At 66.2% G+C, this 57,671-nt stretch carries 51 protein-coding genes, 1 other RNA gene and 1 pseudogene (1 of these 53 running past the window's edge); 26 read left to right on the plus strand and 27 right to left on the minus strand.

Translation table 11 applies throughout. The annotated features are described in order from the left end of the window. From A5699_RS11475 to mbtN, 4 genes and pseudogenes are all read left to right on the plus strand, one after another. Window positions 1–662: DUF190 domain-containing protein (locus tag A5699_RS11475; RefSeq protein WP_197508263.1), on the plus strand; the 662-nt coding region annotated here is incomplete at its 5' end. A gap of 48 nt (window positions 663–710) precedes the next feature. Continuing rightward, window positions 711–992, plus strand: a pseudogene (locus A5699_RS11480) (acyl carrier protein); the annotation flags it as partial. A gap of 5 nt (window positions 993–997) precedes the next feature. After that, a complete protein-coding gene (mbtM, locus tag A5699_RS11485) occupies window positions 998–2,563 on the plus strand; it encodes a long-chain-fatty acid--ACP ligase MbtM (protein WP_197508264.1) in 1,566 nt (521 codons plus the stop codon). Beyond that, window positions 2,560–3,735, plus strand: coding sequence for a mycobactin biosynthesis acyl-ACP dehydrogenase MbtN (gene mbtN / locus A5699_RS11490; RefSeq protein WP_067769287.1), 1,176 nt, complete (start codon window positions 2,560–2,562; stop codon window positions 3,733–3,735). Before mbtM ends, mbtN begins: the two co-directional genes overlap by 4 nt. A gap of 33 nt (window positions 3,736–3,768) precedes the next feature. On the opposite strand, the gene A5699_RS11495 is transcribed toward mbtN, so the two are convergent. Continuing rightward, window positions 3,769–4,419, minus strand: a complete 651-nt coding sequence (locus A5699_RS11495; RefSeq protein ID WP_067769289.1) for a GNAT family N-acetyltransferase — start codon at window positions 4,417–4,419, stop codon at window positions 3,769–3,771. A 114-nt stretch (window positions 4,420–4,533) separates the two neighbouring features. Between A5699_RS11495 and A5699_RS11500 the strand changes: the two genes are divergently transcribed. Continuing rightward, on the plus strand, window positions 4,534–4,728 hold the full coding sequence (locus A5699_RS11500) for a hypothetical protein (protein WP_067769291.1): 195 nt from the start codon (window positions 4,534–4,536) through the stop codon (window positions 4,726–4,728). Here A5699_RS11500 and A5699_RS11505 read toward each other — a convergent pair whose 3' ends face one another. The 3 genes from A5699_RS11505 to A5699_RS11515 form a co-directional block, all read right to left on the minus strand. Next, window positions 4,729–7,347, minus strand: a complete 2,619-nt coding sequence (locus A5699_RS11505; RefSeq protein WP_067769293.1) for a LuxR family transcriptional regulator — start codon at window positions 7,345–7,347, stop codon at window positions 4,729–4,731. A 131-nt stretch (window positions 7,348–7,478) separates the two neighbouring features. Next, complete coding sequence (nagA, locus tag A5699_RS11510; protein WP_067769295.1) at window positions 7,479–8,624, minus strand: N-acetylglucosamine-6-phosphate deacetylase; 1,146 nt, start codon at window positions 8,622–8,624, stop codon at window positions 7,479–7,481. Between the two features lie 6 nt (window positions 8,625–8,630). Then, window positions 8,631–9,101 carry a PTS glucose transporter subunit IIA gene (locus A5699_RS11515; RefSeq protein ID WP_067769297.1) on the minus strand — a complete coding sequence of 157 codons (471 nt, stop codon included), beginning with the start codon at window positions 9,099–9,101 and terminating at the stop codon, window positions 8,631–8,633. Window positions 9,102–9,259: 158 nt separating this feature from the next. On the opposite strand from A5699_RS11515, the gene A5699_RS11520 reads away from it, so the two are divergent. Beyond that, the gene (locus A5699_RS11520; RefSeq protein ID WP_067769299.1) at window positions 9,260–10,798 is read left to right on the plus strand and encodes a PTS transporter subunit EIIC; all 1,539 of its coding nucleotides are present in this window, start codon (window positions 9,260–9,262) and stop codon (window positions 10,796–10,798) included. 13 nt (window positions 10,799–10,811) lie between these two features. Here A5699_RS11520 and A5699_RS11525 read toward each other — a convergent pair whose 3' ends face one another. The 6 genes from A5699_RS11525 to A5699_RS11550 all read right to left on the minus strand — a co-directional run bounded on the left by A5699_RS11525 (window position 10,812) and on the right by A5699_RS11550 (window position 15,699). Further along, entirely contained in the window at window positions 10,812–11,225 is a 414-nt protein-coding gene (locus A5699_RS11525) for a hypothetical protein (protein ID WP_067769300.1), read from the minus strand. Further along, complete coding sequence (locus A5699_RS11530; RefSeq protein ID WP_067769302.1) at window positions 11,222–11,896, minus strand: hypothetical protein; 675 nt, start codon at window positions 11,894–11,896, stop codon at window positions 11,222–11,224. Before A5699_RS11530 ends, A5699_RS11525 begins: the two co-directional genes overlap by 4 nt. 72 nt (window positions 11,897–11,968) lie before the next feature. Beyond that, window positions 11,969–12,508: a chorismate mutase gene (locus A5699_RS11535; RefSeq protein WP_067769392.1), complete on the minus strand. Its 540-nt coding sequence runs from the start codon at window positions 12,506–12,508 to the stop codon at window positions 11,969–11,971. Between the two features lie 11 nt (window positions 12,509–12,519). Further along, complete coding sequence (locus tag A5699_RS11540) at window positions 12,520–13,527, minus strand: DUF2993 domain-containing protein (protein WP_067769394.1); 1,008 nt, start codon at window positions 13,525–13,527, stop codon at window positions 12,520–12,522. A 62-nt stretch (window positions 13,528–13,589) separates the two neighbouring features. Continuing rightward, window positions 13,590–14,756, minus strand: a complete 1,167-nt coding sequence (locus A5699_RS11545; RefSeq protein WP_067769396.1) for a hypothetical protein — start codon at window positions 14,754–14,756, stop codon at window positions 13,590–13,592. Further along, window positions 14,749–15,699 carry a metal-dependent hydrolase gene (locus A5699_RS11550; RefSeq protein WP_067769304.1) on the minus strand — a complete coding sequence of 317 codons (951 nt, stop codon included), beginning with the start codon at window positions 15,697–15,699 and terminating at the stop codon, window positions 14,749–14,751. The genes A5699_RS11545 and A5699_RS11550 overlap by 8 nt, the downstream gene beginning before the upstream one ends. A 168-nt stretch (window positions 15,700–15,867) precedes the next feature. On the opposite strand from A5699_RS11550, the gene A5699_RS11555 reads away from it, so the two are divergent. Next, entirely contained in the window at window positions 15,868–16,485 is a 618-nt protein-coding gene (locus tag A5699_RS11555; protein WP_067769306.1) for a TetR/AcrR family transcriptional regulator, read from the plus strand. Here A5699_RS11555 and A5699_RS11560 read toward each other — a convergent pair. Both A5699_RS11560 and A5699_RS11565 read right to left on the minus strand, forming a co-directional pair. After that, window positions 16,430–17,443 carry an alpha/beta fold hydrolase gene (locus tag A5699_RS11560; protein WP_067769308.1) on the minus strand — a complete coding sequence of 338 codons (1,014 nt, stop codon included), beginning with the start codon at window positions 17,441–17,443 and terminating at the stop codon, window positions 16,430–16,432. The genes A5699_RS11555 and A5699_RS11560 overlap by 56 nt on opposite strands. Before the next feature lie 18 nt (window positions 17,444–17,461). After that, window positions 17,462–19,222 (minus strand): amidohydrolase family protein, encoded by a 1,761-nt coding sequence (locus A5699_RS11565; protein WP_067769310.1) that lies wholly within the window; start codon window positions 19,220–19,222, stop codon window positions 17,462–17,464. 99 nt (window positions 19,223–19,321) lie between these two features. On the opposite strand from A5699_RS11565, the gene A5699_RS11570 reads away from it, so the two are divergent. Further along, entirely contained in the window at window positions 19,322–20,659 is a 1,338-nt protein-coding gene (locus A5699_RS11570) for an aromatic ring-hydroxylating dioxygenase subunit alpha (protein ID WP_067769312.1), read from the plus strand. Further along, the gene (locus A5699_RS11575; protein WP_067769314.1) at window positions 20,656–21,318 is read left to right on the plus strand and encodes a TetR/AcrR family transcriptional regulator; all 663 of its coding nucleotides are present in this window, start codon (window positions 20,656–20,658) and stop codon (window positions 21,316–21,318) included. Before A5699_RS11570 ends, A5699_RS11575 begins: the two co-directional genes overlap by 4 nt. Here the strand turns inward: A5699_RS11575 and A5699_RS11580 are convergent. The 3 genes from A5699_RS11580 to A5699_RS11590 all read right to left on the minus strand — a co-directional run bounded on the left by A5699_RS11580 (window position 21,290) and on the right by A5699_RS11590 (window position 26,859). After that, window positions 21,290–22,702, minus strand: a complete 1,413-nt coding sequence (locus tag A5699_RS11580) for a DUF4185 domain-containing protein (protein ID WP_076242141.1) — start codon at window positions 22,700–22,702, stop codon at window positions 21,290–21,292. The genes A5699_RS11575 and A5699_RS11580 overlap by 29 nt on opposite strands. Before the next feature lie 404 nt (window positions 22,703–23,106). Continuing rightward, complete coding sequence (locus A5699_RS11585; protein WP_067769318.1) at window positions 23,107–25,959, minus strand: RND family transporter; 2,853 nt, start codon at window positions 25,957–25,959, stop codon at window positions 23,107–23,109. A 162-nt stretch (window positions 25,960–26,121) separates the two neighbouring features. Beyond that, window positions 26,122–26,859, minus strand: a complete 738-nt coding sequence (locus A5699_RS11590; RefSeq protein WP_067769398.1) for a TIGR02206 family membrane protein — start codon at window positions 26,857–26,859, stop codon at window positions 26,122–26,124. A gap of 161 nt (window positions 26,860–27,020) precedes the next feature. On the opposite strand from A5699_RS11590, the gene A5699_RS11595 reads away from it, so the two are divergent. Then, complete coding sequence (locus tag A5699_RS11595) at window positions 27,021–28,256, plus strand: sensor histidine kinase (protein WP_067769320.1); 1,236 nt, start codon at window positions 27,021–27,023, stop codon at window positions 28,254–28,256. Between the two features lie 6 nt (window positions 28,257–28,262). Here the strand turns inward: A5699_RS11595 and A5699_RS11600 are convergent, their stop codons facing one another. Then, the gene (locus tag A5699_RS11600) at window positions 28,263–29,207 is read right to left on the minus strand and encodes a cutinase family protein (protein WP_067769322.1); all 945 of its coding nucleotides are present in this window, start codon (window positions 29,205–29,207) and stop codon (window positions 28,263–28,265) included. A 237-nt stretch (window positions 29,208–29,444) separates the two neighbouring features. On the opposite strand from A5699_RS11600, the gene A5699_RS11605 reads away from it, so the two are divergent. Then, entirely contained in the window at window positions 29,445–32,018 is a 2,574-nt protein-coding gene (locus A5699_RS11605) for a S8/S53 family peptidase (protein ID WP_157561204.1), read from the plus strand. 53 nt (window positions 32,019–32,071) lie between these two features. On the opposite strand, the gene ssrA is transcribed toward A5699_RS11605, so the two are convergent. The 8 genes from ssrA to prfB all read right to left on the minus strand — a co-directional run bounded on the left by ssrA (window position 32,072) and on the right by prfB (window position 39,636). Further along, window positions 32,072–32,440: a transfer-messenger RNA gene (gene ssrA / locus A5699_RS11610) on the minus strand. 48 nt (window positions 32,441–32,488) lie between these two features. Beyond that, window positions 32,489–34,612: a bifunctional diguanylate cyclase/phosphodiesterase gene (locus tag A5699_RS11615; protein WP_231965688.1), complete on the minus strand. Its 2,124-nt coding sequence runs from the start codon at window positions 34,610–34,612 to the stop codon at window positions 32,489–32,491. A 280-nt stretch (window positions 34,613–34,892) separates the two neighbouring features. Beyond that, window positions 34,893–35,381 carry an SsrA-binding protein SmpB gene (smpB, locus tag A5699_RS11620; protein ID WP_003881401.1) on the minus strand — a complete coding sequence of 163 codons (489 nt, stop codon included), beginning with the start codon at window positions 35,379–35,381 and terminating at the stop codon, window positions 34,893–34,895. Window positions 35,382–35,391: 10 nt separating this feature from the next. After that, window positions 35,392–36,288 carry a permease-like cell division protein FtsX gene (ftsX, locus tag A5699_RS11625; protein ID WP_067769328.1) on the minus strand — a complete coding sequence of 299 codons (897 nt, stop codon included), beginning with the start codon at window positions 36,286–36,288 and terminating at the stop codon, window positions 35,392–35,394. Continuing rightward, the gene (gene ftsE / locus A5699_RS11630; protein ID WP_064896558.1) at window positions 36,289–36,978 is read right to left on the minus strand and encodes a cell division ATP-binding protein FtsE; all 690 of its coding nucleotides are present in this window, start codon (window positions 36,976–36,978) and stop codon (window positions 36,289–36,291) included. 45 nt (window positions 36,979–37,023) lie between these two features. Beyond that, window positions 37,024–37,551 (minus strand): hypothetical protein, encoded by a 528-nt coding sequence (locus A5699_RS11635; protein WP_067769330.1) that lies wholly within the window; start codon window positions 37,549–37,551, stop codon window positions 37,024–37,026. Then, entirely contained in the window at window positions 37,548–38,531 is a 984-nt protein-coding gene (locus A5699_RS11640) for a mechanosensitive ion channel family protein (protein ID WP_067769332.1), read from the minus strand. Before A5699_RS11640 ends, A5699_RS11635 begins: the two co-directional genes overlap by 4 nt. Continuing rightward, window positions 38,518–39,636 carry a peptide chain release factor 2 gene (gene prfB / locus A5699_RS11645; RefSeq protein WP_067769333.1) on the minus strand — a complete coding sequence of 373 codons (1,119 nt, stop codon included), beginning with the start codon at window positions 39,634–39,636 and terminating at the stop codon, window positions 38,518–38,520. Before prfB ends, A5699_RS11640 begins: the two co-directional genes overlap by 14 nt. 150 nt (window positions 39,637–39,786) lie before the next feature. Here prfB and A5699_RS11650 point away from each other — a divergent pair, with 150 nt between their 5' ends. Then, on the plus strand, window positions 39,787–41,157 hold the full coding sequence (locus tag A5699_RS11650; protein WP_067769335.1) for an FAD-dependent oxidoreductase: 1,371 nt from the start codon (window positions 39,787–39,789) through the stop codon (window positions 41,155–41,157). 63 nt (window positions 41,158–41,220) lie between these two features. On the opposite strand, the gene A5699_RS11655 is transcribed toward A5699_RS11650, so the two are convergent. Further along, a complete protein-coding gene (locus A5699_RS11655; protein WP_067769337.1) occupies window positions 41,221–41,553 on the minus strand; it encodes a hypothetical protein in 333 nt (110 codons plus the stop codon). Window positions 41,554–41,576: 23 nt separating this feature from the next. Between A5699_RS11655 and hisN the strand changes: the two genes are divergently transcribed. The 4 genes from hisN to A5699_RS11675 all read left to right on the plus strand — a co-directional run bounded on the left by hisN (window position 41,577) and on the right by A5699_RS11675 (window position 46,220). Beyond that, window positions 41,577–42,359, plus strand: a complete 783-nt coding sequence (gene hisN, locus A5699_RS11660) for a histidinol-phosphatase (RefSeq protein WP_067769339.1) — start codon at window positions 41,577–41,579, stop codon at window positions 42,357–42,359. A 113-nt stretch (window positions 42,360–42,472) separates the two neighbouring features. Continuing rightward, window positions 42,473–43,870, plus strand: coding sequence for an acyl-CoA dehydrogenase family protein (locus A5699_RS11665; protein WP_067769341.1), 1,398 nt, complete (start codon window positions 42,473–42,475; stop codon window positions 43,868–43,870). A 40-nt stretch (window positions 43,871–43,910) separates the two neighbouring features. Beyond that, window positions 43,911–45,131, plus strand: coding sequence for an acyl-CoA dehydrogenase family protein (locus A5699_RS11670; protein ID WP_067769344.1), 1,221 nt, complete (start codon window positions 43,911–43,913; stop codon window positions 45,129–45,131). 90 nt (window positions 45,132–45,221) lie between these two features. Continuing rightward, complete coding sequence (locus tag A5699_RS11675) at window positions 45,222–46,220, plus strand: oxidoreductase (protein WP_067769346.1); 999 nt, start codon at window positions 45,222–45,224, stop codon at window positions 46,218–46,220. 119 nt (window positions 46,221–46,339) lie between these two features. Here the strand turns inward: A5699_RS11675 and A5699_RS11680 are convergent, their stop codons facing one another. Beyond that, window positions 46,340–47,317, minus strand: coding sequence for an esterase family protein (locus tag A5699_RS11680; protein WP_067769348.1), 978 nt, complete (start codon window positions 47,315–47,317; stop codon window positions 46,340–46,342). A 475-nt stretch (window positions 47,318–47,792) separates the two neighbouring features. On the opposite strand from A5699_RS11680, the gene A5699_RS11685 reads away from it, so the two are divergent. Next, window positions 47,793–48,959: an acyl-CoA dehydrogenase family protein gene (locus tag A5699_RS11685; RefSeq protein WP_067769350.1), complete on the plus strand. Its 1,167-nt coding sequence runs from the start codon at window positions 47,793–47,795 to the stop codon at window positions 48,957–48,959. Between the two features lie 30 nt (window positions 48,960–48,989). Here A5699_RS11685 and A5699_RS11690 read toward each other — a convergent pair whose 3' ends face one another. Beyond that, window positions 48,990–49,547 carry a type 1 glutamine amidotransferase domain-containing protein gene (locus A5699_RS11690; RefSeq protein ID WP_067769400.1) on the minus strand — a complete coding sequence of 186 codons (558 nt, stop codon included), beginning with the start codon at window positions 49,545–49,547 and terminating at the stop codon, window positions 48,990–48,992. A gap of 217 nt (window positions 49,548–49,764) precedes the next feature. On the opposite strand from A5699_RS11690, the gene A5699_RS11695 reads away from it, so the two are divergent. The 9 genes from A5699_RS11695 to A5699_RS11735 all read left to right on the plus strand — a co-directional run. Continuing rightward, window positions 49,765–50,856 (plus strand): homogentisate 1,2-dioxygenase, encoded by a 1,092-nt coding sequence (locus A5699_RS11695; RefSeq protein WP_067769402.1) that lies wholly within the window; start codon window positions 49,765–49,767, stop codon window positions 50,854–50,856. Next, window positions 50,856–52,049 carry a S9 family peptidase gene (locus tag A5699_RS11700; protein ID WP_067769353.1) on the plus strand — a complete coding sequence of 398 codons (1,194 nt, stop codon included), beginning with the start codon at window positions 50,856–50,858 and terminating at the stop codon, window positions 52,047–52,049. Before A5699_RS11695 ends, A5699_RS11700 begins: the two co-directional genes overlap by 1 nt. Continuing rightward, on the plus strand, window positions 52,046–53,248 hold the full coding sequence (locus A5699_RS11705; protein ID WP_067769355.1) for a CaiB/BaiF CoA-transferase family protein: 1,203 nt from the start codon (window positions 52,046–52,048) through the stop codon (window positions 53,246–53,248). Before A5699_RS11700 ends, A5699_RS11705 begins: the two co-directional genes overlap by 4 nt. Then, the gene (locus tag A5699_RS11710) at window positions 53,245–54,147 is read left to right on the plus strand and encodes a hydroxymethylglutaryl-CoA lyase (protein WP_067769357.1); all 903 of its coding nucleotides are present in this window, start codon (window positions 53,245–53,247) and stop codon (window positions 54,145–54,147) included. Before A5699_RS11705 ends, A5699_RS11710 begins: the two co-directional genes overlap by 4 nt. Before the next feature lie 7 nt (window positions 54,148–54,154). Beyond that, window positions 54,155–54,766 (plus strand): TetR/AcrR family transcriptional regulator, encoded by a 612-nt coding sequence (locus tag A5699_RS11715; protein ID WP_067769359.1) that lies wholly within the window; start codon window positions 54,155–54,157, stop codon window positions 54,764–54,766. A 20-nt stretch (window positions 54,767–54,786) separates the two neighbouring features. After that, the gene (locus A5699_RS11720; protein ID WP_067769361.1) at window positions 54,787–56,031 is read left to right on the plus strand and encodes an acyl-CoA dehydrogenase family protein; all 1,245 of its coding nucleotides are present in this window, start codon (window positions 54,787–54,789) and stop codon (window positions 56,029–56,031) included. Further along, window positions 56,028–57,008, plus strand: coding sequence for a phosphotransferase family protein (locus tag A5699_RS11725; protein WP_082957668.1), 981 nt, complete (start codon window positions 56,028–56,030; stop codon window positions 57,006–57,008). The genes A5699_RS11720 and A5699_RS11725 overlap by 4 nt, the downstream gene beginning before the upstream one ends. Beyond that, window positions 57,005–57,352 carry a DUF6285 domain-containing protein gene (locus A5699_RS11730; protein WP_082957670.1) on the plus strand — a complete coding sequence of 116 codons (348 nt, stop codon included), beginning with the start codon at window positions 57,005–57,007 and terminating at the stop codon, window positions 57,350–57,352. Before A5699_RS11725 ends, A5699_RS11730 begins: the two co-directional genes overlap by 4 nt. Before the next feature lie 139 nt (window positions 57,353–57,491). Further along, window positions 57,492–57,671: the 5' end (the start) of a nuclear transport factor 2 family protein gene (locus A5699_RS11735; protein WP_369806689.1), read on the plus strand. 213 nt of this gene lie beyond the right edge of the window; 180 of the gene's 393 nt are visible here — the first part of the coding sequence; it begins with the start codon at window positions 57,492–57,494; the stop codon falls past the right edge of the window.

Raw genomic sequence — 57,671 nt, forward strand, 5'->3', positions numbered from 1 at the left:
CCCCGCTTGCACAGCTGTGCCCGTTCCACCGTGAGCAGCGGACTGTCCAGCACTGCGGTGAGGTCACCGAGCACGGCGTTCACCTGGGCGCCGGTTCCCAGCCCGATGATCATCAGTGGCACCTCGGTGTTGCGGCTGAAGAACCGGGCGCGGCGGCGGTGGCCGTGCTCGGTGACCTCACCGCAGTGCTGGACAGTCCGCTGCTCACGGTGGAACGGGCACAGCTGTGCAAGCGGGGCGGAGACGTGCTGATCCGGCCGGCCGAGTTGCCGGACACCGATGCCGACGGCCGGCCACTGTGGCAGAAGTTGATGGTGCACACCGACGAGACCGCGCAGCACGATGGCGTCCCGATTCACCGGGCGATCGTGCGCACGCTTCTACAGTCCGGCGCAGTAGGCGGTGCGACCGTGCTGCGCGGAGTCTGGGGGTACTGCGGTGACGGTAAGCCCCACGGCGACAGGGTGTTACAGCTGGGACGTCATGTGCCGGTGACGACCGTCGTCGTCGATACGCCGCAACGGATCGCCGCGGCCTTCGACATCGTCGACGAGCTCACCCGTGCACACGGGGTGGTCAGCGCGGAGATGGTGCCCTCGGCCACCGTCATCGATGCGGGCCACCGCCTCGGCGGCACCGACATGGCGCGTTTTAGTTACTGACCTCACAGCGAGCTTGGTAAGGCTAGCCTATCTTTTGCATGGGGTGTAGCGTCCCACCCCATGCAGTCGACAACTCCCGAAGCGGTCAGCGCCGCCCTCACCGAGATCCTTCGCGACGACATGAACGTCGATGTCCGCCGGGTGACCAGGGAATCCCGACTCGTCGACGACGCCGGACTGGACTCGGTGGCATTCGCCGTGGGCATGGTGGCGATCGAGGACAAGCTGGGGATCGCCCTGTCCGAAGAAGACCTGCTCAGCTGCGACACCGTTGGTGATCTGGAAGCGGCAATCCTGGCGAAAGTGCCTGCCGCGCAGAGCAACCAGTGAGCGTGCTGGCCGAGGCGCTCGCCGCAGCGCTGCCCTCGACGGACACCGACCTCGTGGTGTTCGACCCCGAGGCGCGCACCTGGAGCCGTCACCCGTGGGGGCAGGTATATGCCCGCGCCGAAAACGTCGCCGAGCAGATCGGTCACGACGGATCCACAGCCGTCGGCGTGGTCGGTGAGCCGACGATCGAGGGAATCGCGACGATCATCGGGGCACTGCTGTCCGGTGCCGCACTGTCGGTGCTGCCCGGCCCGATCCGGGGCGCAGACGCCCACCAGTGGGCACAGTCCACGCTGAACCGGTTCGCCGGCATCGGGGTGGGCACCGTGTTCAGCCACGGTGAGCACCTCAGGCTGCTGGAGAAGGCCGAAACCTCCCTGAAATTGCACGACGACGTCGTCGTCGCCCACCCCCAGCGCTCCACCACGCTGTCACTGGGATCCGGTGAGTTCGCCGTCCTGCAGGGCACCGCCGGCTCCACCGGCACACCACGCACCGCCCAATTGTCACCATCGGCGGTGCTGGCCAACCTGCGCGGCCTCTCCGAACGGATCAGCTTGTCGGACAGCGATATCGGCTGCTCGTGGCTGCCGCTGTATCACGACATGGGGCTGACTTTCCTCCTCGCCGGGGCGGTGGCCGGCATCGAGGTATGGCAGGCGCCGACGACGGCGTTCGTGGCCTCGCCGTTCAGCTGGGTCCGGTGGCTCACTGAGAGCCGCTCGACGCTGACCGCCGCGCCGAACATGGCCTACGGCCTGATCGGCAAGTACTCCAGGCGGCTGACCGATCTGGACCTGTCGGCCGTCCGGTTCGCACTCAACGGCGGCGAACCGGTCGACTGCGAGGCGACCAGCCGGTTCGGCACCGAGCTGTCCCGTTTCGGGTTCAACCCGGGCGCCCTGTCCCCGTCGTACGGGATGGCTGAATCCTCTTGCGCGGTGACGGTTCCCGTCCCCGGTCTCGGTGTCGTTCTCGACGAGATCACCGTGGCCACCGATGCCGGGGAAAACCGGCAACAACTCGCCGTCCTCGGCCACGCCATTCCCGGCATGGAAGTGCGCCTGCGCCCCAGCGAGGACAACGCGGGCATCGTCGGCCGCGAGGTCGGTGAGATCGAGATCCGCGGCACCTCGATGATGTCGGGATACCTCGGCCAACCATCGCTGAACGCCGACGACTGGTTCGCCACCGGCGATCTCGGCTATTTCGTGGACAGCGGACTCGTGGTGTGCGGCCGCACCAAGGAACTGATCACAGTGGCCGGCCGCAACATCTTCCCCACCGAGATCGAGCGGGTTGCCGCACAGGTCAAGGGTGTTCGTGAAGGCGCAGTCGTGGCCGTCGGCGCCGGCGAGAAGGCGGTGCGCTCGGGGCTGGTGATTGCGGCGGAATTCCGTGGCGCCGACGAGGCCGAAGCCCGCAGCCAAGTCATCCAGCAGGTGGCGTCCGAGTGCGGCATCGTGCCCTCCGACGTGGTGCTGCTGAAACCGGGCTCACTTCCCCGCACCTCCTCGGGCAAGCTGCGCCGCCTGGAGGTCAAACGACAGATGGAGGCAGCGAAGTCATGACCGCCACGATCCCGACGCCCGCGCCGGCCACCACCACCCTCGACGAGTACCGCGACCTGTTGGACCGGGTGTTCGACGACCAGGTCAAGGCGTGGACCGCCGAAGCCGAAGAAACCGAACGCTTTCCGCGTGCACTCATCGAGCACCTGGGCCGCAACGGGGTGTTCACCGAGAAGTGGGGCGACGGCCAGCAACCCGATGTGGCCAAGCTGATCGAGTTGGCCTTCGCGCTCGGGCGGACCGGCTCCTCCGGTATCGGCGTAGGTGTCAGCCTGCACGATTCGGCCATCGCCATCTTGCGCCGGTTCGGCAAATCCGATCACCTCCGCACCATCTGCGAGCAAGCGGTGCGGGGCGAGGCCGTGCTGTGCATCGCCGCCTCCGAAGAGTCCGGCGGCTCGGATCTGCAGATCGTCGAGACCGAAGTCCGGACGGCCCGAGACGGATTCGAGATCAAGGGCATCAAGAAATTCGTCTCGCTGTCGCCGGTCGCCGACCACATCATGGTGGTGGCCCGCAACGTCGACCACGATCCGACGAGCCGACACGGCAACGTCGTCGTCATCGCCGTCCCGACCGCCCAGGTCGAGGTGCAGACGCCCTACCGGAAAGTGGGCAACGGCCCGCTGGACACCGCCGCGGTACACATCGACACCTGGGTGCCCGCCGACCATCTGGTGGCTCGGGCGGGCACCGGCCTTGCGGCGATCTCCTGGGGCCTCGCGCACGAACGCATGTCGATTTCGGGCCAGGTGGCCTCAGGGTCACAGCGCATCCTGGGTATCACGTTGGCACGCATGATGAAACGCCGGCAGTTCGGCCACACCCTGTACGAGCACCAGGCACTGCGGATGCGGATGGCCGATCTGCAGGCCCGCGTCGACATGCTCCGTTACGCCCTGGCCGGGATCGCCACCCACGGCAAGCTGGACCTGCGGGCCGCCGCAGCGTTCAAGGTGACCGCCGCGCGTCTGGGTGAGGAGGTCGCCTCCGAGTGCATGCACATCTTCGGCGGCTCGGGCTATCTCGTCGACGAGACGCCGCTGGGCAAGTGGTGGCGCGACATGAAGCTGGCCCGGGTCGGCGGCGGTACTGATGAGGTGCTGTGGGAGCTGGTGGCCGCGGCCATGAAGCCAGACTACGACGGTTACGCCGAATTCGCCGGAGCCTGAACCGTTTCCGGCCCTGACTCCGGCTGACGCACGTTATCCGGCGGCGCCGAAGGCGTCGTCGGGCGTGCGCGGCAACGCGTAGAGGGCCATGCGCCGGTTGGACATCTGATGCTCACCGAGGAACTCGCAGCCGGCCCACTCACACAAACGGCGGGCACCGGAGTTGCGGTGATCCGGATCGAACATGATCCGGCGGCAGTCCGGCTCGCGCTCGAACACGCTGGCCACGATGCGCGGTAACAGGATCGGGCCCATCCCGCGGTTGACGAACCTCAGGTCGGCGATCGCGGCGTGCATGCCGATGTCGTGCGGATCGGCCGCGTAGCGAGGTGCGATCGAATCCTTTGCGGCCCGGTACAACTCGACGTAGCCGGCGGGCTTTCCGCGGAAGCTGGTGATCAGCGGCCGCGAGTACTCGCCGTCGAGTTGGGCCTGCAGATACCGGCGCCAGCGATCCACCGGCCACGCGTATTCCCAGGCCTCCACCAGATGCGGACGGTTCATCCACTCCGAGACCATCTCGGCGTCGCCGTCGGCGTCGACCAGCCTGATGTCGTAGGGATCGGCCAGCACCGGTGTCGGGGGTGCGTCGACTGCGCGCACCTCGTCGGTGATGTCGGTCAGCTCGCGTTTCAGGACGGGGCCCGCCGGCACGTCCGTCACGTCGGTATCGATATCGGTCATTGAGCGCCGAGCCTACCGCAGCGGGTGAGGGTAGGTTTACCTTCCCTGCTTGCGTGGGACGGCTCCGGCCAGCCCCGACCGGGCTGTGTCCGCACGGCGTGCGATGGTAGGACCATGGGCGTCGACCGGGTGACGGATCTGCAGCGTTGGGAGGACTCCGGCGCGCACTGGCGCGTGCTCAGCCGCACCGCGGACGGCCTCACCATCGCCTTGCTGCGGTGCGACGGTGGAGAGGAGGTCGAGCGGTTCACCTCGACCGACCCCCGCCTGCGCGAATTCGTCGGCTCCCGCACCGGTAGCGACGACTGATCAGATCACCGGGGCGAAGCGGGCCAGCCGAGCCAGATGATTGCGGTCCTTGACACCGAGTTTGGCGAAGATGCGGTAGAGGTGCCCGTCGACGGTGCGTACCGACAGGCACAATCGGTCGGCGATCTGCCGGTTGTGCAGGCCGGCACCGACCAGTTTGACGATCTGCCATTCCCGATCGGTGAGCGGCAGCCGATCCCCGACGTCCCGCAGCGCCGGGGTCCGTGCACCGCTGCGGCCGGACAGCCACAGGGCCCGAGCCGTCGACTCCCAGCCCCTGCCCCGGCAGTCGGACCGCGCATACTCGGCAGCGGCGTGCGCGGCGGCGTCGGCCGCCAGCGCCAATGCTCCGGTCGTTTCGAACAGGTCCGCAGCCGCGGTGAGCTGCTCGGCATCATGGCCGGTCAGGCCGAGGCTGTGAGCCCCGACGGCGTCGGCCAGTTGTCCCGGGGACCGGCGCACCAATCGGCTGATCCGCCGGTGACCGGAGATGTCGCGGAACCGCAGTGCCGTGTGCAGGGCCGTCAGCTCGACCGCAGCCATGCCGGCCGCCTTGGCGCTGTGGGCGGCCTGCATCGCATGCTTGCCGGCCAGTGTGCTGTCACCGGTGGCGGCCGCGACCCAGGCGCGGGCCAGATCCAGTTCCGGTCCGAACACCCGCACCGACCCGATGTCGGCGGCTTCGGCCCGTGCCAACGCAGCGCCTGCCGCGCGGCCGTTGCCGCGCATCCCCTCGGCCTGGGCCAGCCACGCGGCCACGAGCATCGACCAGCCGGGCGGAAGTCGCCGCGGGGTGGTCCAGACGGCGGCGTGGAGCGCGTCACAGGCCGACGACAGCGCACCGCGAGCCAATTCCACGCGGCCCGACAGCGCCGTGACGATGGCCTCGGCCTGCGGGAAACCCGCGGCCAGCACGGCGTAGCGGTCGCACACCTTCTGCGCGTCCGCCAGGTTCCCGTCGGCCAGGTCCGCCGACACCCGTGCAAAGGCGAGCCAGTACCGCTGAAGTCCCGACTCGCACCGCTGGGCGGCACGTTCGCCAGCCTGCGCCGCAGCGGTGGCATCGCGTGACCGGCCCACCAAAGCCAACGCGCCGGCGGTCGCCAGGGCGGCGCACACCTGCGCGTTCGGTAACTTCTCGTCGTCGGACAGCGGGGCGCCGAGGGCAATCGCGTCCGACAGCTCACCGGCGAAGTATGCGAAAACGGCATCCATCGCGGCCACCGGACGCACCGTGCACCAACCGTGCAGCCGGTCACGCAGCAGCTCGAGCACCGCATGCGCCGCGTCGGCACGTGCACATCCGAAGAACAGGTTCGAGGCGCGTAGGAAGGCCCACCGGAACAGCATCGGTACGTCGTCGAAATCCGGCGCCCAGCGCGCCAACAGGTGCTCGGCTTGCTCACCGCGGCCCTGCCAACTCATCGCCTCGGCCAGCACGACAGCTGCCGCCGGCCCGGCACCGTGATCCAAGGCGTATCGCGCAAGGTGTTCTGCGAGAGTCAGATTCGACATGGTGACCGCACTGGCCGCGGCATCGGCGATGACGTCCGGCGCGACCCTGACATCGCCGTCGACCATGAAGCGGGCCAGCTGAAGGCGGGCGCGCACATTGAGCACAACGCCGTCACGGCGCGCGTGCAGCCGCTCACCGAGCAGGACGGCCAACCGCGTACAGATCTGGCGGGTACGGGTTTCCGAGCATCGGCTGCGGGCCACCTCACCGACGATGGGATGGCCGGGTTGCACCACCGTGCAGCCCGCGTCGTTGAGCACCCCGATCGCCCCTCGACGTTCGACACGGGTGACGGCGTCGATGTCGCAGGCCTCGACCAGCACATCCCAGTCGAGCACCTCGGCGGTCGAGACCACCTCCACCACGTCACGTTCGTCCGCTGTCAGCGTGTCGAGCCGTGAAGCGATCAGAGCGTGCAGATCGGCACTGGCACGCAGCATTCCGCGCAACCGCCACCGGCCGTCGTCGAACACCAACGCCTTGTCGTCGCGCGCCGCGTTCACCACGCCCCGCAGATAGAGCGGGCTGCCGGAGGAGTAGCGGTGCAATTCGTCGACCGCGCGAGCGTCGACGTCACCGTGCATCACCGCCGCGATCAATTCACGGGTCTGGTCTCGGCTGAAGGGTTCCAGGTCCATCCGGAGCAGCAACTGCTCTTTCCACAAACTGGTCACCGCGTCGGACGTGGCGGCGCCGTTCCGAATGGTGAGGATCAGTTTCGGCGAACCGTGTACCACGAGTTGCTGGACCAGCAGCGCTGACAACGGATCGAGATGCTGGGCGTCATCGACCACGATGACGAGGTCGGGATCCGATGCCAGCGCCTCGTAGGCGGCGGCCAGCATCACGGTGGGATCGAGCGCGTCGGCCAAGGTGAGTGCGCGGTGAAAAGCCCCGAGCGGCACCGACTGTTCCGTCTCGGTGCCCAGTGCGAACCGCACCCGGCACCCGTCGGCCTCCAGTTGCTCGGCCAACGCCCAGGCCAACGCCGACTTGCCGACTCCCGTTCCTCCGGCCAGAACCAACCCGCGGAATCCGTCGTACAGTGCCTGCGCGGCTTCGCGCAGTTCGGCCTCTCGTGCGACAAACGGCCAGTCGGACAACTACGACCCCCAGATGCTCCGCGTCGTACCGGGCCGACGTTACGCCGCCGCGCATGTCCGTATCGGTGATCGGCACCCACGAATCGTGAATCATTGCCTCCGGAAGCACTTCTGGCGTCGTGCAGATCCAACTACCCGGTGGGCTGCACCACCCACACCCCTCGGCGCAACACCCCCGTCACCGTCAGATCCGAGTCCAACACCACCAGATCGGCTCGTGCCCCCGGCTCCAGAGCACCGGCCGACAGGCCCAGTGCCCGAGCCGGGTTGACCGAGGCTTGACGGGTGACAAGCATCAACGCCTCGTCACGGGTCAAACCGCAATGGCTCACGGCGAACCGGACCACGCGGTCCATGGTCGCCGTGCTCCCGGCGATCGTGTTCATCCCCGCGACGAGCGCCACTCCGTCGGCCACATCGACCGGTACCGGTCCGAGCGGATATCGGCCGTCGGGCATCCCGGCGGCCGGCATCGCATCGGTGATCAGCGAGACGCGGTCCGGTCCGACTGCGCGGGTGACATGTCGATAGATGGCAGCGTCGATGTGGACGCCGTCGGCGATGAGTTCGACGGTGACACCGGGATCCTCCATGAGCGCGATCACCGGGCCCGGCTCCCGTTGGTCGATGGGCCGCATGGCGTTGAACAGATGTGTGCCGACGCTCGCACCGGCGTCGATCGCGGCCCGGGTCTGTTCATAGGTGGCATCGGTATGGCCGAGGGCCACCACCACTCCGGCGTCGACGAACCGCCGGATCGCCGACAGCGCGCCCGGTCGCTCCGGGGCGATGGTCACCATCCGGATGGTTCCGGCTGCTGCGGTGAGCATCCGGTCGATCTCTGCCGGGTCCGGGTCACGCATGAGCGCGGGTTGATGGGCCCCGCAGCGCACGGTCGACAGCCACGGACCTTCCAGGTGGATTCCGTCGATCACCCCGGCCTGCGCCTGCTCGGCGAGCGCGGAAACTTGGCGGAGGAGCTCCTCGGGGCCCGCGGTGACCAGCGAGGCGATCATCGTGGTCGTGCCATGCCGGCGGTGCAGTGCCACCGCGGTGTCGGTGTCGACCGACGAGGCGGCCGAAAACCCGCCGCCGGCCCCGCCGTGGGCATGGGTGTCGACGAAACCCGGGACCACCATGACGGGGCCGAGATCGTGATCCGCGGGCCGGGGTGGCCTCCCGGCACCGATGGCCACGACCCGATCGCCAGACAGCTCAATCCATCCCGGGCGCAGCAGCTTTTCGCCCGTGATAAGGGTGCCGGCGGTAAGTAGCATGCCGGCTTACTTCTGCGCCGTGAAAAGCTCTGCACCCGAGACGATGTCGAGTCCATCGGTGACCGCCTCGGCCACGGTCACGTTATCGGGGTCACGCTCGTCCATGACCACGACCGGAACGGTCGGATCGAGCCCCTTGGCCACGACCGCCGGAACGTCGTAGGTGATCATCAGTGCTCCGGCGGCGACGTCATCGCCCTGGCTGACGTGCGTGGTGAAGTGTTCGCCGTTCAACGAGACGGTGTCCAGTCCCAGGTGCACGAGGACGCCGACGTTGTCGTCCGTCATGATGACGTACGCATGCGGCATCAGTTTCAGCACTTTGCCGCTGACCGGGGCGATGGCTTCGGTCACGCCTGGCGACGGAACCACCGCCGCGCCGTACCCCACCAGACCACCGGAGAACACGGGATCCGCGACCTCCCGAAGTGGTACCGCGCGTCCTGCAACCGGGGCGAGTACTCGCGTCCTGCTCACTGTGATGGCTCCTTTGCGCCGCGATCGGACTCGTGCCCTCAAACAATACGAGCGTGCTGAGCGGGGATCTCCAGTTCATCTCGTCTGCCCATGCTCTCGTCTAAGCTTCCGGTCAGCTTCGGGACGGGTCGCACCGGGCGGCCAGAAGGGCGACAGGCATGAGCAGCACGACGGGAACCGAAGGCGCACAGCCGAAGTCCGGTGTACGGGTCCGTGGTTTCGGTCAGCTACAACGCCTCGGCAAGAGCCTGATGCTGCCGATCGCGGTTTTACCGGCCGCCGGTATCCTGCTGCGGCTGGGCCAGCCCGATCTGTTGGGCCGGATCGACTCCCCCGTCATCGGTCCGTTCTTCAAGGCGATGAGCGCCGCCGGCGACGCCCTGTTCAGCAATCTGCCGCTGTTGTTCGCCGTCGGTGTCGCGATCGGCTTCGCCCGCAAGGCCGACGGTTCGACAGCACTGGCCGCGGTGGTCGGTTACCTGGTGATGGCGGCTGTCTTCACCACCATGTCACCGATCGTGCTCGCCGGCGAGGTGGACAAGGCCGGCGATCAAGCCCAGATCAACTACAGCGTGTTCGCCGGGATCGTGGTGGGCCTGCTCAGCGCATGGTTGTTCGACCGTTACCACACCATCCAATTGCCTTCCTACCTCGGCTTTTTCGGTGGCAGGCGCTTCGTGCCGATCGTGGTGTCCCTCGCGAGCCTGTTCCTGGCCTTCGTGATGAGCTATTTCTATCCGATCTTCGATGCTGGGCTGACCGCATTGGGACGGTTCATCGGCGCCAGCGGAGCGGTGGGTGCGTTCGTCTACGGATTCGCCAACCGCATGCTGATTCCGTTGGGGCTGCACCACATCCCGAACTCCTACGTGTGGTTCATCTACGGGGACTACCAGACCCCGGACGGCACGGTGGCCACCGGCGAGCTCACCCGATTCGCCGCCGGTGATCCGTCCGCAGGCATCCTGACGGCCGGGTTCTATCCCGTCTTGATGTTCGGATTGCCTGCCGCAGCGTTGGCGATGATCCTGGCGGCGAACAAGAAGCAACGGAAGGTCGCGGTCGGGATCCTGTCGGCGGCAGCCCTGACCGCCTTTCTCACCGGCGTGACCGAACCGCTGGAGTTCGCGTTCATGTTCGTCGCCTTCCCGCTCTATGTCATCCACGCGGTGCTGACCGGGCTGTCGCTGGCCATCGCCTACCTGCTCGACATCCATCTCGGTTTCTCGTTCTCCGCCGGGCTCATCGACCTGCTGCTTTACGGCGGCGCGCCCGCGGCTCACAACATCGGGTTGCTCCTCGCCATGGGTGCGGGGTTCTTCGTCGTCTACTTCGTTCTGTTCTACGTGGCGATCACGAAATGGAACATGCGCACGCCCGGGCGGGAGCCCGTCGGTGACTTCGACGCCGAGGAACATGCCAACCTGGGCGACGCCGGGGATGCGGTCACCACGTCGGCACGGGACGACTCACAGGCCGAACAGGTCATCGCGGCGTTCGGCGGGCGCGAAAACCTGGTTCGGGTCGACGCCTGCATCACCCGGCTCCGGATGGAGGTGGCGGACACCACCAAAGTCGATCAGGCGCACCTCAAAAGCCTGGGTGCGGCAGGCGTCGTCGAGGTCGGCAACAACGTGCAGGCGGTGTTCGGTACCGATTCCGAGGCGCTGAAGAACGCCATCCTCGACGTTCTTTAGTTGCGCGGACGGTTCAGACCGACAGCAACCGGTGGAAGAAGTCGCGGTAGCGCGTGAGCGCCACGCGAAGATCTTCCGTCGAGGCCTCCTCGCCCCGCGACCATTGCGCCTCGAGCCGGGAACGGGTGTCGGCGAAACTTGCGGTGAGCTCGTCGACGACTTCGGACACCAGGTTGTCGGCCTTCTGGACGCACTCTTTCGGGTCGTCGACAAAGGCGGCCTGAACCTCGTTCCACCGTGCGTGGAGACCGGATCGATGCTCGTCGGCGAACAACAGCGTGTTGTCTTCGGCCGGCGTCGCGGCCGTTGCCGGCGCCGGATCGGCCTCGCCCGCCGGTGATGGCGTTCTCGCCTGCGCACCTTCGGTTTCCGGCATATCCGGTAGTTCTGGCTGAGCGCTCGGTGTCCGCTCGTCGTGGGTGGTCATGCTCGCGCCTCCTTCGCCGAATCCGTACCCGACTCGTGCCGGCCGGCAACTCCTGGCCCGGCAGCCTCCGGGCCGGCACCGCGCGGCGTGGACTCGTCGGCTCCGGCATCGGTGCGGCCGTCGCCGTCATGGCCGACGCCGAGCAGTTGCTCGAAGAGCGCGCGATAGTGGACGATCGCCTCACGTTGCGCCTCGGTGCCGATCTCTCCCTGCTGCTGGGCGAGATGCAGGATGTGCGCCGCACGGTAGTGCTCGACGACCTTCGGGTGGTCGACCGAGATGTCGGCCGTACGTTGCTCGAAATCGTCTACCGGATAACCGCGTTCACGCATCACCTCGGTCACCAGTCGATCCGCCTCACTGACCGACGTCGCCGGATCGTCGACGAAACCGGCCTGGGTTGTCTTCCACGCCTCGGCGTACCGCGACCGCGATTCCGGGGCCAACTCTTTGATGTCGAGTTTGTTGTGCTTGCGTTTACGTGCGAGCAGTTCGCGTTCGGCCGCGCGTTTCCCACCTGCCGTCTCGACTGCACGTTCGTACTCCGGCCCGAACTGTCCCTTGAGCCGTTCGCTTCTCTTCTGACGCATCATCGACGCTGCCACCACCACCGCGAGCAAGACGATGACGGCGACAACCACGGCGATGACGATCCAACTCCATGTAGGCATTTCTTGACCTCCTGCGACGGAGGGTTACCCGCACGTTGTCTGCACAAACGTCAATTCCGCGCCTGTACCCGTCTACTTGCAGTAGGACCGAGTGGCATAGTCGAGCGCCTGCCGATACAGCGGATCCAACTCTCGCGCGGTGGCCACCGCCTCGACGGCCGTGGCGCGATCGGCCGGGCACGACGGCGAGTGCAAGGCCGGCCACTGGTTGGCGATCTCGTCGACGATCGTGTGGTTGAGCGCGTCGATGGTGCTTCTGGATGCGCCGAGATCAGGTGCACTCACCGGCGCGGCGGACGGGTCGAGCTTCCATCGGGCGAACAGGCCATGCTCAACCGCCACGGTGGCGTCGATCTGGTCCCGGAACACCGCGCCCACATAGTCTTGGTCGAGGTTCCGCGCGCCCGCCTGGGCTCTGGTGGCGTCGATGACCTGCTGTTCGCGTAGCACATCTTCGATCGGCCCACCGGTGCGGAACTTGTTGGCCGCCACCGGATCAGCGGTCTGCAGCCGTTGCGCGGCGGCGTCGACCAGTGGCTGTAGTGGGCTGGAGCCCTCGGCTCGGGCCGGCACAGCGCACAGCACCGCGACGAGCACGCCGGCGGCTGCCATCCGCGCCGTCGTCACAGCCGGGCGAAGCACTCGTCGGACTCGTCGTCGGGAATGGAGGCGTTCTGACTGGAGAACTTGCCGACCACCCCGGCATCGGTCACCGCGACGCTGTCCGCGCGGATACCCAGCGGATAAGCGTCGTTCAGCTTGGTCGTCAGCCCGGTCAGCGCCGTCTGCACGGTGTCCTTCGCGAAGGGGCCACTGACGTCGGTGACCTCGAGCTCCAGGTTGCCGTCGTCGACCACCGGTTTGGCGGTCACGTTGGTGTCCCCCACCGCCTGCAAGGTGATGGTGCCCGCGGCGGGATCTGTACTGACATCGGTGACCAATGCCCCCACGCCCGGCAGGTTCTCCGCCACCGTGTCCTTGATCCCGGCGGTCGTCCAGCTCAAGGTGGCGGTCAACGAGCCGATGGTGCCTTTCGAGTGGTCGGATTTCTGCAGCCGGATGTCCGACAGGGCGACGTCGGCGGTCATGCCTTGGGCCGCCTGCACCCGCTTACCCCCGGTCTCAACCGAGATGTTGGTGTAGTGCCCGGTCATGTGCTGCCACAGGAACGGCGGCTTGACCCCAAAGGAGACTGACGCGGTGTCCTCGACGACGCATTCGGCCACCGCGACGAGCACTGACCCGGCCTTGTGTCGTGCGTACAGTTCGGCACCCGTCAGGCCGATGACCCCGAGCGCGACGGCGATGACGGCGATCAGGACCATCGCCTGCGGGCTGCGCCATCGCGAAGAAGGCTTCGCCGGCTTTTCCGGCGTGGCCGGTGCAGCCGCCGCCACCGGACGGGGCTTCGACATCTTCTCGGTCGGGGCCTCAGGCGGCTGGTAACGCGCCCTGATCTGTTCGGTCGCGGGCTCGGGCGGTTGACGACGCGCCCGAATCTGTTCGGTGGGTGCGTCACCCCGTCCTGGACGGGGCAACCGTCGGGTGGCCGGGTCGGGCGGCGGCATGGGACCCCGGCCCTGCCTGGATTGCCGTCCGGGTTCGCCGGGGCGTTGCGGCGGTGTCGGCATCTGGGTCATTCTGCCGCAATTGCGCCCCGCTCAGCGGGCGGGCACGCCTGTGGGTTCGCTCCTCATTCCGGCTTGGCCGCGAGGCCCGGTGCCGCGGTGTCGGGCTGTTGTTGCAGGCCGGCCGGATTCGCGGTGGCCGCCGCGGCGATCGACAGTCCGGCGATCACCAGGCACAGCACCGTGTAGACGAGGCTGCCGATGGGATCGCCGTCGGCGGTGACGCCGTCGATGGCGCCGAAGTAGGCCGGCAGCGCCGTCACCCACAAGACCGTCATGACCGCTAGGTACACCGCGGCATAACGCAGGATCAACGGGTTGGCGTAGCGCACGGTAGCCGGATCGCGGTCCTTGCGCAGGGTCGACCATTGGCGCAGCAGCACCGGGATCGCCACGACGGTGAGCACGACGAGTTCAGCCGCATAGATGACGCCGCCGACGGTTGTGCTGCCCGAGATCGTGGCACCGAGCGTGGCCGGCAGGGGCAGCACCGCGGTGCCGATCGAGGCCAGCACGCCGACGACGATGGTGCGGCCCACGATCTGCATCCCGCTGAACGTCTTGCCGTCCTGAACGTGGCGGCCGACGAACAATTGCACGCAGAACGCCAGCGACATCGGCCACAGCGCGGCGAACACCACCACGCTGGGTAGCGGCACCGAGTCGAAGAACGGCTGGTTCATCGGGTGATCCAGCGTCCACTCCCACCACCGCAGTTGGGGGCCGAGGTGGTCGAAGATCTCATAGAAGGCGTGGTGGACGAATCCGACGCAGATGGCGCCGACGAGCACCCCGTGGCGGCGGAAGACACCGAGAGTCCGGACGATCTCGTAGGCGACCGTGGCCATCATCGGGTAGATCGCGACGATGTACAGCGGCAGCCGGCCCCACAGAAAGTCCACGGTGAACACGTTGTGGGCGAACATCGTGTCGACGTGTTCGGCGATCCCGAAGGCACCCGGGAAATACAGGGGCGGTTCGATGATCAGCAGGTAGGCGATCGCGCCGAACCACAGCACCAGGTTGGTCGGATCGTTGTGCCGGCGCAACCGCATGATCGCGTACACCAGGGCCAACACCGCACCGACGATCACGGTGATCTCCAGCACCGGGAGCGTCCAGTTCTCCAGCCCGAACGGGTTGCGGAACTCGGCCACGCCTCCGGCGGTGTCACACGAAAACCCCAGGCGCTCAGCCAGACCGGAGAAGGTCGGGGTGCACAGGTCAGACACCGGCGGCACTCGCCTTCTCCTCGGCAGCGTCACCGGCGGTGTACCACTGCGTCACGTCGTAGCCCTCCTCGTAACGCTGGAACCATTCGTCGGCCAACACCGGCAGGTTCTCGTGTGCCGGGTTGTGACCCGGGATCTGGCTGCGCACGACACCGACCAGAGCAGTCAGCATCTCGCGTACCGGCAGGTGGGAGAACGCGTTCTCCACCGGTCCGTCGTAAGGGGTCTTGGTGAACGGAAGTTTCTGCAGCAGAGCCTTTTTCCGTGCCTGCATGCCGAACATCGACATCGCGTCGATCTGGCGTTCCTCCAACGGCACGTGCTTGTTGAAGCCTTCGGTGGCGATCTTGAGGACCGCCCACACGTGCTTGAACACCGACGGGGCGACGCGCATGCGGTACCAGGGATCGTCGACCACCGCGTCGTAGATGATCAGCGCCGAGCTGCGGTGCTCGACCTCTTCGACGAAGTGCCACAGGAACAGTGAGGCCACCCGGTCGTCCCCCGGAGCGAACAGGGTGTCGTCGTGGTCGAGCATCAACTTGAAGACCGGCGTGAAGGTGGCCTCCAGATCGGCGGTGTAGGCCAGGCGGTACTTCAGTGGCGTGGTGGCGGTCAGGTCGTCGAATGCCTTGACCACCTCGTCGAGGGTTCCCTTGAGCGCCGGGTAGGTCTTGAGCAACCCCTTGGCGTGCTGGCGGTGGGCCATCGAATGCTGGCCTTCCTGCCGGGTGAAGGCCTGGGCCTCCTCGGCTACCGCCGGATCGGTGATGAACGGCATGGCCTCGGTGATCATCTGGCCGATCATCTTCTCGAAGGCGATGGCCAGGAAGGACACCGCGTTGGCCATTGACGAGAACGCCGGGTTGGTCTCGTTCCACAGGAACGGGACGCGGTGGTCCGCGAACGCGAACCTCATTTTCCGCACGATCAGATCCGTCATCCGCCTGCCACCTCGCTTGTCTCGATTACATGCACAGCGACTGCCTGCCGATCAGGTACCAATCATACAAACAACGCTTCGTTTGTATGATTACTACACGGCAACGTGGCCCGTCAATGGCGGGGTGGCGATATCCTGCAGGGGTGTTGCCGGCCAGAATCTCCGACCGTGGCGCGTAGGCGCGGGTGGGACGGGCGGCCGCCCGGCAGCGACGAGGAAGCCTCCGAACGGATCGTGGCCGCCGCGGTGCAGTTGATCTCCGAAACCGGCACCGGGATCAGCATCGCCGACGTCGCGGCCTCCCTCGGCGTCATCCGCCAGACCGTGTATCGCTACTTCCCCACCGCCGAGTCCCTGATGCACGCCGCCGCGATCGCCACGGTCGACGGATTTCTCGACCGGCTCGCCGACAGCGTTCGTGGCATCAGCGACCCGGCCGAGGCGATGACCGAAGGCGTCATGTTCACCTTGGAGGAGGTCGCCCGCGTACCGCATCTGCGCATCATGCTGTCGGGGCCGCAGGCCGCAACCAGTTCGGTCAACGTCGCCTCGGACGAGGGCCAGGCTTTCGGTATGCGGATGATCACCCGCTTCGACGTCGACTGGGAGAAGTACGGCTACGACGAATCCTCACTGCGCGAGCTCGTCGAGTTCACGCTGCGCACCATGTTGTCGTTTTTCGTCGCGCCCAACGAACCCGGCCGAAGCCGGGACGAGCTGCGGCGCTTCCTCAGACGCTGGCTGGGTGGGACGATTCTGGCTCAGCCGACCGATGAGTCGCGATGACGTCACCGAACACCGCGGGGATCAGCCGATTGAAGATGTCGGCGCGTTCCCATTGCAGGAAGTGACCGGCCCCCGGAACCACCAGCGGCCCAATGCGATTGGGAAATGCCCGCTCACATTTCGGCACGAAATCCTCGCCGACGACGTGATCGTCGGGGCCGTAGAGCACCAGGGTGGGCACCTCGACCGCCCCCATCAGCGGAATGTCGGACATGGCGCGGCCGTAGGCCAACTGATACGACGCCCAACCGGCCCGCAACCGTGCCTCATCGGCATACGGCTCGGTCATGAAATCCACGTCGGCCTGACTGAATGCGTAGGGCGAACCCCACAACCGGTTGCTGTACATCGCCGCCACCCACTGCCGACGCGCCTCGGGCGTCGGCAGCATCGCCGCGAGATCGTCGGGGAACGCGCCCTGCATCCACCGATAGTCCCCGGTCGGGTCGGCCGCGCCTCCCACCGTGGCCGGGTGCTGCGAGCGGATACCCGAATAATCCACGGCCATCGGCGGAACCGTGTTGAAAACGCAGAAACGCCTGACGAATCCGGGAAACCGGTGGATCAGATCGGTGCTGACCACCGCGCCGACGTCACTGGCCGCGATCAGACACGACTCGTGCCCGAGCTGGTCATGAACCAGGACATGGAGGTCGCGCGAATAGGTGACGATGTCGTGCTGATCATCGGTCGGGATCGAGCTGTCCCCCATGCCGCGCAGGTCCGGCACGATGACCTCGAACCCGGCTGCGGCCAGCGCCTCGATGTTGCGCCACCAGATCCGCTTCGTCTCCGGATATCCGTGGACCAGTACCAGGGGTACGCCGCCGACACCTTCACGAACGAACGCCAGTGACACATCGTCGGCGACCGGGGCAGTGTGGATGGTGAACGCGTCAGCGGGCGGCGCGGGAGGCTGGGCCGGGCGCTGACGCGGATCGTAACGGAAACCCGCCATGGCGAAAGACCCTACCGGTCAACGTGTCCCACGGACCAGACGGCCCGGACGCGCACCGGAGTCGACGCCGCCGCGCCGCGTCACGGTGCCGCTGACGATCGTGGCGTCGTAACCACTGGCGCCCTGCACCAATCGGTTTCCGCCCGCCGGCAGGTCGTAGGCCATCCTCGGCGCATGCAACGTCAGGGCGTCCATGTCGATAACGTTGAGATCGGCTTTCTTGCCCTCGGCGATCACGCCGCGGTCGGTCATGCCGAACAGCTGCGCGGTGTCGTTGGCCTGCTTCCGGATCACGTATTCCAACGACAGCTTCTCGCCGCGGTACCGATCGCGGGCCCAGTGGGTCAACAGGAATGTCGGATACGAGGCGTCACAGATCATGCTGCAGTGCGCACCGCCGTCGGACAGGCCCAGCACGCCGGCCGGGTGGGTCAGCATCTCCCGGATCGCGTCGTGGTTACCGTTGGCGTAGTTGAACATCGGATACATCAGCATCGCGCCGGCATCCGCCTCGAGCATCAGGTCGTACATCGCGGCCAGCGGATCAACGCCTCGCTGCTTGGCGATCGCGGCCACCGTGCGCTCCTCGGTCGGTTCGTAATCCGGTGGCTCCCCAAGGTGATACAGCCGGTCGGCGACGTTCTGCGCCAGCATGAACATGCCGTCGAACAACTTGTCCGGGTCGATCGGCAGATCGTCCTCGGACAGGATCGCGGCCCGCACCGCCGGATCGGCGAGTCGCTCGGCCAGCTCTGCACGGCTGCATTCGGCCTTCAGCCGCCGGAAGGTCGGCCGATGCGTGAAGGCGTGGTGACCCGGGAATCCCAGCAGCATGCCGAACGGCCGCGCCGCGACCTGCGGGAAAAGCCGACTGCCGGCCTGATGCGCGGCCGCTGACAGCTCCAGCTGCTCGCGCCACAGGTTCGGGTCGGCGTCGACCTGGATCAACGCGAAGCTCAGAGCGCAGTCGATCTCCTCACCGAGCCGGCGCATCCACTCCAGCTCGGTCTTTGGCGCGACGATGTCCTCGCCCGCCGCACCCTGTGGGGCCAACTCGAAGACCGCGGCCCCACCGGCCGCAGCGGCCCGCCCCAGCGCGAAGAGCTCGTCTTCGGCCGCAAAGGTGCCCGGGACGGGTTCCCCGTCCATCGCGCGGTGCGCCAGCGTCCGGGAAGACGAAAATCCAAGTGCCCCAGCCTCGATCGCTTCCTGCACCAGGGCGGCCATGGCCTTGATGTCGTCAGGTGTGGCCGGTTCGTTGCGGGCACCACGCTCCCCCATGGCGTACGCGCGGACTGCGCCGTGGGCGATCTGGGTTCCCATGTCGACGGAGAGCTCACGCTTGCCGATCACGTCCAGGTACTCACCGAAGGTCTCCCAACCCCAGGTGATGCCCTCGGTCAAGGCGGTGCCGGGGATGTCCTCGACACCCTCCATCAGCGAGATCAGCCATTCTTCGCGACCGGGGCGCACCGGCGCGAAGCCGACGCCGCAGTTGCCGGCCACCACCGTGGTGACGCCGTGGTTGCTGGACGGTTCCAACACGTCGTCCCAGCTGACCTGACCGTCGTAGTGAGTGTGGATGTCGACGAACCCGGGTGCGACGATTTTTCCAGCGGCATCGATGGTTTCGGCCGCCTCGCCGGACAACCCGGGATCGTCCGGTCCGCGCCGATGCACCGCGACGATCCTACCGTCCTTGATTCCGACGTCGGCGGTGAATCGGTCTGCACCGGTGCCGTCGACGACCGTGCCACCGGTGATCTTGAGATCGAACACGTTTTGCTCCCTTGAGAACGTCCGGGCCGCTACGGTGGCAATGTAACACCGTTACAGAACCCCGTGCCGGGTTTTCGATCTTTCCGCGGGAGGCACTCCATGACCCTGAGTTCCACTCATCCCGGCAACGCACGAAAGGCGGATGCCATCGGTGAGCCGCCCGCTCGGCCGACCCTGGTCCCGGCCGAGCGCTACTACTCCCCGGCCTTCGCCCGACTCGAAGTCGAGCGCATGTGGCCGCGAGTCTGGCAGGCTGCGTGCACGCTCGATCATGTGGCCGAGCCGGGCGACTACTTCGAATACCGTTGCGGCCCCTACTCGGTGCTGATCATCCATGGTCACGACGGGGTACTGCGCGCATTCCAGAATGCCTGCCGGCACCGCGGCAACGCGCTGTGCACCGGCAGCGGTTCCGCCCTCCGGGAACTGAAATGTGGCTACCACGGCTGGACCTGGGACCTGACCGGCGCCCTGCGACGCATCCCGAACCGCAAGGGTTTCGGGTCGGCACACATGTCCGAGTTCCCGCTGGTGCCGGTACAGGTGGACACCTGGGAGCGATTCGTGTTCGTCAATCTCGATACCGCGGCGATGCCGCTGGCCGACTACCTGGAGGCTGTTCCCGAGGACATCGCCTGGTGCGGCCTCGGCGACTTCCGTTGCTACGCAACCATGACCATCGATGTCGAGGCGAACTGGAAGACGATCGCCGACGGATACAGCGAGACCTACCACGTCCAAACCCTGCACCCCGAACTGCACCGGTGCATGGACGACGTCTATGCACCCCAGACCATCTGGGGTCACACCGGTAAATCGGAGTCGCTCTACGGGGTGCCGAGCCCGCGGCTGGCGGGTGCACTGAGCGATCAGGACGTCTGGGATGCCTATGTGGCCACCCAGGGTCCACTCATGGGCGTGGCCGAAGGCACCCCGTTCCCACACGACGAACAGGTGTCGGGCCAATCGGTGGCCGACGTGATCGCCGCCAAGATCAGGCAATTCGCGGCAAGCCGCGGCGTCGACATCGGTTGGGCCGACACCGACCAGGTCATGCGGCTCCACCAGTACAACATGTTTCCCAACATGACCCTGCTCGCCAGCGCCGACCACCTCACCGTGATGACCGCACTGCCCGGAACCGACCCCGACCGTGGTCACCTCGTGATGACGCTGATGGCCCGCATGCCACCGGATTCACCGCGGACCAAGCCCACCGATGTCCGGATGAGCGCCGAGCAGGCACACCCCGGCCTGGTGATGAGCCAGGACATCGCCGTGCTGACCGGATTGCAACGCGGCATGCACCAGCCCGGATTCACCCATCTGGTGCTCTCCGGCGAGGAGCGCCGAATCATCAACATGCACCGCAATCTCGAGCGCTACCTCGATCTGCCCGCCACCGAGCACATCACCGACGCTGCGACACCCTCGTGAACGGTAAGCCGCGGTCAATCGATGCCGACGTCGTCCTCGACGCGGCCGCCCGCCTCATCGAATCCGATGGCGTCGAGGCGTTCTCGATGCGTGCTCTCGCCGAACGCATCGGTGTGGCGGTCACCTCGATCTACTGGCATGTCGGTGGTCGGGACGCGCTGTTCGACAGTCTGGTGGACCGTCTACTGGCCGAGATGGCCGGTCTGCCGATGGACGGTGATACGCCGTCGAATCGGATCGCCGCGCTGGCGCGCAACCAGCGCAGCCTGCTGATCCAGCGTCAACATCTGCTGGCGATCGCCCACGAGCGCGACCGCACGCCGATGCTGTTTCTGCCGGTCCAGCAGCGACTCGCGGCCGAACTCGCCGCGATCGGCGTCACCGGCACCCGCGCGGCGCTGGTGTTGCGAGCCGTGCAGGTGCACGTGATTTCCTCTGCGGTGATGCAGTTCTCGGCCGTACGCGGTCCACGACACCAGGAAGAGGACCCCTCGCTGTGGACGGCGGCCTGGCCCGATCAGGAACTGGTCGCTGCCCTGCAGTCACCCACCGACTACGACGCGGTGTTCGAGTACGGCCTCGACGCGTTGTTGGCACCGCTGGCGCAGTCCGATGCCGGGCCTCGTCGGGTCAGGGCAGCACGGTCTTCATCAACATGACGTTGTAGGCCGACCACAGCGACAGGTTGTAATAGAGCTCCCGGCCCGTGGACCACGGATGCAGATACGGCGCATAGATGCCGCCGGGGATCTGCGACGAGGGCACGACCAGTTGCTCCGGGCCCCACGGGCCCTGGGGAGCCGGCGCCGTCCGCATCACCACGTCGTTGGCCCCGTTGCCGTACAGCACCAGGTACTGCTTGAGATACGTGTTGTATTGGGCCGACATTTCGCTGACCGGCCCGGGAATCACCGGTGTGGCGGCCGCTGGATTGCCGGGCACCCAGGCGTTGTTGGTGGCATTGAAGTACTCGTACTTGGTCAGGTCGGGGATGAACGCCGGCGACACTCGCGCGATGTAGGCCGAGCCGCCGCGGCCGTTGGGAGTACCGAACGTGTATATGTACGGATCGCCCGGGCCCGGCTTGAGGAACGCGCCCATCTGGAAGTTTTCGTTGCCGCCCGCGGGCGTACGGATGGTCCCGGGGTACACACCCCAGTTCTCACCGTTGTCCGGCGACATCGCGATCGCCGAGAAATTGGTGGACCACGCGCCCGGGCTGTCCCAGTTCCGGATCGACATGAAATTCAGATACTGGTTGCGGCCCACGGCAATACCTGCCGTGGGGATGACACCGGTCTCCTCCGGGGCGCGGCCGATGCTGTTGATGATCTGCTTGGAGATGCCCTGTCGCCACACCGGTGAACCCGAATACTTGTTGGCCACCTGACCATCCGGCACCGCGATCGTCCGCGCCAGTGACCCGTCCTGGCTGCGGAACAACACGTTGTACCGCCACTGCTTGCCGGGGATGCCGCAGTAGCCGTTGGTGTCGCCGAAAGCCATCAACACCTGCCGGTTCACCGGATCCCCGTTGTCCCACATGATTCCGAGATCCGTCCCGGTGATGGCGAAACGCTTGATCGTCTCGTTGGGACTGTCGGGTCCGGTGACCCACCCGACGATGGAGGTGCCCGGCGGCGGCCCGGGTGTCGGTACGGCCGCCGCGGGGGCCGGTGCCGGCTGTGGTGCCGCCGGCACCGGGGCCGGCTGGGCTGCGTTGGGGACCGGTTGTGTGCCACCGGGATTCGGCCTGGGCACGACGGCCGCTTTCTGCCTGACCTGTCCGGAGTTCGGGATCAGCGCCTTGAGGATCGCCAGCGGCAGCTGTCCGAGCTTGGGCGTCGGCGCCTGGTCATTGGCCCCGACCGGCTTGTGACCGATCGGCCGGTTGAAGGGCGCGATCCGCGAGGGCTTGGGAATCTGGAACGCCTGGTTCGGAAGCGGTTGCGCCGCAGCGGCAGCGCCTTCGCACGGTTCGGCCGATGCGCTCGGCGCTACGCCGACCGCGACCACGAGTCCGATTGCGGCCGCCGCTGCCATCGTCGAAGCACCTCGAGGACGTCGCGACATGTCACACCTTCCCAATACAGGGACGTCGACATGACGTCACAGTTGGCTGAAGTGACGTTAGTGATCAATGTTGTCGATGTGACCAGTGATGCATTGATAGGTACCGTCCCGTGACCGTGTCGCAACCGAGCTCGGCGTGTTGGCTGTTGTCCTATTTGTTGAACGTAGTCACTGCGCGGACGGACGTTCGTCGCTACGGTGGGTTGTGGTGGAACTATCGAAACGAACGAGAGGGATCACCATGGCCGGAACATATGATCCGAAAAAGGGCGGCAAGTTCGAGCCGACCACCAAGGCCAAACCGCCGCCACCGCCTCGCCCCGGCGGCAACAAGAAGTAGTTTTTCAGCCACTGCCCACGTAGGAGCCCAGCGCTCACGCGTGGGCAGTGATGTTTCCGAGCGCGGCCAGCCGCCGCTTCGATGCCGCCGACTGGATCACCTGTGGCCACCAGAACCACCGGCCCAGCAACGCCGCGATCGCCGGCGTCATGAACGACCGCACGATCAACGTGTCGAACAGCAGACCGAGTGCGATGGTCGTGCCGACCTGGGCCATCACCTTGAGATCACTGAAGGCGAACGACGCCATGGTGAAGGCGAACACCAGACCCGCCGAGGTCACCACCGAGCCGGTGCCCGCCATCGCTCGGATGATCCCGATCTTCAGCCCACCGGGCAGCTCTTCTTTGAACCGGGAGACCAGCAGCAGGTTGTAGTCGGAACCGACGGCCAGCAGCAGGATGACCGACATGGCCAGCACCATCCAGTGCAGTTCCAAGCCGAGCAGGTGCTGCCACAGCAGCACCGACAAGCCGAACGACGCGCCCAGGGACAGCAGCACCGTGCCGACGATCACCGCGGCCGCCACCACACTCCGGGTGATCAGCAGCATGATGATGAAAATGAGTGACACCGCCGCGATTCCGGCGATCACCAGATCGTAGAACGATCCGTCTTTCATGTCCTTGTAGGTGGCCGCGGTGCCGGCCAGGTAGATCTTCGAGCCTTCCAACGGTGTGCCCTTGAGCGCCTCCTTGGCGGCCAGCTTGATCGGGTCCACGTGGGCGACGCCCTCGGGTGTCGCGGGATCGCCCTCGTGACTGATGATGAACCGCACCGACTTTCCGTCCGGTGAGATGAAATTCTTCATCCCCCGCTTGAAGTCCTTGTTCTCGAAGGCTTCCGGTGGAAGATAGAACGAATCGTCATTGCGGGCCTCATCGAAGGCCTTGCCCATGGCCGTCGAATTCTCCTGCATCGCGGCCATCTGATCCTGCTGCCCGGCCTGGGTGGCCCGCTGCGTGAGCATCAACGTCTTCATCGTGCGCATGGTCTCGATCTGCTGCGGCATGAGCGTGACCAGCTGCGGCATCAGAGTATCGAGCCGCTCCAGCTCGGGCACCAACTGCTGGACGTCGTCGGTCAACGCGTCGATGCCGTCGAGGGTGTCGAAGATGGAACGGAGCGACCAGCACAGTGGAATGTCGGCGCAGTGCGGCTCCCAGTAGAAGTAATTGCGCAGCGGCCGTAGGAAATCGTCGAAATTACCGATGTTCTCTCGCAATTCGGCGATGTCGAGCGTCATCGTCTTGGTCTTGGTCACCATGGAGTGCGTGATGTCGGCCATCTGCTGCGTCAGCCGCGACATCTCCTCCATGGTGTCGATGGTCTTCTGCATCTCGTCGGCCTGAACCAGCATGTCGGCCATCCGGTCCTGCATGTACTTGCGGTTCATGGTGTTGGTCGTGCCCTGCCGGCTCAACAGGAACGGGATCGACGTGTGCTCGATCGGGCGCCCGTTGGGGCGGGTGATCGCCTGCAACCGAGACACTCCGGGCACCCGCACGATGCCCTTGGCGATCTTGTCGATGACCAGGAAGTCCGCCGGGTTGCGCAGATCGTGATCGGTCTCGACCATCAGCAGTTCGGGATTCATCCGCGCAGCGCTGAAATGACGTTCGGCGGCGACGTATCCGACGTTGGCCGGCAGGTCCGAGGGTAGATACTTGCGGGCGTCGTAATTGGTCTTGTACCCCGGCAGGGTGAGCAGACCGACGAGCGCCAGACCCAACGTCGCGACCAGGATCGGTCCCGGCCAGCGGACCACGGCGATCCCGACGCGACGCCAACCCCGCGACCGGATACTGCGTTTCGGTTCGAACCGTCCGAACCGGCTGCCGATCACGATCACCGCCGGGCCCATCGTCAGGGCAGCGACGACGGCGACGAACGTGCCGACCGCGCACGGCACGCCCATGGTCTGGAAGTACGGCAACCGGGTGAAGCTGAGGCACAGCATCGCGCCGGCGATCGTCATGCCCGAGCCGAGCACGACATGGGAGGTACCGCTGAACATGGTGTAGTAGGCGGTTTCTCGATCTTCACCGGCACCGCGGGCCTCTTGATACCGGCCGATCACGAAGATGGCGTAGTCGGTTCCGGCGGCGATCACCATCAGGGTCAGAAGGTTCACCGCAAAGGTCGACAACCCGATGATCCCGTTGTGCGCCAAGAATGCCACGATCCCGCGGGCGGCACCGAGCTCGAGGAACACCATCAGCAGGATCAGGATCATGGTGGCGATCGACCGGTAGACGATCAGCAGCATCACCGCGATCACCACGAGCGTGATGGCAGTGACCCGCGCGACGCTCTTGTCGCCGGCATGGTGTTGATCCGATACCAGCGGCGCCCCACCGGTGACGAACACGCTGACACCCGGTGGAGGCGGGGACTGCGCGACGATGTCGCGAACCGCGGCCACCGATTCATTGGCCAGCGTTTCGCCCTGATTGCCCCGTAGGTGCACCTGGACGTAGGCCGACTTGCCGTCGTTGCTCTGCGCCCCCGACGCGGTCAGCGGATCGCCCCAGAAGTCGGCGACGTGCTGGACATGGGCGGTGTCAGCCTCGAGCTTGTCGACGATGCCGTCGTAATAGTGGTGGGCATCGTCGCCGAGGGGTTGTTCGCCCTCCAGGACCACCATCGCGCTGCTGTCGGAATCGAATTCCTGGAAGTCGCTGCCGATCTTGCGCATCGCGATCATGGCCGGCGCGTCTTGGGCGCTCAGGCCGACGGTGTTCTCCTCGCCGACCTTCTCCAGCGGCGGCACCAGGACGTTGGTCAGGACGGTCAGGACCACCCAGCCGAGCAGGATGGGCACGGCCAGCATGCGGACGGCCCGGGCGATGCCCGAGCCCGCCGTGCCCTTGCCGTGGGCGCTCATCGTCCGCTCGCCGCGGCCAGACGTCCGGCGTCTGGATTCGGTGCCGTGGTCCGCACAACCGCCCCTTCGATCAGGCCACTGTCGCCCTCTGGGACAGGTCGCAGACGATACAAAAACACCGTCGCGCGTAATATACGTAGCCCGTCAAAATGTCGCTGTCAATCATCGATTCCGGCGCCGATTGACAGCATCTTCACAGCTAGACCGCGATCGCTCCCATGGCCAGGTCATCAGCGCCCACACCGCCATCACGACCGCGATCTCGGCCAACAGGTACACCGGCCAGGGGCCGAGCACGTCCAGCACCGAGGCGGTGGGTGGCTTGTGGTTGAGATAGCCGTAGTTGGTGCCGGCGATCGCGTTGAAGGTGAACGTGAACGCCATCCACCCGAGGGTCAGCGCGACGGCGAAGCGGTAGTCGCGCCAGCGCGGGCGTCTGCCGCGCCCCCAGGTGAGGTAGATCGCCGCCCACACCACGAGCACATGCAGCGTGAAGAACGTGACGAAGAGGTGGTGCGGAAAGTCCGGGGCGCCTTCGCGCGGTGTGCCGATGTCCGGGGTGAGCAAGGCTTGCGAGCTCAGCACGAGACCCCAGTAGTAGGTGAGCACGAATGCCCAATGCCGCTGCGACCACAAGGCATAGGCGGCGGCGAGCTCGGCGAGGTCGCACAACTGCAGCGGAATCGAGGTGTCGATATCGGGCACGATCAGCTTGTAGGCCAACGCCACTGCGAACGCCGCGACGAGCAGTCCGGCCAGTACACGGCTGAAAACCCGGGCCTGCGCCTCGTTCTGACGCCGGCCGATCATGACCAGAAGCACTCCCCCGAGGACGAACACCGCCAGCACGACCAGATGCGACGGGCCGTAGGCCGTGAACTCACGCTGTGCGGTCAACAGTCGATCACCTCCCCGGTTTCGCACCCGCGGGACCCGTCATCCATGATGGCAGGTGGCGTTCAGGCGGGCCGGTCAGGCGCGCAAACTTCGTCAACCTGGCTCTGGACCTGCTCGAACCGCCCTATACTCCTGCCGGACCTTGCGGTTGGCGGGAGTCGAAAATGGTCAGGCGCGCGGCGGCAACGGCTTTGGAGCAACGCTGGAAGGGCGCAGCTTTTCGCGGGCTGCTGCTGCAGTTGGCCCTGCGGATCCTGTTGGCGGCGTTCATCTTCTTCGCGTTGTTCCTGCAACCGCCCGAAACCTACCGCTGGCCCTACGCACTGCTGTGGATCGGCTACCTGGTGGCGATCGCCGGTTGGGGCTTCTGGGCGCTGCAGCGGAGCAGTCGCGCGGGCGCCGAAGCCCGGCGCTGCGTGGCACTGCTCATGCTGTGCGCGGATGTCGCTGTGGTGTCGGCACTTTCGGTGGAATCCGGGCTCAGCTCCCCCAATACCTGGACCTCCGACGTGCTTCACTACGGGTTGTTTCTGATCCCGCTGATCGCGGCGGCACAACTCGATCCGTTCGTCAGCGCGGTGATCGCCGTCCCCACCGTGGCCGCCTACGTCGTCGTGCTCTGGGTGAACCAGGAGGCCAACGGAGACGAGCCCTGGGGTTCGATTCTCACCACCACCGGCCTGTTGTTCGGGTTGGCCGCCGGGTCGGTCACGCTGTCGTGGATCCAACAGTCGAAAGAGCAGACGATTGCCCGGTTGGCCCAGGAGCGTAGCCACCTGCTCGAAGAGATCGTCACGCTGGAAAAGCGTGAGAGACAAACGCTCTCGGAGCGACTGCACGACGGGGCCCTGCAGTATGTGCTGGCATCCCGCCGGGAGATGGAAGAGGTACGCGAAGGATCCGCCGAATCGATGGACCGCGTGGACATCGCGCTCGGTGAGTGCTCGCGACTGCTTCGCGACGTGGTCCGTGAACTGCACCCCGAGGTGCTTGCCCGCGCCGGTCTGCGGGCCGCCATCACCTCACTGGCCGACGGCATCGCCGCACGCACCAACCTCGCTGTCCACCTGGACTTCGACAACTGGCCCGAGGATCTGCGGACTGACGCCGATCACCTGCTCTACAGCGCGGCGCGCGAGTTTTCGACCAATGCGATCAAGCACGCCAAGGCCGACAACCTGCGGTTCACCCTGACCCGGTCCGACGCGCGCGCCACATTATGCGTCGCCGACGACGGCGTGGGCATCCAACCCGAGCGCCTCGCGCTGAGCGTCGAAACCGGTCACATCGGATTCGCGTCGATCCGCGCCAAGGTGTTGGCGCTCGGTGGTGTGCTCGACGTGCACGATGCCCGCGGCACCGAGATCGCGATCACGCTTCCGTCGCCGGCAGCGGTGTGAAACCGCTCAGACCAAGCCGACTTCCGAGGCCGGCGAGCTGGGAACCGACGTCGACGGAGCAAGTCCGGGTGGCTGCTGACCGTAGCCCGGCGTCTCGGGACTGTAGCCCGGCTGCGGGCCGTGCAGGGATGTGCTGGGGTCATAGCCCGGGGTGGGGCCGTATCCCGGCGTCGGACCATAGCCCGGAAGCGTCGGACCGTACCCGTAATCCGGCAGCGCCGGCCCGTATCCGGGCACCGACTGACCCGAACCGGCCAGCAGCTTGGCTGCCGCGAACGCCGCCGCCTGCGTGGTGTACACGGGGACGTAACCCTCGGTGTGTCCGCTCCATTCGTTGCCCTGGCCCTCGTGACAGATCGGGTCCATGGGGTTGCACAGGTCGATCGCCTTGGAACCGAACAGGGCGCTCTGGGTTGCTATCGACTGCTTGGTGCGGGTGCCGACGTCGCCGAAGGTGGCGATCGCCGCGACGTTGTCCGCGTACTCCGCCGGTAGCCCGTCGCCCCATTTGATCCCGCCGAGCGGGTTGCCGGCCACGATGTTGATCACGCTCGCGCCCTGCGAGTAGCCGCCGAGCACGATCTGGGTGTCCGGGCACGACGACAGCGTGGACTTGATGTGGGAAATCGCGTCCTTGGCGCCATCACCGCCGTGCAGCTGCAGCTTGGAGGCCTTGTAGTTCACCCCGTAGGTGTTGATGGTCATGCCCGCGGTCTGCTTGCGCAGCGAATCGACGAAGGCATCGCCGACGCGGCCCATACCGGGCGGCTCATCGGTGCCGCGAGCGAAGACCACCTCGGCGTCGGCACAGTCGGCGGCAGACGCCACCGGCGGTGCGGTGAGAGCGACGAGCGGAACGCCCGCGGTGAGAAGTGCAGCAGCGCCAAGCCCGACCCAGCGACCACCTGACCGCGCACTGCCCCGGGGGCTAGCGATGCGGCGAGAAAACATTCCTCAATCTAACCTGTGCCCAGGGCAGATGGTTCCGGTGTGCCCGATTGGTCCACCCGGGCACCGGCCACCGACCAACGCTGACTGACGTAGTCGACTACGCTACCGGCCCCTCCCGCGGCAAACCCACCATGAAAATCCGAGGCAATCACCGAGGAGGACATCGTGGCTCACGACAGTATTCGCGAATTGGTACAGCCCCTGTCGCGTGCGGCAAAGGAAGCTCACCTGTGTTCCGTGCAAACGGAATCGCGGGTCGGGGCCATGGATTTCACCGGCAGCGGTGATGCGCCTGCGCTGTTTCGTGAGAACGAACTGCTGATCGGTGCCGAACACGTCGACGCAATCAACGAATTGACGGCCAAGTTCGGCGCAACGGCGATCCGGCCGCGACCGTTGCCGCGCCGTCCGCGCGAACTAGGTCGAACCGCGCGTAACCACGGGCTGGTCGAACCACCGCCGGACAGCGTTCGAGTGGTGTTCTCGGAGCCACCGCGAATCCGCGACGCGGCGGCGATATTCGAGCGGGCGGTGAGTCGATCCACCGATGCACCGCTGCCGCACTTCTCGTCGGAGATGGCCGCGTCGGTGGCGGCGCTTGTCGCGAGCATCGACGTACCCAGAGAATCCGTCGGACTCAACCATCTGGTGAAGCCCGCCCGACTGAACATGTTCTCCACGACGGAAGCTTCCGTCACCGAGTGGGGGCAGAGCGACCCGCAACTATGGCCGGCGTTCAGTGGCCGCGCGCGGATCGTAGACGCGTGGCAACTCGTCGACTCCTACCGTGCCGGCAACGGAGGCACGGCCTTGACGACGCTGGCCGTCATGGACCAAGGCTTCTGGTTCGACGCCGCAGGTCAGCCGCTGCGGCATCCCGGGCAGACCGGCTCCGATTTCGACCGCGGAGTCTTCACGTACAACATCGACCGGGACGACCGCGACATCAGCGAAAGCAGCACCAATCACGACTGGCACGGCAACGGCGCGGCCAGCCTCGCCGCGGCGACTGTCAACAACCAGCAGGGCGCGGCAGGAGCCGGCGGCACAGTCGCATTCCCGGTCTTGATGAGGCACGGCGGAGACATTTTCTCGATAATGCGCGGCATCAAGATCTGCGGATATTGGGGTATCGATGTGGTGAACATGAGCTTCGGTACACCACCGCAGACCATCTGGGATACCTTCCCGGATGCCGACTGGGTCAACGCCTTCCAATACGCCGTCGACCGCGACGTCGTGATCGTCGTCGCAGCCGGCAACAGTGGATATCGCCTTCCGGACAAGTGGGTCCGTCCGGCGACCCGCACCCCTGGCGTCATCACGGTCGGCGCCCTCGGCCCGGACAACGTCACGCCCAGGGCGGACTCCAATTACGGCCCGTCGGTGACAATCTGGGCTCCCGGCACCCAGCTTCCGGTGATGCCGGATGCCGACAACGCATTCGGCCGTCGCATGTCCGGGACATCGGCCGCGGCGCCCCTGGTCGCCGGCACCGCGGCGATGCTGCGCGCCATCGACCCGTTGATCTCCAACGCGGACGTCGAACCACTACTGCAACGGACCAGTTGGGCAGGCGAACCCGGCTTTCTCGGAATGACCAGTAGAGGACTCGACGCGTTCGCCGCGGTGAACGAGGTACTTCAAGGCGTACTCCCCGATCCGGTCGACGCCGGCGACAGCATCGCCACCGCTCGACCGCTGCAGACCGACATCATGGGCGGCGTGCGGATCCCACGTCCGGACTGGCTCGCCATCAGCAAGCAGAACGGCGACGCCGACTACTGGTCGTTCAAGACCTCCGACTACTCGGAGCTGAGGATTCAAGTGATCTGGTATCACAAGATCGCAAACCTCTATGTCGAGGTTCTCGATACATCAGGGCGCGAGATCGAAGGCCTGACAACGGTTTATCCGCAGGACGGGGTTTTCTTCGCGGCGGGCAACGTTCCCCAGGGCGATTACATCATCAAGGTGAAGAGCTACGGGGGCGTCACCGCGTATTCACTGATCGCCGGACCGTGGCTGACGCCGCTGCAGCCCGACAAGTTCGAGCCCAACAACTCGTTCGACTCGGCGACCGAACTCCGCTTCCGCAAGCCGCCACTGGACATCGGGCAGGGACACGGACCCGGCACGTTCCATCTGACACTGCACCGGTACGAGTCACTGGCAGCTGTCTTCCCGTATGGGAGCAAGTGGAAGATCGACACCGATTTCTTCAAGTTCTGGGCTCCGGCACACGAGGGTAAGGCAATCCCGTTCATCTTCATGAACTCCGACAAGCCCGTGACCCTCACGCTGTTCGACGAACAGCGCAACGTACTCCATCAGTGGGGTCCGGACACCTACCACGACATCCGGCCGCCCGAACAGGCGACGAGCTTCCTCAAGGTATCCGGCGACGAGCAGACCCGGTACAGCTTGACGGTGGCCATGATGGCCGACCCGCGATTCCGGCCCGCCGATTTCCCGTCGTACGAGGTGATGCCGGAGTGGTGGCTGAACCCGGACGCGATCAAGTTCGTGAATCCGGAGGTGCGGTACGCGGTGGAGCTGACCACTCAGCCGGCGGAAGCCGGTGTCGCCGTTGGCGAATCCATCGCCATCGCGAACCCGTCGCTCGAAGAGCTACCGGTGACCGCGGAACTGCTCGACCTCAGCGGAAACGTCGTCGCCAAGGGCGAGCACACGACTGGCCGCGTGGAAATCGACACGCGCGGAGTTGCACCCGGGTTGTACGCGCTGCGGCTGACCCGGCCTGAGGAAACACCGGTCACCGGACTGCGGTTCGTCGCACCCTCACGGTGAGCTGCCCGAGACAGTAAACAGGCCAGGGACTCTGTCCCTGGCCTGCTTACTACCGGTGGAGCTGCCGGGAATTGAACCCGGGTCCTACGGCATGTCCTCGAGGCTTCTCCGTGCGCAGTTCGCTGTGCCTCTACTCGGATCTCTCAGTCACGCGAACAAGCTGAGATGACGATCCCAGTCGCTGTTTGATGTCCCCACGGATTCCGCGACCGAACCCGTGGGTGGGTCCCTCTAGCTGATGCCAGGGTCCGGGCCGAGGGCGCTCCCGGTCTGACAGACACGCAGTCGCTTAGGCAGCGAGTGCGTAGTCGCGCTGATTGGAATCGGCGCTTAATTGGTTGCAACGACGCTTACGGTGGTCTCTTGCCTGCACCGGCACGCTTCCCTTGATTCGATGCGCGAAGTCGAAACCGATCAGCCCCTCGCATCCCCACCGACTTTCGGCAGGACAGTCAATAGTACCGGATCCTTCAACCCCGCCCAACGTTGGAATATTCCGCGTCCTGACGCACCGCATCTGCCCACCGCACGCTGATATCGCTCAGCGGGGTCGCACGTCCGAACAGGTGCCCCTGCGCCAGCTGACAGCCTGCGGCCAGGATGGTGCCGGCTTGCAGGGTCGACTCGATGCCCTCGGCAATGACGCTGAAGCCCAGATCGCTACACAAGCCGATGACGGACCGGTACAGCGTCAAATCCCGCTCGGGCTCGGCATCCACGGCCAGGCTGCGGTCCAGTTTGACGATCTGCACCGGCAGGGCGTGCAGATAGGTCAGCGAGTTGTATCCCGCGCCAAAATCGTCGAGGGCGACCTTCACCCCGATGGCGTTGAGCCGTTCGATCTGCGCTGCGGCGGCGGTCAGGTCGAGAATCGGTAGCGTTTCGGTGATTTCGACGACCAGGCGGTGCCCCGGCAATCGATGACGCTCCAGGACGCGTCGTACCTGCTCGTCGAAACCGGTGTTGCCCAACCGCGCAGCCCCGATGTTGACGTGAAGGTCGACCTGCAGGCCCGAGGCGACCACCTCCTGACATGCCAGGTCCAGCACCATGGCGTCGAACGTCGCGCCCAGCCCCGCGCCCTCGGCCATGGCCACGAAGGTCTCCGGCGAAATCTGCAAGCCGTTGGGAGCAGTCCAGCGCGCCAGCGCCTCGACGGCGACGAGCGTCCCGTCGGTGAGGTCGACCACGGGTTGATAGGCGAGGCTGAAACCGTCGGGGACGCCGGCGGCCGCCCGCAACACGGTCGGGAAGTCGACCTGTGTATCCGATTCGGGTTGGTAGACGACGGCGGTGTTCTTACCGAGGCGTTTGCCCGCATACATCGAAATGTCGGCCTGACGCAACACGTCGTCCGAGGTTTGCTCGGGCCCACCGGCTCCCGAGGGCACCAGACCCATACTCGCCTTGACCCGTACCGACGACCCGTGCACCGGGAACGGGTCACGCAACGCCACCCGCAGGCGGTCTGCCGCCACCTCAGGGTTGCCGCTCTCCCCCTCGATCAGAACCGCGAACTCGTCGCCTCCGATCCGGGCCAGTGTGTCGGCATCGCTGATGCAGCGCTTGAGACGGTCCCCGACGGTGCACAACAACTCGTCGCCGGCCGCGTGGCCGAACCGGTCGTTGACCTCCTTGAAGTCGTCGAGGTCGATGAAGATCAGCACGAACTGCCCGCGCTTCATCGCCTCATCGAGTCGCTCCCGGAACAGCAGACGATTGGGCAGACCCGTCAAGGCATCGTGATACACCTGGTGGCCCAGGCGGCGCTGCGCCCGGTAGAGCTGTTGGGTCAGCAGGTGCTGCGAGCGCATGGCCAGGATCTGTCGAACGGTGACCAGCAGCACCATCGCCACGGTCGCCCACACCACAAACGGATCCAGCGGTTGACCGATCATGACGTGATAGGCGAATAGCACCGCGATGCCGAGAAATCCGATGTAGGGCAAAACCAGCCTGGCCCAGTCGATTCCGCGGTCCGTGTCGTCGCACACCTCCGGCGGCGTCTGCTCCAGCATCGCGAACGCGATGATCACCGGACCGACGACCAATCCGATCCCGCCCCACAGGTCACCGCCGGCGGCGCCCACGGACCGGAAATACGCGACGATTCGGTCTGAGGCCGCCATCGTGATGAGGCCGCCGGCCAGCAGTAGATAGTTCGTCCGGTAAGGCCGGCCGGGCTCATAGACCATCGCGACCACGACGGCCGCGGCCACCAGCAGCACTTCGGCGACCGCAAAGATGACATCGAGTGTGGGAACGCCGGACCGCGGCAGCGAGGCGGTCGAATGTGTCCCGAAATCGCCCATGGCCGCCAGGATCAGAAAGGATGCCCCGGCGACGGTGCCGTCGAGCAGATTCGTGGCGAATGTGCGTCGCAGCGGATCCTCCCGAGGTGTGGGCAGGCCGCCGCTGGAATACACCAGCAGTCCCAACGACGCGGTGATCAACGCGGGGAGAACCAGGTAACTGACCTTCATCGCGGAGGGCACCGGCCCAGCGCCATGGGTCCACCACAGAACCTGGCCGACGAGCCACATCAGCACCGCGGCGACGTAGAGCAACCGCCACCAGCGGGCCGCGCCCGACATCCGCGCCGCGACCACGACACCGCACACCACCGCCACGAGCCCGGTGCACAGTTGCAGGACCGCCTCGCCCCGGTACGCCACCCCGGGCCCCCACAACGCCAACGCGTTGACCCCGGCGGCGACCAGGACTCCGACAACGAGTACCGGACGCCATGTCGGCAGGTGTGATGCCACCCGCCACCTCCCTGTGCGCCCATACGACCAAACCCGTCAGGCAGGTATAGCCCCTCGATGACGGGAGCTAACCAGCCGCAGCCATTTCAGCAGCTGCGAACCGGCCTCACATGCCTTTGGCGCGGCGGCCGAGCTCGCGGATGATCTCCCGATCGGCGTCACGCTTGGCCAGATCCTGGCGTTTGTCGTGGGCCTGTTTACCGCGGGCCAGCGCCAGCTCCACTTTGACCCGGCCGTCGGAGAAGTACATCGACAGCGGCACCAGGGTCAGGTTGCCGTCGCGGATCTTGCCGATCAGATTGTCGATCTCGCGGCGGTGCAACAGCAGTTTGCGGTTGCGTCGCGGGGCGTGGTTGGTCCAGGTGCCGTGGTGATACTCCGCGATGTGGACGTTGCGCAGCCAGATCTCGCCGTCATCGACGGTGGCGAACGCGTCGGCCAGGGAGGCCTGGCCTTCGCGCAGGCTCTTGACCTCGGTGCCCATCAGCGCGATGCCGGCCTCGTAGGTGTCGAGAATGGTGTAGTTGTGCCGCGCCTTGCGGTTGCTGGCCACAATCTGCTTGTTGCCGGCGGGGCTGGACTTCTTGGTCGCCACTAGCTCACGACTACCTTCGTATGTAGAGCCGCAGTGTCACGTACGCGGTGATACCGGACATCGCCAAGCCGAGGAACAACATCCACGGCGCACTGAAGTAGAGCACGTCGGCATAGTCCACCCGGGCGATCAAGTTCGATTGGTAGAACTGGTCGAGCGCTTTGTCCAGGAACACCGCGCGCACCACGATCAGTCCCACGATCGCGATCACCACACCGATCAGCGCCGCGATCATCGCCTCGACCAGGAACGGCAGCTGCGTGTACCAGCGCGTCGCACCGACGAGACGCATGATGCCAATTTCTGTGCGCCGCGTATACGCGGCCACTTGAACCATGTTGGCGATCAACAGGACCGCGCCGATCGCCTGCACCAGCGCCACCGCGAACGCGACGCTACTGAGCCCGTCGAGCACGGCGAACAACCGGTCGATCAGATCCTTCTGATTGAGCACGTTGAGCACACCGGGTTGGCCGATCATCGCCTTGTCGAACGCCTCGTGCTGTTCGGGGTCGTTGAGCTTGACGATGAACGACGCCGGGAAGGCGTCCTTGCCCGCGACATCCTTGTACTGCGGGAACTTCTTGATCGCGTCGTCGTAGGCCTGCTCGCGGTTGAGGAAGCGCAGTGACCGCACATCGTCGCGGTCGTCGATCTTGCGGTACAGCGCCTTACAGGCATCGCCGTCACACGTCGGATCGTTGGCCGAGATGTCGTCGGTCAGGAACACTTGGCTCTCGACGCGGTCGAGATAGATGTCCCGGGACTGATCGGCCAACCGAACGACCAGCAGACCGCCACCGAACAATCCGATCGAGATCGCGGTGGTCAGGATCATCGCCACCGTCATCGTGACGTTGCGGCGAAGCCCGGTCAGAACTTCATTGACAAGAAAGCCGAAGCGCACTTAGCGATCCATTCCGTAGACGCCGCGCTGCTCATCACGGATCAGCCGGCCGAGTTCGAGTTCGACGACCCGCTGACGCATGGAGTCGACGATGTGATGGTCGTGGGTGGCCATCAGCACCGTGGTTCCGGTGCGGTTGATCCGTTCCAGCAGATCCATGATGTCCTTGCTGGTTTCGGGATCGAGGTTTCCGGTGGGCTCGTCGGCGATCAGGACCAGGGGCCGGTTGACGAAGGCCCGCGCGATGGCGACGCGCTGCTGCTCACCGCCGGACAGCTCGCTGGGCAATCGGTTGGCCTTGCCGGACAACCCGACCATCTCCAGCACGTCGGGGACCACGCGGTTGATCACCTCGCCGCGCTTGCCGATCACCTCAAGGGCGAACGCCACGTTCTCGAACACCGTCTTCTGCTGCAGCAGCCGGAAATCCTGGAAGACGCAGCCGATGACCTGGCGCAGGCTCGGGACGTGACGACCGGCGAGCTTGTTGACGTGGAACTTGGACACCCGGATATCGCCCGACGTGGGCGTCTCGGCGGCCAGCAACAGCCGCATGAACGTCGACTTACCCGAACCCGACGGGCCGATCAGGAAGACGAACTCACCCTTGTCGATTTTCAACGAGACGTCGTCGAGCGCGGGGCGCGCCGAAGACTTGTAGTGCTTCGTCACGTGGTCGAGGGTGATCATCACGGCACGCCAGTGTAGCGGGGCGAAAACATCCGGCAGGTCACGCTATCGCGGCAATGTCGGCGCCATCGGTTCCTGGCCCGGTTGCAGCTGATCGGTCGGCGGGGCCGGCGCAGGCTCCGGCGCGATCGGCAACGTGATCGGCGGAAGCAGTCCGGGGCCGTCCGGGTCGAACACCGTTGACCGGGGCGCTCCCGGCGACGGTGTCGTCGTCGTGGGACTCGTCGGTGTCGTGGCCTCGGTCTCCGGGGTCTCGGTCGGCGTCGTGGTCGTCGGGGTGGTCGAGGTGGTGGTCTCGGTCGTCTCCGGCGTTTCGGTCTGCGTCGTCGTGCGCGGCGGCTGCACCTTGGTGCGCGGCACCCAGGTGTATTCCGGGTCGGGTACGAACCCGGGCGGGACCACCTGCTCTGCCGGATTCTGGGGAGCAGTCTGTTGCGGGCGATACTCCTGCTGCACCCAGGACAGCGCGACGAACACCACGATCAGCACCACCGTCGAGGTGCGAAGCCGGCCCACCCGGCTGCGCCACAGTTTGGTGACGGCATCGGTCACCCGGTCGAGATCGAATTTCACTTCTTCGGCTCCTGCGCCGCCGCCGGTGGCGTCGCCTGTACTTCCGAGACGGCAGCCGGATGTATGACGTCACCCGCCGCGGCGATCGACGCGTCCGAGGACGTCACGACCCCGGCGCGGCGCAGCGCCCGCACCACCCGCACCCGCAGCCGCCGGCCCACATCGAACTGTTTGCCGGGCAGGGTACGTGCCACCATCCGCAGGTTCACGGTGTCCAGCGCGATGCTCTCCACACCCATCAGCTGCGGCTTGTCGAGCAGGAGCTTGGACAGTTCGCGATCTTCGGCGGCCTTCTCGGCGACCTCGTTGAGCACGTCGTTGACCAGGTTGAGGTCGGCGCTCACCGGCACCGGGATGTCGACCACCGCACGTGCCCAGTCCTTGGACAGGTTCAGGGCCTTGACGATCTGCCCGTTGGGCACGGTGTACATCTCGCCCTCGGACGACCGCAGCTTGGTGACCCGCAGCGTGACGTCCTCGACCGTGCCTTCGGCTTCGTTGCTGGCGCCGATGGTCAGCCGGACCAGGTCGCCGAAGCCGTATTGCTTCTCGGTGATGATGAAGAAGCCGGCGAGCAAATCCTGCACGATGCGTTGCGCGCCGAAACCGAGGGCCGCACCGAGCACGGCGGCCGGGGCGACCAGGGAGGCGATCGGCACCGCCAGCGCATCGGTGATCTCGACCAGCACGATGATGAACAGAACCGCCACCGAGACCCAGGAGATCACCGAGGCGACGGCCTGGCGGTGCTTGGCGCTCTCCGAGCGCACCAACTGGTCGCTCTCCTGGTACTCGGCGTCGATGCGACGCACCACCCGCTGGGCGGCCCAGTTGATGAAGCGCGCCGCGAGCAGACCGCCGATGATGAGCAGCGCGATCCGCAGACCGGTGGTCAGAATCCAGACGCCGATCTCGCCTTGCCAGAAACTGTGCCAGCGTTCGGCGAGAGGGAAGGCCAGCACGGTATCAGTCGTCGTCATCTCTTCTGTTGCGCCATCTGATGCCCGCTTCCAGGAATCCGTCGATGTCCCCGTCCAGCACCGTCGCCGGATTTCCGACCTCGAACTCGGTGCGCAGATCCTTCACCATCTGATAGGGGTGCAGAACATAGGACCGCATCTGGTTGCCCCACGAGCTGCCCCCGTCACCCTTGAGCGCGTCCATCTCGGCACGCTCTTCTAACCGCTTGCGCTCCAAGAGCTTTGCCTGCAGAACACGCATGGCCGAAACCTTGTTCTGCAATTGAGATTTCTCGTTCTGACAGGTCACCACGATACCGGTGGGGATGTGGGTCAGCCGGACCGCGGAGTCGGTGGTGTTCACCGACTGTCCGCCCGGGCCGCTGGAGCGGTACACGTCGACGCGCAGGTCCCCTTCGGGAATGTCGATGTGATCGGTGGTCTCGACCACGGGAAGGACCTCGACGTCGGCGAACGACGTCTGACGCCGGCTCTGGTTGTCGAACGGGCTGATCCGCACCAGTCGGTGGGTGCCCTGTTCCACCGAGAGGGTGCCGTAGGCGAAGGGCGCGTGCACCGCAAACGTCGCGCTCTTGATGCCGGCTTCCTCGGCGTAGGAGGTGTCGAACACCTCGACCGGATAGTCGTGCTTCTCGGCCCAACGGATGTACATCCGCATCAGCATCTCGGCCCAGTCCGCGGCGTCGACGCCACCGGCGCCGGATCGGATGGTGACGACGGCCTCGCGCTCGTCGTACTCACCCGAGAGCAGCGTCCGGACCTCCAGGGCCTCGATGTCCTCACGCAACTTGGCGAGTTCGGTGTCGGCCTCGGCGACCGCATCGTCACCTTCTGCACCGGCCTCTTCAAAAGCGAGCTCGAACAGGACCGGCAGGTCTTCCACCCGCTGACGCAACTCCTGCACGCGGCGCAGTTCGTTCTGCGCATGGGAGAGCTCGCTGGTGACTTTCTGCGCCCGCGTCTGGTCGTCCCAGAGCTTCGGATCGGAGGCCTGCTGCTCGAGCATGTCGATCCGCTGGCGCAGCCCATCGATGTCGAGCACCCGCTCCACGGTGGTCAGGGTGGTGTCGAGGGCGGCTACGGCGGCTTGGCGGTCGGGATCCACGGATGTCCAGGGTACCTGCCTGCATTTCCGCAACAGTTCTTCCCGACTCTCGGCAGCACGGACGAAGTGTGTTTAAAGTCGGTTGGTACCCGCCCCGACAAGCCCTGGGACGGGAAATGACGGCTTTACAGGCTCGTAAGAAGGCACCGTATGCGCCCATATCACGTAGCGATCGTCGGTTCTGGCCCCTCTGGATTCTTTGCTGCCGCATCGCTACTGAAGTTCGCCGATTCGCCCGACTCAGAGCGCGACGTCCGCGTCGACATGCTTGAGATGCTGCCGACGCCCTGGGGGTTGGTGCGCTCCGGAGTCGCGCCCGACCATCCGAAGATCAAGTCGATCAGCGCCCAGTTCGACAAGACCGCGGCCGATCCGCGGTTCCGGTTCTTCGGCAACATCAAAGTCGGTGAACATGTCAGCGCGGCCGAGCTGGCGCAGCGCTACGACGCGGTGGTCTACGCGATCGGGGCGCAGTCCGACCGGTCGCTGCGCATCCCAGGGGAAGAGTTGCCGGGCAGTGTGGCGGCCGTGGATTTCGTCGGCTGGTACAACGCCCACCCTCATTTCGACGGCATGGCACCGAACTTGTCGGGTGGGCGCGCGGTCGTGGTGGGCAATGGCAACGTCGCCCTCGACGTGGCCCGCATCCTGGTCAGCGACCCCGAGGCGCTGGCCAACACCGACATCGCCGACCATGCGCTGGCCTCACTGGACACCCGCGGGGTGGAAGAGGTGGTGGTGATCGGGCGCCGCGGCCCGCTGCAGGCCACATTCACCACACTGGAACTGCGTGAACTCGGTGATCTGGAAGCGATGGCCGATGTCGACGTCATCCTGGACCCGGCCGATTTCGCCGGCATCACCGACGAGGATCTGGAAGCGGCCGGCAAGACCGTCAAACAGAACATCAAGGTGCTACGCAAGTACGCCGATCAACAGCCACGTGAAGCCAAGCGGCGCATCGTTTTCCGATTCTGCACCTCCCCCATCGAGCTACACGGCGAAGACCGGGTGGAGTCGATTGTGTTGGGCCGCAACGAACTTGTCCGCGACGACGACGGGCGCATGGTGGCCAAGGACACCGGTGTGCGCGAGGAACTGCCCGCCCAGTTGGTGGTGCGAGCGGTGGGCTACCGCGGGGTGGCAACCCCCGGCCTGCCGTTCGACGAACGCTCGGGCACCATTCCGCACACCGACGGCCGGATCGACGGCAGCCGCAACGAATACGTGGTGGGTTGGATCAAACGTGGCCCCTCGGGGGTGATTGGCAGCAACAAAAAGGATTCACAGGACACCGTCGACACGCTGCTCGCCGATCTGCAGGCCGGTGACATCGACGATCGGGCCCCCGATTACGGCGAAGAACTGGCCGGATGGCTTCTGGAGCACCAGCCCAAGCTCGTCACCGGCGAGCACTGGCAGCTGATCGACGCACATGAGCGTGCGGCGGGCGAGCCGACCGGCCGGCCCCGGGTGAAGTTGGCGAGTGTGGCGGAGTTGCTCCGCATCGGGCACGCCTGATGACGATGCGACGCGAGGAACGAGCGCCGAGGAGGAATCAGGCCATCGGGCACGCTTGAACGGTCAGACCGGCGGCGGCTCTGGCGGGGCGAAAGCCCACTTGTCGGGGTTGCCGGGCGAATAGACCACCGGGATGAGCGCTCCCATGGACGGCCAGTTGTCGACGTCGACGGCCATCCGCTGATACACGACGTGCTCGCTCACCGTCGGACCGGTGATGACGCCGGTGATGGTGACGAACTGCTCCCCCGTCGCATCCGGACGCGGACTCACCCCCGTCACCAGCAAAGTGCCGTGCGCCAGTTCACCGCGAATCCCCCGGCGCCGCATGATCCGTGGCGCCAGCAGCAGCACGAGTGCTCCCACGAGCAAGAGGAGTATGCCGAATTCCCACACCAGGCCATGGTAGGACTTTCGGCATGAGTACCGTCGCAGATGACCTGGCACTGGCCCTCGAATTGGCCGATCAGGCCGACGCATTGACCATGGATCGCTTCGGCGCCCTCGATCTGCACGTCGAGACCAAACCTGATCTGACCCCGGTCACCGATGCCGACCGGGGGGCCGAGGAAGCACTGCGCGCCTCGCTGGCCGCGGCCCGGACGAACGACACCGTGTTCGGCGAAGAGTTCGGCGGCACAACAACTTTGACCGGACGCCAATGGGTCATCGATCCGATCGACGGGACCAAGAACTTCGTTCGCGGTGTCCCGGTGTGGTGCACGTTGATCGCGTTGCTCGACGACGGCGTGCCAGTGGTCGGCGTGGTCAGTGCGCCGGCGCTGGCCCGACGCTGGTGGGCCGGCCAAGGCCAGGGTGCGTTCGGCTCGTTCGCCGGGGCCACCCGCAAACTCTCGGTATCCGGCGTCGGCGATCTGGGCTCGGCCAGCCTGTCGTACTCGGATCTGACCACCGGATGGGAGGACCGCCGAGAGCGCTTCGTCGCGCTGACCGACGAGGTGTGGCGGGTACGCGCCTACGGCGACTTCTGGTCGTACTGCATGGTCGCCGAGGGTGCCGTCGACATCGCCTGCGAGCCCGAGGTGAAGCTCTGGGACATCGCCCCGCTGGACATCCTGATCCGGGAGGCCGGCGGCACGTTCACCGGGGTCGACGGCTCGCCAGGCCCGCACGGCGGCAGTGCGCTGGCCACCAATGGATTGCTGCACGAAGCGGTGTTGACCAGGCTTTCTGTCGACTGAGGGGGCCGCGGGGCGCGGTGTGAGGTTGGTAACAGATGCCGTACCTTACTCCGGAGTAAGATACGGTCAGATGCGTCGCCACGACCAGTCGCCACGACCAACAGAGGCAGCCAATGACCAACACCCTGCCGTCCAAGAACGGCACCACACCCCGTCCCTCACGCTCCGGCCAGCAAAGTGCGGTCGGCTTGCACAAGCACAAGCGGACAGCGACCGACATCGGGTTGGCGCTGATCACACCCATCGTCGGCCAGGAGTTCCTGGACCGTTACGGATTGCGGGACCCGCTCAATCGCGGCCTGAAATACGGTGTGAAGCAAGTATTTTCGACCGCGGGTGCGGCCACCCGCCAATTCCAGCGGATCCAGGGCCTCGGCAAGGCACCCACCCGGCTCAAGGCCAGCGGCGCGGACTACTTCGATCTGACCCCCGACGAAGACCAGCAGATGATCGTCGAGACGGTCAAGGAATTCGCCGAGGAGATCCTGCGTCCGGCCGCGCACGACGCCGACGCGGCCGCCGCCTACCCCGCCGACTTGATCGCCAAGGCCGCTGAGCTGGGCATCACCGCGGTCAACGTGCCCGAGGACTTCGACGGCATCGCCGAGCACCGCAGCACCGTCACCAATGCGCTGGTCGCCGAGGCCCTGGCCTACGGCGACATGGGCCTGGCCCTGCCGATCCTGGCCCCCGGCGGCGTCGCGTCGGCCCTGACCCACTGGGGCAGCGCCGATCAGCAAGCCACGTACCTGAAGGAATTCGCGGGCGAGAACGTGCCGCAGGCCTGCGTGGCCATCGCCGAACCGCACGCCCTGTTCGACCCGACCGCACTCAAGACCACCGCTGTCCGCACCCCCAGCGGCTACCGGCTCTCCGGCGTCAAGTCCCTGGTGCCGGCGGCCGCCGAGGCCGAATTGTTCATCGTCGCAGCCCAACTCGACGGCAAGCCGGCGCTGTTCATCGTCGAGGCATCCTCGACGGGTCTGACGGTCAAGGCCGATCCGAGCATGGGTATCCGGGCGGCAGCGTTGGGTCAGGTCGAGCTCGACAACGTGGCCGTGCCGCTGAGCAACCGTCTCGGTGAGGATGGCGCCACCGATCAGGACTACTCCGAGGCGATCGCGTTGTCCCGGCTGGGCTGGGCCGCACTGGCCGTGGGCACCTCGCATGCGGTGCTCGACTACGTCATCCCCTACATCAAGGAACGCCAGGCCTTCGGAGAGCCGATCGCCCACCGCCAGTCGGTGGCGTTCATGACCGCCAACATCGCCATCGAACTCGACGGCCTGCGGCTGATCACCTGGCGCGGCGCCGCCCGCGCCGAGCAGGGCCTGCCGTTCGCCCGCGAGGCAGCACTGGCCCGCAAGCTCGGCACCGACAAGGGCATGCAGATCGGCCTGGACGGTGTGCAGCTGCTGGGTGGTCACGGCTACACCAAGGAACACCCGGTCGAACGCTGGTACCGCGACCTGCGGGCCATCGGCGTCGCCGAGGGTGTCGTGGTGATTTAGTCCAGCTATCGTTCCGCGTATTTGAACCGAAAGACTAATCATGGCAATCAATCTGGAAATGCCCCGCAAGCTCCAGGCGGTCATCGAGAAGGGCCACCAGGGCGCCGCGGAGATGCTCCGGCCGATCTCCCGCAAGTACGACCTGGCCGAGCACGCCTACCCCGTCGAGCTGGACACCCTGGCCACGCTCTTCGAAGGCATCTCGAGCGCCAAGACCATCTCCTTCGCAGGCGCCGAGGCGTTCCGCGACGACGCCAACACCAAGGGCGAGAAGGTCACCGTCAACGGGGCCAACATGTCCGCACTGCTCAATGCGCTGGAGATCAGCTGGGGCGATGTCGCGCTGCTGCTCTCGGTGCCGCGGCAGGGCCTGGGCAACGCCGCAATCTCCTCGGTGGCCACGCCCGAGCAGCTCGAGCGCCTGGGCAAGGACGTGTGGGCCGCGATGGCCATCACCGAGCCCGGCTTCGGCTCGGACTCGGCTGCCGTCACCACCACTGCGGTGCTCGACGGCGACGAGTACGTGATCAACGGCGAGAAGATCTTCGTCACCGCGGGTTCGCGGGCCACCCACATCGTGGTGTGGGCGACGCTGGACAAGTCGTTGGGTCGCGCGGCGATCAAGTCGTTCATCGTGCCGCGCGAGCACCCCGGTGTGACCGTCGAGCGCCTGGAGCACAAGCTCGGCATCAAGGCGTCCGACACCGCGGTGATCCGCTTCGAGAACGCCCGCATCCCGAAGGACAACCTGCTGGGTGATCCGGAGATCCACGTGGAGAAGGGTTTTGCCGGGGTCATGGAGACCTTCGACAACACCCGCCCGATCGTGGCGGCCATGGCCGTCGGGATCGCCCGCGCCGCGCTGGAGGACCTGCGGGCCATCCTCACCGACGCCGGCATCGAGATCTCCTACGACAAGCCCGCGCATGCCCAGAGCGCCGCCGCGGCGGAGTTCCTGCGCATGGAGGCCGACTGGGAGGCCGGGTACCTGTTGACGGTGCGGTCGGCATGGCAGGCCGACAACAGCATTCCGAACTCCAAGGAAGCCTCGATGGGTAAGGCCAAGGCCGCCCGGGTGGCCAGCGACATCACGCTCAAGGCCGTCGAAATAGCCGGCACCACAGGCTATTCCGAGCAGACCCTGCTGGAGAAGTGGGCCCGCGATTCGAAGATCCTCGACATCTTCGAGGGCACGCAGCAGATTCAGCAGCTGGTGGTTGCGCGCCGCCTGCTGGGTCTGTCCTCGGCTGAACTGAAGTAGTCCTTTCTTCTGCGCGAGCAGACGCGAGCACCCCCGAAATCGAGACGTTTCGGGGGTGTTCGCGTCTGCTGGGCCAATAGGGTGAGCGTCATGGACACGTTTCAAGCGCTCGTGGCACGCACCGACGGGGACCGCATCAACGCGGCGGTCGAGACACTGCAGGAATCCGATCTGCCTCCCGGTGAGGTCACCATCCGGGTGCACTACTCCAGCGTCAACTTCAAGGACGCGCTGGCCCTGACACCCAAAGGCGGTGTGGTGCGCGACTATCCGATTGTCCCCGGCATCGACCTGACCGGTGAAGTGGTGGCCTCGGACTCCGCGGATTTCGCCCCGGGCGATCTGGTGCTGGCCCATGGCTATCAGATCGGCACCGGGCATCACGGCGGCTACGCCGAATACGCCCGGTTGCCCGCGGCTCAGGTCGTGGCGCTCGGACCGCTGACCCCGCGCGAGGGCGCGGCGATCGGCACGGCCGGCTTCACCGCGGCGCTGAGCGTGCTGGCCCTGGTCGTTCGCGGCATCCGGCCGCCAGACGGTCCCATCGTGGTCACCGGCGCGACCGGCGGAGTAGGCGCAGTGAGCGTCGATCTCCTCGCCGGCGCCGGCTACCACGTGGTGGCCTCCACCGGAAAAGCTGACCGGGTCGACCAGCTACGCGCGCTGGGTGCTGCCGAGGTGATCGGACGCCTGCCGGCCGACCCCGAGGCCAAACCACGTCCGCTGGGCAAATCCCGATGGGCAGCCGCGGTGGACTGTGTCGGTGGGGCGACGCTGGCCGATGTGCTCAGCACCATGGATTACGGCGGCGTGGTGGCCGCCAGTGGGCTCACCGGCGGTTCGGCGCTGAACACCACCGTGATGCCGTTCATCCTGCGCGGAGTATCTCTGGTGGGCATCGACTCGGTGCAATTGCCGATCGGACCGCGGCGGGAAGTCTGGCGCCAGCTGGGCGAGCAGCTCAAACCGCGCCACCTCGCCGATGTCTCCACCGAGGTTGACGTCAAAGATGTCGTCGGTGTGATCGACGAAGTGCGCGCCGGGCGCCATTCCGGGCGCGCGGTGGTGCGAGTGGCCGGCGGGTTCTAGCCGGCTTCGGCCTGCAGACGCAAAACTACCCCAATCCGTGGACCACTTCGGTCCGTGGATTTGGGGCAGTTTCTACTGGCGGTACCTCCCGCTTTCGCGGGACCGTTCACGGGAAGGCGTCAGCCCAGCACCCGCTGCAGGTCCGGAACCATGGCCTGCAGCTCCCGGCCCCAGTAGGCCCAGTTGTGCGTGCCGTTATCCGGGAAGTTGAACACACCGTTGGTGCCACCGGCGGCGATGTAGTTGTCTTGGAACGTCTTGTTGGTGCGGATGGTCAGACCTTCGAGGAAGGTGGCAGGCAGGTCGCCGCCGCCCAGCTCGTTGGGCTGGCCGTTGCCGCAGTAGATCCACAGGCGCGTGTTGTTGGCAACCAGCGTGGGGATCTGCACCATCGGGTCGTTGCGCTTCCAGGCGCTGTTCGGGTCTTCGGTCGGACCCCACATGTCGTTGGCCTTGTAGCCGCCGGCGTCACCCATGGAGATGTTGATCAGGAACGGCCACCAGCCCTCGGAGGGGTTCAGGAAGCCCGACATCGAACCGGCGTAAATGAACTCCTGCGGGTGGTAGGTCGCCAGGATCAGCGCGGCCGAGCCGGCCATCGACAGACCGATGGCGGCGTTGCCGGTGGCTGCCACGTCACGGTTGGCGGCCAGCCACTGCGGCAGCTCACTGGTCAGGAACGTCTCCCACTTGTAGGTGACGCAGCCGGACTTGCCACATGCCGGGGAGTACCAGTCGCTGTAGAAGCTGGACTGGCCACCGACGGGCATGACGACCGACAGACCACTGTCGAGGAACATCTCGAACGCGTTGGTGTTGATGTCCCAGCCGTTGTAGTCGTCCTGAGCGCGCAGGCCGTCGAGCAGGTACACCGCGTGTGAACCCGGGCCACCGCTCTGGAACTGAATTTTGATGTCGCGGCCCATCGACGGCGACGGGACCATCAGGTACTCAACCGGCAGACCTGGGCGGGAGAAGGCTCCCGCGGTCGCCGATCCGCCGACGACGCCGATCAAGCCAGGCAGCAGAAGTGCTGCCACAGCTGCCACCGTCATCCGGCGGGCCCAACGGCCACGAATCTTGTCAATGAAGGTCATACTGCGAATCCATCCGTCTTCCGGTCAATGACGCGCTGCGCGCGATCAGCGATGAGTGTCGCCAAGCGACACCGCAGCGTTCATCCGCTGCGCTGTCGCGCCCGCTCTCCGTCGCCGAACGCCTGTCGAAGGCGCAGCGGAGCGGACCGAAGAATTCAGTTGTTGCGCCTTGAGTAAATCACGGTGCCCGGACAGGGGAAAACTCACCGCACGTCGGCGAGCTGCGGATCTTCAGGTTTCGAAAAGTGAATTCGCCTTTATTTCTTCGCCGCGTACACGTCGTCTACCTGGACAAACACCGAAATGGGCCCGTTTTCGCCGACAACCCCTGACGACTGCCGATGTCTATCCGTTCACAACCGGTGTCCGGAGAGTTATCCGATCGTCGCCAACCAGTTCTCAAAATGCCGGGTCGGCTCCGACAGGCGCGGTCCACGGCATCGACCATACAAAAAAGTATGGTAACTTTCCGGCCATGGCCTCACCCCCTCTCGCCGACTGCGTGATCACCCCGGAATTCGTCGCACGACTCGCCGACCGAGCCGCTGAAGCCGAAGAGTTACGCCGCCTTCCCGACGCCACCGTCACCGATCTCGTCGACTCCGGATTCACCGAACTGCTCGTGCCCGCCCGCTACGGCGGACGCCAGGCCGACTTTCCGGCGATCCTGGATCCGGTGCGGCAGATGGCGCACGGGTGCACGTCGAGCGCCTGGACCATCGGCTTTCTGGCCCTACACAACTGGATGCTGGCCCTGTTCGGCGAGCAGGCCCAGCAGGAGGCCTTCGCCGATCGCCCCTTCCTGGCCCCGGCTCCCCTGGCCCCCACCGGACGAGGCCTGCCGGTCGAGGGCGGCATCCGGCTGACCGGACGATGGTCGTGGGCCACCGGCGTCATGCACGGGAACTGGATCATCGTGGCTGCGCTCTGCGGCCCCGACGATGCGCTGTACCCGGCGTTGGCGCTGCTGCCGATCGGTGACGTGACCGTCGCCGACGTGTGGCACACCGACGGCATGCGCGCCACCGGATCCAACGACGCCATCGCCTCCGACGTCTTCGTGCCCGAGCACCGGCTGGTGAAAGTGCTCGACATCTATTCCGGTACCGCTCCGGGCGCGGGGTTGCACGACAGCGCTACCTACCGCTGGCCGATGGTGCCCGCGCTGGCCCTGCTGGCGGCGATGCCCGCGCTGGGCAGCGCCGAGCGGGTCACCGAGATCTACGCGCAGCGGTTGGGCGAACGCGTGCTGCCGTACGAAGGCGTCATGCAGAAGGACAAGCCGATCGCCCAGGCCCATCTGGCCGGAGCCCAGGTCCGGTTGCGCGCTGTGCGGGCCCTGCTGGCCGATACGGTCGGCGAAATCGAGAGCATCGTGGCGTCCGGTGATTCCGTCGAGAGACCGGTACGCGCGCAGGCCCGGCTGGCCGCGGCGCACATCGTCAGCGAATCGCGATCGGTGATTTCCGAGCTGTTGGGCGCCGGCGGCGCCAGCATCCATTTTCTGTCCAGCCCGTTGCAGCGCTTCAAGCGCGACGTCGACGTACTCGCCGGCCATGTGGTGTTCGATTACGACACCAGCCGCGAGCTGGCCGGGGCACTGGCGCTGGGGATGAAGATCCCCCGGACCTCCATGATCTGACGGGGCTGATCTGACGCGGACTCTGTGCGGTCAGGTCTGCGCCGGACTACTCGCCAATGCCTCGGTGACGGCTTCACAGAAGGCCGGGAGATCGTCCGGCGAGCGGCTGGTGATCAGATTGCCGTCGACACAGACCTCCTGGTCGACCACGGTCGCGCCGGCGTTGCGCAGATCGGTACGGATACTCGGATAGCTCGTCAGCCTGCGGTCGCCGACGACGCCGGCCTCCGCCAGGGTCCACGGGCCGTGGCAGATGGCCGCGACCGGCTTGCCGGACCGCACGAAGTCGCCGACGAAGGCCACCGCCTTCTCGTCGAGCCTCAGCTTGTCCGGGTTCACCGTGCCGCCCGGCAGGATCAGCGCATCGAATTCGTCGACCCGCACGTCGCCGACCTTGCGGTCCACCGGGAAGGTGCCCGCCGGCTCGAGATCGTGATCGCGGGCCTGGATTTCGCCGTCCGCCAGGGACAGCAACTCGACGCGACCACCCGCGTTCTCCACCGCGGTGCGTGGTTGTTCGAGTTCGACGCGCTCCACCCCGTCTGCAGCGAGGATCGCGACCCGACGGCCTTCTAATTCCTTGAGCATCTTGAAGATCCTTTCGTTCACACCCGTCCAACGGCGGCCAGATGACCTGTGCGCCGCGGGGATTCGCCGTGCCGGCGCGGGGAATTCGTGCCCGGTGGCTACCCCGGCGAGCCGAACCCGAAACAGCGAGATCGGTGGCTGCAGACCCTTGCCAACCGGCCTGAACAAAAAGTAAAGTCACTTTCAGTTTTGTTGGAGACCTTCCGGGGAGATGAGCATGGAATCCTTCGTTCACCTGCGTAAAGGCAAAACCCCCAAGCGGGTGCACGCCGATCTCGACGGACTCAAAGACGATGAACTCGGCCGCGGCGGCTTCGTCGGGCGCACCGCCAACATGTACCGGCGCAACGACCCCACCGCCTACCGCACCGTCGGCCCCCTGCGCCCCACCGACGTACTCTCCAGCGAGCTCAAGCCCAGCGATGCCACCGATGCGCACGGCGGCCCGTTGTTGATGTTCTCCAATGCCGACTGCCAGGTGCTGCTGAGCCGGCGCACCGAGGAGATGCCGTTCTTCGTCCGCTACGTCGACGGCGACCTGTTGATCTTCGTGCACAAGGGCGCGGGCCTGCTGGAGACCGAGTTCGGCCCGTTGCGCTATCGCGAGGGCGACTGGGTGTACATCCCCAAGGCCTGCACGTTCCGTCAGGTGCCCGACGAGGAATCGACCTGGCTGATGATCCAGGCCACCGACGACTTCCGGGTCCCTCCGGCCGGCACCCTGGGCCGCCATTTCCCGTTCGACCCGGCGCAGGTGACCATTCCGGAACCGGCTCCCATCGACGATGACGGGCGGGACGAGTACGAGGTCCGGCTCATTCATGACGAGGGTCCGACTTCGCTGTTCTACCAACACAATCCCCTTGACGTGGAAGGCTGGCGGGGCGACAACTTCCCGTTCACCTTCAACATCGAGGACTACACGGTCATCACCTCCGAGAGCGTGCATCTGCCACCGACGGTGCACCTCTTCATGCAGGCCACCGGCGTGTACGTGATGAACTTCCTGCCCAAGCCCGCCGAGAGCGTGCCAGGCACCGAGCGCACCCCGTGGTATCACCGCAACGTCGACTACGACGAGATCGCGTTCTTCCACGGCGGAACCCTCTACGGCATCCCCATGCCACCCGGGCTGGTTTCCCATGCACCGCAAGGTGTTCACCACGGCGCACCCGAGAAGGCCCGGGAACGCGCCCGCCGCAAGTTCGACGACTACGACCGGGTGGACTGGTCGGTGATCGCCATCGACACCCGTCGTCGTCTCATCCCGTCCGCCGAAATCCTCGCCAACGATCTGGGGCAGCACTAGTGAGCACTGTTACCGAAGCACCTGTGAAACACGAGTACGACCGCATCCCGTATCTGGTTGCCTACCAGAACAACTCGTCGGTGCGCGACGTGTACGGCGGGGTGGCCGAGCTGGTGGTGTTGGAAAGCTACCTGCTGCGCCCCAAATCCAAGCCGTCAGACACCGTGCTGGTCTTCATGCATCCGATCGGCGGCGGCGCCTACCTGCCGATGATCAACGCGCTGGCCCGGGCCGGCCACCACGTCATCTACTGCAACAGCCGGTTCCGCGGCACCGACTCGGCGCTGCTGATGGAAAAGGTGGTCGAGGATCTCGGCGAGTGCATCAAGGACGCGAAAAACCGACTGGGCTACGACAAGGTGGTGCTGGCCGGCTGGAGCGGAGGCGGCTCACTGTCGGTGTTCTACCAACAGCAGGCGCAGAATCCGACCGTCACGGCCAGCCCGTCCGGGGACGGTCCCGATCTGACCAAACTCGGCTTGATCCCGGCCGACGGCATCATGCTGCTGGCCGCGCACATCAGCCGGCACGGCACCATGACGGAGTGGATGGACGCTTCCATCCTCGACGAGAACGACCCCACCAAGCGGGACCCGGAACTGGACCTCTACAACCCGGACAACCCCAACCAGCCGCCGTACACGCCAGAGTTCCTGGAGCGATATCACGCCGCGCAGATCGCCCGCAACCGGCGAATCACCAAGTGGGTCAAGGAAAAGCTGGCCGAGCTGAAGGCCGCGGGACGGCCTGATGACGAGTTCGCCTTCGTGGTGCACGGCACCATGGCCGATCCGCGCTGGCTGGATCCCACCGTCGACCCCAACGACCGCAAGCCCGGCACCTGCTACCTGGGCGACCCGCAGGTGGTCAACATGAGCCCGGTCGGCCTGGCCCGGTTCTGCACCCTGCGCAGCTGGTTGTCGCAGTGGAGTTACGACGATGCCAACGGCGACGCCGTGAAGGCCGGCCCGGACATCGCGGTGCCCACCCTGGTGATCGGTAACCTGGCCGACGACGCCTGTACGCCCAGCCATACCCGCCGGCTGTACGAGGCGATCGGCCACGAGGACAAGGAGATGCACGAGATCCCCGGCGCCAACCACTACTACTCGGGTCCAGACCAGCGGGGCACGCTGCGCCAGGCGGTCGGCATCTGTACGGATTGGCTGCATCGACACGGGTTTTCAGCATGACGACTGGGGCGCTGGACGGCATCCGGGTGATCGAGCTCGGCACCCTGATCTCGGGGCCGTTCGCCGGCCGGCTGCTCGGCGACATGGGCGCCGAGGTCATCAAGATCGAGCTGCCCACCACTCCGGACCCGCTGCGCACCTGGGGGCAGGCCGAGCTCGACGGGCACCACTTCTTCTGGACTGTGCACGCTCGCAACAAGAAGGCCGTCACCCTGGACCTGCGCACCACCAAGGGTCGGGAGCTGTTTCTCGAGCTGGTCGCCCAGTCCGACATCATCGTGGAGAACTTCCGGCCCGGCACCTTGGAGAAGTGGGATCTGGGTTACGACGTTCTGCGCGATCGCAATAAGGGCATCATCCTCGTGCGGGTCTCCGGCTACGGCCAAACTGGGCCCGACGCCGGCAAGGCCGGGTATGCCTCGGTGGCCGAGGCCTCCAGCGGACTGCGCCACATGAACGGGTTTCCCGGCGGTCCCCCACCACGGCTGGCCCTTTCGTTGGGTGACAGCCTGGCCGGCATGTTCGCCGCTCAGGGCGCCCTGGCCGCACTGTACCGGCGGACCGTCACCGGCGAGGGCCAGATCGTGGACACTGCCCTGACCGAAAGTTGTCTGGCCATCCAGGAATCCACGATCCCCGACTACGACGTCGGTGGTGTGGTGCGCGGCCCGTCGGGCACCCGGCTGGAGGGCATCGCACCGTCGAACATCTACCAGAGCGCCAACGGCAGCTGGGTGGTGATCGCGGCCAACCAGGACACGGTGTTCCGGCGGCTGTGTGCGGCGATGGGGCGACCCGAGCTCGCCACCGACGACCGGTTTGTCAATCACATTGCCCGAGGCCGTAATCAAGACGAGCTGGACAAGATCATCGGAGATTGGGCAGCCGAGCGCCCGCCGGCCGAGATCATCGAAACGCTGTCGCAGGCCGGGGTGATCAGCGGTCCGATCAACACCGTGGCCGAGGTCGTGGAGGATCCACAACTGCAGGCCCGCGGCATGATCGCCGACCACTGGGACGAACGCGTGCAGCGCAACGTCAAAGGCCCCGGCATCGTGCCGGTGCTGTCGGAGTCCCCCGGCACCATCCGCAATGCCGGTTCCGCCCGACCCGGCCAGCACAACGACGAGGTGTTCGCCGGACTACTGGGCCACAGTGCTGAGGAACTGGAATCGCTTCGCACCGAGGGGGTCCTGTGAGCTTGCCCGCCAAGGTCGACATCCGCGAGGTATGCCTGCGCGACGGCCTGCAGATCGAAGACCCGATTCCGTTGTCGGCGAAGGTCGCGATCCTGGAAGCCATCGTCGCCACCGGGGTACGTGAGGTCGAGGCGACAGCGTTCGTCTCACCCTCGAAAGTGCCGGCGCTGGCCGACGCGGCCGAACTCGCCGAAGAACTGCACCGGTTTCCCGACGTGGAGTTCTCCGCACTCGTAGCCAGCCCCAACGGCGCCAAACGCGCCATCGCCGCCGGCCTGCGCTCGATCGAATACGTGGTGTCGGCCTCGGATGCCCACTCCCAGGCCAACGTCGGACGCAGCTCCGCCGAGGCAACCGCACAGATCGCCGACATCGTGGCCATCGCCCGCGACAGCCGCACGTCGGTCGAGGTGATCATCGCCACCGCGTGGGACTGTCCCTTCGACGGGCCGACCGATCCGCAGCGGGTGCTCGACATCGTCACCGCGGCAGCCGGATTCGAGGTGAACCGGATCGCGATCGCCGACACCATCGGGACCACCACGCCGCGCCGGGTCAGCACCCTGATCGAGAAAGTCAGACCCCTGATCGCGGACATCCCGCTGGGAGCGCACTTTCACAACACCCGCGGCGCGGGTCTGGCCAGTGCGTACGCAGCAGTGCAGGCCGGCGTCACCCGCCTGGACGCGTCGGTGGGCGGGTTGGGCGGCTGCCCGTTCGCCCCGGGGGCCAGCGGCAACATCGCCACGGAGGACCTGGTCTACATGCTGCGCGACAGTGACATCGCCGTCGATGTCGAACTACCGGCCGCCATCGAGGCCGCCCGCGTCGCACAGGAAGCCGTCGGCCACGAGCTGCCCAGCGCGTTGCTGCGGGCCGGCGACCGGATCTTGGACTGAGGCGACGGTGACTGCCGCGGAGTTGAGCACCAAGGGTCGTCAGACCCGGTCGGCCATCGAGCTTGCCGCCCGGAAGTTGTTCGCCGAACGCGGCTTTCACGGCACCACACTGGCCGACATCACCTCTGCCGCAGGCAAGAGCCCGGCGGTGTTCTATCGCTATTTCAGCGACAAGGAGGATCTGCTGGCCGCGCTGGCCGAATCCTTTCTGCACGACGTCGTCGAACCGTCCGGTCTGAATCTGCACCTGCCCGATTCACCCGAGGACACCGAGTTCTTCACCACGGTCGTCACCGGCTACTGGAACATCTTCAAACAGAACATCGGCATCATGATCGCCGTGGCCCAGCTCGCCGCCACCCAGCAGCGTTTCGCCGATGTGCAGAACAAATTCCGCCGGTTCGGCATCGACATCGTCATCGCGTCGGTGCGCCGCGCCCAGGAGCAGGGACACGCCCAGGGGCTGCATCCCGAACATGTGGCGGCGGCCATCGCCCTGCTGTTCGAGAACTTCACCTCGGTGTTCGTCGGCAATTCCGGGCTGGGCATCGAGATCGACGACGCCGACGCCATCGCCACCCTGTCCACCATCTGGAAGAAAACGTTGTACGGCTTCTGACCCGAGAAAGAGGAGTCATCGTGGATTTCGCTTTACCCGAACACCTCACCGATGTCCTCGCCGAGATGGACGAGTTCATCGAGGCTGAGATCAAACCCCTTGAGCGCGAGCACATCCAGTACTTCGACCAACGCCGGGAATATGCCCGGACCGATTGGGACAACGGCGGGGTGCCCGCCCGCGCCTGGGAAGATCTCCTCGACGAGATGCGTCGTCGTGCCGATGCCGCCGGTTGGTTGCGGTACGGGCTGCCCGCCCGCTTCGGCGGCCGCGACGGCAGCAACCTGGACATGGCGGTGATCCGAGAGCACCTCGCGCACAAGGGTCTCGGGCTGCACAACGACCTGCAGGACGAGTCCTCGATCGTGGGGAACTTCCCGCAGGTGATCATGATGGACCGGTTCGGCACCGAGGCCCAGAAGAGCGAATGGGTCGAGGCGATGCTGACCGGAAAGAGGTCGATGGCGTTCGGGTTGACCGAACCCGATCACGGCTCGGATGCCACCTGGCTGGAAACCACCGCCGTGCCCGACGGAGACGGATGGATCATCAACGGGCGCAAGCGGTGGAACACCGGGGTGCACCGGGCCACCCACGACCTCATCTTCGCCCGGACGTCGGGTGAGCCCGGACAGGCCCGCGGGATCACCGCCTTTCTGGTGCCCACCGACGCGCCAGGCTTCACCGTCCCGTTCTACTGGTGGACGTTCAACATGCCCACCGATCACGGCGAGGTGGAACTGAAGGATGTGCGGGTGCCGGCCGACGCGGTACTCGGCCAGGTCGATCACGGTCTCGAGGTCGGGCAGACGTTCCTGCACGAGAACCGGATCCGCCAGGCCGCCAGCAGTCTCGGAGCCGCCCAGTTCTGCATCGACCGGGCCGTCGACTACGCCAACCGCCGCATGGTGTTCGGCAAGCCGCTGGCCGTCAACCAGGCGGTGCAGTGGCCATTGGTGGAGTTGCAGACCGAGGCGCAGATGGTGCGTCTGCTCGTTCGTTACGCCGCAACGCAGTTGGATCAGAACCACCACATGGAAGTGTCGGACAAGGTTTCGATGGCTAACTATCGGGCCAACCGGCTGGTGTGTGAGGCCGCGGACCGGGCGATGCAGGTGCACGGCGGTATTGGCTACAGCCGGCACGAACCGTTCGAGCACATCTATCGCCACCACCGGCGCTATCGCATCACCGAAGGCGCCGAAGAGATCCAGATGCGACGGGTGGCGCAGCGGCTGTTCGGATTCGGCAAGGCCAAGCGGTGACCGATACCGGCACGCTGGCCGTCCGGTTGGCCGATGTCCTCACCCCGGCCCTCGGCGACGGGGTCTCGGTGGAAAACCTGCGGGAGCTGACCGGCGGTGCCAGCCGAACCACCTGGTCGTTCGACGCCGTCACCGACTCGGTGCGGCGCCCGCTGATCCTGCGCACCGGTGCGCCCGATGAGGTCCACGCCGGGATGGAGCTGGAGGCCGGGGCCCAGCGAGCCGCAGCCGCCGCCGGGGCGCCGGTCCCCCACGTACTGGTGGCCGACGATTCCGTTGCGGCAGTAGGTGAGCCGTTCCTCATCTGCGACTTCATCGGCGGGGAGACGATCGTGCGGCGCATTCAGCGCAGGCTCGACGATGCCGGGCGGGCCCGGTTGCTGACGCAGTGCGCACAGGCGTTGGCCGCCATCCACCGGGCCGACCCGCCCGTCCTTCCCGGGCTCACCGAGCAGGACCAGATATCTCAGTGGCGTACCCAGCTCAACGAGATGGGTGACACCACCGCCACTTTCGAGTGGGTGTTCCGTTGGCTGGCCGCCAATAGACCGCCGGCCTCACCGCCACGGTTGGTGCACGGCGACTTCCGGATGGGCAACCTGATCGTCGACGACTCCGGCCTGGCCGCCGTGCTGGACTGGGAACTGGTGCACACCGGTGAGGTCTACGAAGATCTGGCCTGGTTCTGCATCCGAGCCTGGCGATTCGGGGCGCCGGCCGACCGCGGCGCCGGCGGGCTGGGCAGCATCGAGAGCTTTCTGGATGCCTACGAGGAGGCCGGCGGCATCAGCCTGGACCGGTCTGCGATCCGCTGGTGGCTGGTGCTGGCCACGCTGCGGTGGGGCATCATCTGCCGCTATCAGGCCGAGCGGCATCTCAGCGGGCAGACCCGCTCGGTGGAGTTGGCCACGATCGGTCGTCGGGTCTGCGAAACCGAGTGGGACCTGTTGGATCTGCTGGACGGGAGCACGTGGTGAGCAACCTCTACGGACGGCCGAGCGCGGCCGAACTCGTCGCCGCGGTCGCAGACTTCCTCGACACCGAGGTGCGGGACGGTGAGACGGTCGCCGCCCCGGTCAGATTCCAGGCCCGCGTCGCCGCGAACGCCCTCCGCATGGTCGAACGTGAGCTTCTGGCTGTCGACGCGCCCGCGGCCGCCGCGTCGGCGTTGGCCGCGCTCGGGTTCACCGACGAGGCCGGGTTGGCCTCCGCCATCCGTGCTGGTGAGCTCGATGAGCAAGCCGGCGAGGTGGCGAGCTGCTTGCGCGTTCTGGTGGGTCAACGGCTCGCCGCCGCGCATCCCGGATACGAGGCGCAGTGAGCCCCGCCCGTGCCGATTTCCACCCCATGGTCGTGGTCGACGCGCAGGCACCGCCCTGGTGTAGATCTCGGCGTGTGCCGGGCGTGTGCGGGCGTCCCAACCTGATTGGCGGTCGAGGTCGACCCCTACGGAGGAGCCGATGATGTCACCTACCGAAGTCGAACTCGTCGACAACGTCGCGCATCGACTGTTCGAGGCGATCGAGCGGGGCGACACCGACAGCGTGGCCCGATTGTGGGCCGACGATGTATCGGTATGGCACTCCGGCGATACCAGGGACAACGACCGGGCTCGCGCGTTGAAGGTGATCGACTGGTTC

Source organism: Mycobacterium sp. E802, from assembly GCF_001666875.1.
Lineage (GTDB): Bacteria > Actinomycetota > Actinomycetes > Mycobacteriales > Mycobacteriaceae > Mycobacterium.

Bases quoted from the DNA above. Each gene is read 5' to 3' on its own strand.
- ftsE (WP_064896558.1), bottom strand. From the start codon at position 36,978: ATGATCACCCTCGACCACGTGACGAAGCACTACAAGTCTTCGGCGCGC.
- A5699_RS11680 (WP_067769348.1), bottom strand. From the start codon at position 47,317: ATGACCTTCATTGACAAGATTCGTGGCCGTTGGGCCCGCCGGATGACG.
- A5699_RS11685 (WP_067769350.1), top strand. From the start codon at position 47,793: ATGGCCTCACCCCCTCTCGCCGACTGCGTGATCACCCCGGAATTCGTC.
- A5699_RS11525 (WP_067769300.1), bottom strand. From the start codon at position 11,225: ATGACCACCCACGACGAGCGGACACCGAGCGCTCAGCCAGAACTACCG.
- nagA (WP_067769295.1), bottom strand. From the start codon at position 8,624: ATGCTACTTACCGCCGGCACCCTTATCACGGGCGAAAAGCTGCTGCGC.
- A5699_RS11705 (WP_067769355.1), top strand. From the start codon at position 52,046: ATGACGACTGGGGCGCTGGACGGCATCCGGGTGATCGAGCTCGGCACC.
- A5699_RS11615 (WP_231965688.1), bottom strand. From the start codon at position 34,612: ATGTCGGGCGCGGCCCGCTGGTGGCGGTTGCTCTACGTCGCCGCGGTG.
- A5699_RS11500 (WP_067769291.1), top strand. From the start codon at position 4,534: ATGGGCGTCGACCGGGTGACGGATCTGCAGCGTTGGGAGGACTCCGGC.
- A5699_RS11675 (WP_067769346.1), top strand. From the start codon at position 45,222: ATGGACACGTTTCAAGCGCTCGTGGCACGCACCGACGGGGACCGCATC.
- A5699_RS11670 (WP_067769344.1), top strand. From the start codon at position 43,911: ATGGCAATCAATCTGGAAATGCCCCGCAAGCTCCAGGCGGTCATCGAG.
- A5699_RS11530 (WP_067769302.1), bottom strand. From the start codon at position 11,896: ATGCCTACATGGAGTTGGATCGTCATCGCCGTGGTTGTCGCCGTCATC.
- A5699_RS11600 (WP_067769322.1), bottom strand. From the start codon at position 29,207: ATGTTTTCTCGCCGCATCGCTAGCCCCCGGGGCAGTGCGCGGTCAGGT.
- A5699_RS11580 (WP_076242141.1), bottom strand. From the start codon at position 22,702: ATGGCAGCGGCGGCCGCAATCGGACTCGTGGTCGCGGTCGGCGTAGCG.
- A5699_RS11650 (WP_067769335.1), top strand. From the start codon at position 39,787: ATGCGCCCATATCACGTAGCGATCGTCGGTTCTGGCCCCTCTGGATTC.
- A5699_RS11570 (WP_067769312.1), top strand. From the start codon at position 19,322: ATGACCCTGAGTTCCACTCATCCCGGCAACGCACGAAAGGCGGATGCC.
- A5699_RS11560 (WP_067769308.1), bottom strand. From the start codon at position 17,443: ATGGCGGGTTTCCGTTACGATCCGCGTCAGCGCCCGGCCCAGCCTCCC.
- A5699_RS11690 (WP_067769400.1), bottom strand. From the start codon at position 49,547: ATGCTCAAGGAATTAGAAGGCCGTCGGGTCGCGATCCTCGCTGCAGAC.
- A5699_RS11550 (WP_067769304.1), bottom strand. From the start codon at position 15,699: ATGACGGATCTGATCGTGCGGAAAATGAGGTTCGCGTTCGCGGACCAC.
- A5699_RS11640 (WP_067769332.1), bottom strand. From the start codon at position 38,531: ATGACGACGACTGATACCGTGCTGGCCTTCCCTCTCGCCGAACGCTGG.
- A5699_RS11495 (WP_067769289.1), bottom strand. From the start codon at position 4,419: ATGACCGATATCGATACCGACGTGACGGACGTGCCGGCGGGCCCCGTC.
- A5699_RS11535 (WP_067769392.1), bottom strand. From the start codon at position 12,508: ATGGCAGCCGCCGGCGTGCTCGTCGCGGTGCTGTGCGCTGTGCCGGCC.
- A5699_RS11585 (WP_067769318.1), bottom strand. From the start codon at position 25,959: ATGAGCGCCCACGGCAAGGGCACGGCGGGCTCGGGCATCGCCCGGGCC.
- A5699_RS11695 (WP_067769402.1), top strand. From the start codon at position 49,765: ATGGAATCCTTCGTTCACCTGCGTAAAGGCAAAACCCCCAAGCGGGTG.
- A5699_RS11520 (WP_067769299.1), top strand. From the start codon at position 9,260: ATGAGCAGCACGACGGGAACCGAAGGCGCACAGCCGAAGTCCGGTGTA.
- A5699_RS11540 (WP_067769394.1), bottom strand. From the start codon at position 13,527: ATGCCGACACCGCCGCAACGCCCCGGCGAACCCGGACGGCAATCCAGG.
- A5699_RS11665 (WP_067769341.1), top strand. From the start codon at position 42,473: ATGACCAACACCCTGCCGTCCAAGAACGGCACCACACCCCGTCCCTCA.
- hisN (WP_067769339.1), top strand. From the start codon at position 41,577: ATGAGTACCGTCGCAGATGACCTGGCACTGGCCCTCGAATTGGCCGAT.
- A5699_RS11595 (WP_067769320.1), top strand. From the start codon at position 27,021: ATGGTCAGGCGCGCGGCGGCAACGGCTTTGGAGCAACGCTGGAAGGGC.
- mbtN (WP_067769287.1), top strand. From the start codon at position 2,560: ATGACCGCCACGATCCCGACGCCCGCGCCGGCCACCACCACCCTCGAC.